This is a genomic window from Chromatiaceae bacterium, from assembly GCA_016714645.1.
In the GTDB taxonomy this organism is placed as follows: Bacteria; Pseudomonadota; Gammaproteobacteria; order Chromatiales; family Chromatiaceae; genus M0108.
Map to the genome: position 1 here is coordinate 515204 of JADKCI010000002.1, position 57671 is coordinate 572874.

Below are 57671 nucleotides of genomic sequence, written 5' to 3' on the forward strand. Positions count from 1 at the left end.
GCGGCAATCAAGGAAACGGTTTTGGGATAGGCCCACGCATCAATGGTGTATAATGCTCCGGTGGTATCAGCCAGCCAATCCTTGGCAGATACGAAAGGTGCCATGAATTCGAGTTCCGACCAAACCCGGGCCCGGGCTGCCCAGGTCGTCCAGGCGTCCCAAGGGAACAGGGGTTGCCACCAAACCTCCAGGGCCAGGTTAACGAATCGGATCAGAAGCCAGGCTAGGACCAGGCCGAAGGCCACCCAGCGCCAGAAAGTCATGGACCAGGTTGCCTCGGAATGCGCCACTGTGCTGGGCGGGGCGCCTGGTTCGGCGCCAGACCTAGTCCGTGCTGGTCGCCAAAGGAAGGCTGCCAGTAACAATGTGGTAAAAACCGACAGGGTAATATAAGGAGTCAGGGTCCAATCAGCCGCTCCTTGCAGGCGCAGTATCAAGGCAACGCCCATGAACCCGAGGATATAGCCATAACCCCAGGCCAGTGGCCAACGCCCCGGGCAGGGGTCCAGCCACCACCGGTACAACCAATAAGCCATGGCTAGCCAAGGCAGGATGAGGGCGGAACTAGCCATCAACACATTCATTCTCGCCCGATTTCCTTGACGCGAAACAGAGCGCCAAATCCTCGTATGCTGGCCACGGGCTCCACGCTCAGTTCACTCCTGGGTGTCTTGAGTAATTGCCGCTCGGCATCAAATTGAACATTTGATATACCGTCCAGCACCAGGACGTAGTTACCAACGCGGATCTGATTCCTGCCTGGCAGGCGCGCGAGCCCGTATACTTGGTGTGGGAGCAAATGGTAACGGATGCGACCATTGAGATAGTCGTTGCTCTCTTTGCCTAGAATGAAAATCCGACTGGGGGTATCTGGGAGCTTCTGGCGAAGTCCAGTCATGGCGGCGATGAGTGGACCATCGTTACTGGCCCGTGTCCGTTCAGATGAGGCAGGGGACCCGAATCGGTGGTAAGTGTCCACTAGCCGTGACGCTAGTTGTAGTTGCCAGCGCAGGTCGAGCACCAGCCAGCCGGCTAGCAACAACAGGGCTAATCCGCCTGCCCGGTGTTGAGCAGGCAAGGAACGGCTGAGTAGGATGAACACGGCAGCACTGACTAACAACCACAAAGCAACCGTAGCGACGGGGGTCAGTAGCCGACCACGCGTAGCTCCTGCATGGAAATTGATAGAACGTCCGGACCAGGGTTCCAGCGCCGACCAGTCCATCGCCAGTGTCGAGATGATAGGTAAGGGGTCTGAAAGGCCGCTTGCGCGCCTATCCGCTGCTCCGTGGATGAAACTGGATACTAACCAGAGCCCCAGCCAGATTAAAAGTAATCCGGACGAACCGGCAACGACCAGTCTAAGAAAAAGTGATTTCAGAACAAAATGCCCTCGGCGGGAAGGTCGGGGAAGGCCCAGCATGGGCGCGCGTTCAGGGGTCAATACCTCAAGCTCGTCCGTGGAAATGCTAACCATTTATAACATGATACCCCACATGGCCCTCCCTAACCAGGGCAGACAACCCACGATCATGGCTGCCCTTTGGGTACAATCGATAAAGTTGACGCTTGCTGGCCTAGTCATTTGGAAAAAAATGCGGAAGGTAAAGGCGCCCAGTCCTTGTCCCTTGTCTGTGCCTCCCGACTTGCCTAAGCTATATGCCAGCAAGGATACCTAACTGAGCTATGCCTTGTCCTTATCACTTCTGCTATCTAACTGAGGAATGAAACTGATGTCTGCAACCCTTGTTCGCCTGGCCCTTTTCGCCGCCCTGGTGATTTCCGCCTCTTCTGCCTTGTCGGTGACCCCAGCCGCTCCGGCTCCTGCCGCTCCAGTGGCCGCTCCTTCCCAACCGGTTAGCCCCCCTGCCCAGGCCGCTAAGTCAACCGCCGCCCAAGGATGCAAGGGCTTAACTCAAAATGACTGTGCCTCCAACCAGAGTTGTACCTGGGCGCCCGCTAGTACCAACAAGGCCGGCAAGCAAGTACCGGCCCGCTGCAAGAATATGGGGTGCAATGGCCTGGATCAGTCTGCCTGCACTGCCAAAGCCGCCTGCTCTTGGACAGAGGCCAGGACTCGCAGGGATGGCAAAGAAATTGCCGCCGCTTGCCGTACTAAGAAGTCCAAGGAGCAGCCCGCCGAGGACAAGGCTGCTAAAGTCCCTGCGCCTGCCTCTGCCATGGCTCCAACTCCGTCTCAAACCCCGATCCCGGGGGCTCAACAATCCCAATCTCAAGGTGTCGTCAAGCCATAACCCGCACTTGATGGTGGCAGCCCTCGGGCTGTCAGCATCATTTCTAACTCTGCAAAGCCGTAACCAAATATGCTTTGATCACCCGTGGACATCCTAGGGCCTGAGAACGCGTGATCCAGCGAAGAACGCCTCCAAATCACCACAGCAATCAGAGATCAGCGGCAATTTGTGGTGCTGCGACTAGGTCGTGATCACCGGGCCGACACCCGGAGTTTTGCCATGTCATGCCTGTAGCGAAGACGGATTTTATAAACGACCACCTGCTCCTGCTCCTGCTCCTGCTCCTGCTCCTGCTCCTGCTCCTGCTCCAACACTATCCTCGCTGGGCAGGAACGCTTGGCAAGGGGATCGGCCTGTAACCAGAGCGACAGGCGGTCGGGTCCAGGATAGGGCTTGAGTGTGTTCACTGCGGTTAGGCCATGCTATGGGGCTGAATTATGTCCAAGGCTAGATTGTCGTTATACTACCTTGGTCAACGAAGCTTGTTGGGCCTTGGCCTGGAAAATTGTCCGGTTAATGCCTACGCCGGGCATTGTATCTCTCCCCTCCTTGGCAACGCGTTGGTAAATGGGCATTCTACTCATGTTCCTTGGCGTATCGAGGCGTCAGGGCCGGATATCAGGGGGCTCCTGTTGGATATTAAAATTTTAATCCACCGATGGGCAACGTAGAAATGGCTATGCATTTCGAATCGGTTTACCATATCACGACCCATAAATGTGGCAGTCAATGGGTCCGTGATATCCTGACTTCACCTGAAATACATTCTGTGACGGGTTTGATCCATGCCTCGACGACACCGCGCCTTGATCAAGGATTGATGCCTGACCAGGAGAATGGATACCTCTACTCTCCCGTTTATGATCTAAATGCACTAGAGTGGCGTGGCATAGGAAAAAACGTGGGTAAGGGAATCGTTGTTCTTCGTGATCCGCGAGACGTTATTGTTTCCTTACTCTACTCCCATCTTTATAGCCATGCCTCTAGTCCGCGTGTTGATTTTAACAGAAGGCAACTCTTTGATCTGCCTAATCTGGCGTCCAGACTAAAGCTGCTTTTCCGGGATAATTTTTATAAAATACGCTTTTTTTTATCTTGGTCTAATTATGCGTCAAATGATGTATATGTCGTGCGCTACGAGGACCTCATTCAAAACCAACAGGAAGTATTTAGCAATATTTTTGAATGGCTAGGTTGGGGTCTACCTCTGGAGACGGTAGTAGCGGTTGTTGAGCGACATAGTTTTAAGCGTAGAAGTGGTCGCTCTCCGGGCGAGACGGACCTTGTTAGCCATTTTCGGCGGGGGCTTGCTGGGGATTGGAAAAATCATTTCACTCGGGATTTGGGGGAATTATGGGAAGGGCTGTACCCAGGCTTTTTGGTAAAGGTGGGCTACGAAACACGAAGTGATTGGTGGTGTCATTTACCCGAGGAGATTGGCTCTACCCCCGAAAATTGTCCTAGCCGCGAACAGGAGGAACTCGAGGCACAACGACGCCGAATCCACATTCTTGAGGCACAGACTAATGAAAAAGAGGCAGTCATTCAAGAATTAGCCCATATCTGCGCGGAACGTCTTGCCTTGATCGAGCAACTGGATATTGCCCTGAAGGAACGTAAGGATGTTCAATAAGAGATTAGATACGAATCACAATACTTCCATACCTTGGGGAAGTGAAACAATATGGGTGCTGTAAGTTTTTCAATTGATGTTAATTTGGTTAAGGCATTGGCATCTGTCCTACCTCTTGATATTTTCGTTGAAACAGGTACCTACGAGGGTGATACGGTAGATTTGGTTCGGGGTCTATTTCGAGAAGTATTTTCAGTTGAACTCTCGGAAAAATATGTCGAAAGTGCGCGTCACAGATTCAAGATTTTTCCCAATATTAATATCTTACAAGGCAATTCGCCATCCGTGCTGCACGAGCTGATTCCTAAGCTAAGGCAGCAGTCAGTACTCTTTTTCTTGGATGCGCATTGGTGCGTGGCCGAACATACGGCAGGCCAGACATCCCAATGCCCTCTGATAGAGGAGCTTAACGAAATTGGGTATCTTAATCAGGATAGTGTGATTATCATCGATGACGCGCGATTATTTCAATGTACCCCGCCTTTCCCACATGATGTAACACAATGGCCAGTATTTGCGGATGTATTGGGTGCGTTAAGGTCATTGTCCCAAACTCACACGCTGACCATAGTTAATGATTACTTCGTATATTTCCCAGTTGCCATCAGCCCGGTTGTTGAGGGATACGCAAGGGAATTTGGTATTGATTGGCTGCATGTCATCCAAGAAAGAGAACGACTGGCTAGTGAACGTGAAGAAGTGAGCCAGATTCGGCAGGACTTCGGCAGAGTATATAAGTTGATTGTTGGACCGGTTGAATATGCGAAGGGATATGATGATCGTTCTTGGACAGCCATTATCCAAGAAATTGAAAAAGCTTTATTGGTTAAAGAGCAAGAATTGATACAAAATCGCTTTCGGGCGGCTCATATCCAAGAAATTGAAAAAACTGTATTGGCTAAAGAGCAGGAATTGATACAAAAGGATAAAGTAATTCAAGAGTTGAGTTTCGCGGTGAGTGCTTATCGGATATGCCATCCATATTTAAAGCCTTTTTCATACACCTTCAGGTTTGCTCACGGTCTGACACAGTTATTCATCCCGCGGATCGGCAGGCTCGCCCACCACCCCCCCATTCCGCTTTGCCCGCCTGCCCCGTATGTCAGTAAGTATCCCCTTGAGACTTTACCGCGCATCTCGTTGGTAACACCATCATTTATGCAGGGGCAATTTATCGAGAGGACTATTAAGAGCGTATTGAGTCAAGACTATCCCAACCTCGAATATTTCGTGGAGGATGGAGGCTCTGATGATGGGTCAAGTGAAATTATTATCCGCTATGCTGATCGATTGGCAGGATATAGGTGTGGCGCCGATAAAGGACAAGCGAATGCCATTAATATGGGCTTCGCGAAATCGAAAGGCGAGATCATGTGCTGGTTGAATTCTGATGATATGCTTCTACCTGGTGCACTGGCATATGTGGGGGAATATTTTGTCCAACACCCTGAAGTGGACGTTGTCTATGGTAATCGGATTTTGATTGATGTGGATGATCGTGAGATTGGCCGTTGGGTGTTACCACCCCATAATAATCAAGTCCTGAGCTATGCCGATTTCGTTCCTCAGGAGACGCTTTTTTGGCGTCGCTCGGTATGGAATAAAGTAGGGGCATGCCTCGATGAATCTTTCCGATTCGCGCTGGATTGGGATCTTTTGCTGCGCTTCAGGGAATCGGGATCTCGCATGGTACGTCTCAGGCGATTTTTAGGTGCTTTTAGAATCCATGACTCCCAAAAAACATCTGCAGAGATAGAAGAAACCGGCTTTCAGGAAATGCAAATCTTGCGATGTCGTGCGCTTGGGATTGATGAGATTGGCCAAGGGGTAGTACATCGAGCAGTAGCCCCTTATCTACTAAGACATGTATTTCATGACCTCGCGTTTCGTGTCGAGCACCGGCTTGGATTGCTACGGACTAATGGATTACGTTAAAATAGACAGGAGGAATTGTGCAAACCTGTGGTTATGCAACTGTCCTAACCAACGCGGACATATACTTCCGCTGAGATTCCATCAGGGCGGTTGTTTCTCAATCGTTGTTCAATTTGTGGTATTCCGCGAGAGAATTCATGATTATTCATTCGTTAATTTTGATTGGTGATTTTTAAATGGCTAATTTGCTTATTCATATCGGTTACCCTAAAACTGGCACCTCTTGGTTGCAACATTTTCTCACGCAAAATGAAGATGAACTGCGTCCTGTAGGGATTGATTACCTGAAAACCGGCCGAGCAAGTGGTATCATAAATCATGTGCGTCTTGTCCGAGCGCTACAGGATGAATCAAAGGATATTGCCATCAAGACCTGGCATGCTGTTGCGGCAGAGGTGGCATTAAGTTCCGCTCCTTACTGCGTCATATCCGCTGAAGCCTTCGCAGAAGGCCTTAGTGAAGAGCATATAGGAATTATGTATGATTTAATTAAGGATATCGATGTCAAAATATTGGTTTATGTGCGGCCCCAGGCGCAAGCCATACAGTCCCGTTACCTACAGGCCATAAAAACAGGCTTTCGGCTTCCAGATTTCCCGACCTATGTGAACAGGCAAATTAGAAAAGGAATTTGGAACTATCAGGAGCGACTTGGGTTGTGGAGCAGTTTTGGAAAGGATAATTTGATCGTTCGTCCCTATATCCGTTCACTGTTACCGAAAGCAGATATTCTCGAGGATTTCAGAATCACGCTTGGTATACCAGATTACATATGGTCCACCATGTCCCTTCCTGAGGGCGCAAGTCAAAATCTTAGTATAGGACCGCGCAGTTTTGCGGCCCTTAAAAGGATTGTTTACGCATCGGACGGGATCTATCGTCCTTCGAAAATGGAAGTGGAAAAAGGGGATGAGAAAAATATTACTGAATTATTGGAGGATAGCAGGGTATTAAATAGAGATTTAGGAGGGGTTTTCCATGACCTGGGCTGGTATGACGAAAAATTGAGCCTATTGACTCCTGAAATTGAAAAGCATTGCATCGATGCGTTCGCCGATAGTAACGCTTTCGTGGCTCGAAACTATCTTGGATTAGATAATGGTGTTCTTTTTCCTATAAATAGTAAATTATCTTCGCCGACATTGATACCCGATTTGACTACCGATGATTGGGCGCAGGTAGCTATTGGTTTATTGCGCAGAATTAAATTGCATCATGAAAGACACAAGACCTACAAAATATCCAGGAGACGGGCCGAAGGAGAAAGCGATCCACAGGCCACCTGTATCACCGATCAAATCCAGCTAGCATCAATTGAAAATGAACCCTTAGCTTCGAAAAATGACTTACCGGGTAGTGAGGGAAGCAAAAAAATTAAAGTAAGGATTGGCGAACCCACACAGGGGAATCACGTTATGGGCGTCTCTTCACGGCCAAGCGTACAGCCGAACCCCACTATATTCCATATTACCCATTATAAGGCAGGTAGCCAATGGGTATATGCTGTCATGGCAGCGGTGGCGCCTAAGCGTATCGTTCAGCCTCTGCCGGGCGTTAAGCACATTTTTGCCCAGCCCATTGAGCAGGGTAGAATTTATCCTACCGTATATCTTAAGCGGGACGTTTTTGATACCTTACAAATTCCTGGTACTTGTCGGCGTTTTATCATCATTCGTGACCTCCGAGATACCTTGATTTCACTTTACTTTAGTCACCGTTATAGTCATGGTAAAACGTCCGACGCCATTACCTCCAGCCGCGAAATGTTGAATGCCTTGACTGTGCGGGATGGTCTTATGTGGCTTATGGACAATCGGCTCAAGGTCTCGGCTGATATTTTAGAATCCTGGCTCGGAACGAATGACCTGCTTATTAAGTACGAGCAGTTATTGGAGGATGAGTATGGTATGTTTGAACGGATTATTAATTATTGCGGCATAGACATATCAAAAGACAGACTGGTTCAGGCGGTAAAATCGGCGTCATTTGAAAATATTACCCATCGTGACAAGGGCGAGGAAAATATTCATGCCCATCAAAGAAAAGCCATAGCCGGGGACTGGCGAAATCACTTTGATAAGGAGCTGAAGATTAAATTTAAGCAAAGTTATGGCGATCTTTTAATCGCGGCTGAATATGAGAAGGATTATAACTGGTAAGGCAATAAATTATTTACATCTGGTAAATAGGTAGCAGCAGTGGCCGGTCCCTTAGTCACTATTGCTGTACCTTCGCTAAATCATGCTCCTTACCTTAAGGAAGCCCTTGAGTCGATTTTTTCGCAAAACATACCAATCGAGGTTTTTGTTGCCGATGGGGGCTCGTCAGACGGCAGCCTTAAAATTATTGCCGATTGGGAAAATAAATTAGCGGGATGGCGAAGTTATCCAGACCAAGGGCAATCCGCAGCGATCAATGAATGTATTTCGAAGGGAACTGCCCCATATGTATGCTGGTTAAATAGTGATGATCGGTTGATCCCAGGGGGATTGACACATTTACTACGGACGCTGATCAATCATCCCGAGGCATCAGCCGCATATGGACGCGTGTGGAACGAGCGTGCCGGAAGGCGGCTTCGTCCGATTTTAACGGCACCATTTAGCCCCGTCTTGTTGGCCCAATTCTGTATCATTTCTCAGCCTGGGTCATTGATTAGAAGAGCCGCATGGGAAACAGTTGGGGGTCTAGACGCAAATTTGCACATGGCGATGGATTATGATTTATGGTGGAGGCTTTATAAAATTGCGGGGCCATTAATTTATTATAAAGGATTTGTTGCTATAAACCGTGATCATTCCATTACAAAAACAAATCTTCATAGGCGGTTGCATTATCAGGAGGCCATGCAAGTGGTACATAAATACTATGGCCGGGTTCCTATTAAGTGGTGGTTAGCTCAACCTTACGCTATTTGGTGGAGAAGTGTAATAAATTCCCTTACAAGAAACGCGCGCTAGATAAATGCTAAATGTAAAACTATTTTATCGTTTGCTATATATTTTATGTCCTCCTTAAAAATATATGCTTCTGGTTAAAATCCTTCTTCTAGATCCATGCCAATGTTATTAAATCGACAATTTTGTGGATCTCTGTTTCTCATAATCTCATCATAGCAGCATATGTCTGGATGAAAGTGTCCTGTACTAATGATGAGCCCTGATAACTTTTGCGATAAACCAATAACTACGCGTAGTATAAGTATATAGACAACTACGTATCCTGAATGCTGACGCCAATTTTCTGTTGCTAATGTCATTAGCATGAGCATGATAAGGGCCATTGGAAATAGCGCCTCGACAATCATGGGTCCCTTTTGTATTTCGAGACGTATACCTATTCGGCTGCCGAGCGTTGACCCATGAGCACCGTTACGGTAGATGTGATCCACCTGTTCTCTTAGCATTTCATTATCCGCCTTGTCTGAATTAAGGATACTTGCGATCGCTTCAGTTTCTTGGCGTAGATGATTATTATTGTCCCGGTGAATTGCGGCCGCGTTAGTGATATTGACAATTGAACGAGTATAAATAACCAATATGATTATTGCTGGGGTAATAAGGCTTAGCGTCAACACGGGACTTATCCATATCAATACAACGGTGAATATCAACAATTGTAGTAAGTCGGCCAGCCCAATAGAGAATTGGCGCATTACAAAACCACAGGAAAACGCTACCCTTCCGCTAATCGTGGCAACAACGCGACGAGTAATTCTGCCCATGCTGAGTGATGAAATTTTAATTAGGGCGCGAATCGTCGCTTCTTCAGCGGTTTTTTTCATTACACTTAGTGATGAGCTTTGTATTAAATAGCGTAGATATAAGCCCATCGCGACAAAAAATAGGGCAAAAATCATAAGAGTAGTAAGGACCTCCGGACTAGTCGATATCTTTATGCCAAAAATATCAAGGCTCCAGATTTCAGTTGCTATCCCCCTAAGTACCGGTATCAAGATAAGAAATCCCGCTGTATTAAACAAAGCGGCCGCTATGCCAAGTACCCCAACACGGATAACAGCATTTTTTGAAAATGGCAGGAATGAACCCACCACAAATTTTAGAGGCTTTGCGAATTGAATAAGTTGCTTTGTCGTTTCAATCATTAGTTAATTCTTGTCTTGGTTGTCATGAATGGTTTTCGCTCACCCTTTCATATGGTTCAAGTCGGCTTGGGCTTGCGTGGGCATTTAGCATATCGGTTTGATGGATGCTCTGTTCAGAACAAGCGTGAACGGAACCCATGATATCATTTTTAAACTTAGTCTGGTAATTCAGCGAGTCAGAGCGTGAGCCTTATCAAGGTGGTTGATTATGTATACCAAGATTGCCATGCCGGTCATTCTTCACCATGGGGCTCTGGATGGCGTGACGGGCTCCTGTCATGAGGTGCGGCTGGCCGATGGACGCGCGGTGCTGATCGACTGTGGTCTGTTTCAGGGTGCCGAGGCGGGGGCCGATGGGGCGGGCGCGACGCGGCTCAAGATCGGCTTCCCGGTGGCGCCCATTCAGGCGCTCATCCTGACCCATGTCCACATCGATCATGTTGGGCGTCTGCCCTACCTGATCGCGGCCGGTTATCGCGGTCCTATCATCTGCAGCGAGGCCTCGGCGGCCTTGCTGCCCCTGGTGCTGGAGGATGCTCTCAAGGTCGGCGTGACCCGGGATGCCAAGTTGATCGATAGCGTCCTGAGCCTGGTGCGTAAGCGCCTGGTGGCCCTGCCTTATGGCCAGTGGCATCCGGTGGTGGGTGATGATCCCGGCCTGCGCATCCGTCTCCAGCAGGCGGGTCATATCCTGGGCTCCGCCTATGTGGAGTGCGAACTGCTTCAGGGCGGGGGTCGGACCCGCGTGCTCTTCTCCGGAGACCTGGGGCCGCCCCATACTCCCTTGTTGCCGGATCCTACCCCGCCAGAGTCCGCACATATCCTGGTGTTGGAAAGCACCTATGGCGATCGGCTCCACGAAGACCGCCGCTCGCGCCATGAGCGTCTGGGCGCCCTGATTGAGCATGCCTTCGCCGATGGCGGCACCCTCCTCATCCCCGCCTTCAGTATCGGCCGCACTCAAGAACTTCTCTATGAACTGGAGACTCTGGTCCATGACCAGGGCGATGGGGTTGCGGGATCCGGGCGGCGGTGGGACTGGGATGATTTGGCGGTGGTGCTCGACTCGCCCTTGGCGGCGAATTTCACCAAGGGGTACAGCCGCCTGCGTGCTCATTGGGATCGCGAGGCCAAGGCCAGGCTCGCCGCTGGCCGTCATCCCCTGGATTTCGAACAGGTGCTCACCGTCGACGACCAGGATGCACACCGGCGCATGGTGGACTATCTGAGTAAGAACCACCGCCCGGCTATCGTCATCGCCGCCGGCGGCATGTGTTCCGGGGGGCACATCATCGATTACCTCAAGGCCATGCTGGGCGATCCACGCCATGATGTGCTGTTTGTCGGCCACCAGGCCGCGGGCACCCCGGGCCGTGCTATCCAGCAATACGGGCCGCGCGGTGGGTATGTGGAACTGGATGGGGATCGCTACGACATCCGCGCCCGGATCCACACCCTGGGCGGCTATTCCGCCCATGCCGACCAGCAAAATCTGCTCGACTTTATTGGCGCCATGAGCCCGTTACCCCAGGAGGTGATCCTGGTCCATGGCGAGGCCGGCGCCAAGCGGGCCCTGCAAGCCGCGATTGCGGCGCGCTTTGCCGGAGTGGAGGTCAGGATTCCCTAATCACCGATACGATCGAAGCCGGAGTCAACAGGGTAGGTCAACTCATCTCCGCGATTGTCGCTTCGCGCGCGATGCGCACCCTAGTAAAAAAGGCCAAATTACGAAACGAAGCCATTTATAGGAGCGCTGTTAAGTCGCCCTTGGTACGTCGTCCGGGTAAGATCATCGTATCCAGATGGGGGAGACGACACATGCGCACCGCCGTCAATCTCAATGCAGCACTGCCCAGTCAGGTCCAGCGGTCATATGACCCACTCCAACCTCCCGAACTCTACTGACCTGGACACTTGCCTCCTGGCCGACCGCCCCGGCCTGCGCCGGCGTTTGCGGGGCTTGCGACAGCGCCAGGATCGGGGCCAGCCCAGCGATGAAGGGCTGGCCCAGCTGTGGCGGGAGATCGAGGCCTCCCAGGCGGTCCTGGAGCGGCGGCGGGCGCTGGTGCCAGAAATCCAGTTTCCCCCCGAATTGCCGGTCAGCGAGCGCCGGGAGGAGGTGGCGGCGCTCATTGCCCGCCACCAGGTGGTAATTCTGTGCGGCGAGACGGGCTCGGGTAAGTCCACCCAGTTGCCGAAGATCTGCCTGGAGCTGGGGCGGGGCCTGGCCGGGCGGATCGGCCACACCCAGCCGCGGCGCATCGCGGCGCGCACCCTGGCGAGCCGCGTGGCCCAGGAACTGGGTGGCGAGACCGGCGGGCTGGTGGGCTACAAGGTGCGCTTTCATGATCGGGTACGGCCCGAGACCTGCATCAAACTGATGACGGATGGCATTCTACTGGCTGAGTTGCAGCAGGATCGCCTTTTGCTTGAATACGATACCCTCATCATTGACGAGGCCCACGAGCGGGGCCTGAATATCGATTTTCTGCTCGGCTATCTGCGCGGTCTGTTGCCCCGGCGACCGGACCTCAAGGTCATCGTCACCTCCGCCACCATTGACCCTCAGCGTTTTGCCACCCATTTTGCGGACGCTGGGGGCCGGCCGGCGCCCATCCTGGAGATCAGCGGGCGCACCTTTCCGGTGGAGGTGCGCTACCGCCCCCCGGAGGAGGAGAACGCGGGTGAGCGCGACGACGAGATGCAGCTCGCCATCTCCCAGGCGGTGGACGAGTTGGACCGGGAGGGGCGGGGCGATGTCCTGATCTTTCTCTCCGGCGAGCGGGAGATCCGCGAGACCGCCGAGACACTGCGTAAGCATCACCCGCCCTCGACCGAGATCCTGCCTCTCTATGCCCGCCAAAGCCCGGCGGAGCAGGCGCGCATCTTCCAGCCCCATGGTACCCGGCGGGTGGTGCTGGCGACCAATGTCGCCGAGACCTCCCTGACGGTGCCGGGCATCCATTACGTTATCGACCCGGGCTTTGCCCGGATCAGCCGTTACAGTCATCGCGGCAAGGTCCAGCGCCTGCCGGTGGAGCGGGTCTCCCAGGCCTCCGCCAACCAGCGTCAGGGGCGCTGCGGGCGGGTGGCCGTCGGTATTTGTATCCGGCTCTATTCCCAGGATAATTTTGATTCGCGGACGGCGTTTACCGAGCCCGAGATCCATCGCGCCAATCTGGCCGCCGTCATCCTGCGGATGAAGCTGCTGGGCTTTGGCGAGATCGAGGCCTTCCCCTTCGTGGACCCGCCGGATGGCCGGCTGGTGGCCGATGGCTATCGCAGCCTGGAGGAGTTGGCGGCCCTGGATGGCCAGGGCCAGCTAACGCCCCTGGGCCAGCATCTGGCCCGCCTGCCGCTGGACCCGCGCATCGGCCGCATGCTGCTGGCCTCGGCGGAGTTGGGCTGCCTGACGGAGATGCTGGTGATCGTGGCGGCCCTGAGCGTCCAGGACCCGCGGGAACGGCCCCTGGAGCAGCGCCAGGCCGCCGATGAAATTCACGCCACCTTTAATCATGAGGATTCGGACTTTCTCGCCTTCCTCAACCTCTGGCGCTTCCTGGAGGCTGAGCGCCCGCACCTGACCCGTAACAAGTTCCGCAAGCTGTGCCAGCGCCATTTCCTGTCCTGGAACCGGGTCCTGGAGTGGCGCGACGTGCAGATCCAGTTGCATGCCCAGATGGCGGAGTTGGGCTTTAAGGTCAATGAGCAGCCGGCGGGCTACGATGCCATCCATCAGGCCCTGCTGCCGGGCATCTTGGGTCACATCGGCTTTAAGGACGAGGGGCGGGAGTACCAGGGAGCCCGCAATAGCCGCTTCATGATTCACCCCGGTTCCGGCCTCTACGCCAAGATGCCCAAATGGGTCGTGGCGGCGGAGCGGGTCGAGACGACTCGTCAGTACGGACGCATCGTCGCCCGGGTCCAGCCGGCCTGGATCGAGGAGGCCGGCCGCCACCTAATCCAGCGTAGCTACTCTGAGCCCCACTGGCAGGCTAACTCGGGCCAGGTGGCGGCCTATGAGAAGCTGACCCTCTTCGGCATCACTATCGTCCCCAAGCGGCGGGTCAACTATGGCCCCATCAATCCGGCGGAGGCGCGTGCCATTTTTATCCGCTTCGCCCTCACCGAGGGCGACTTCGACACTCGTGCCCCCTTCTGGCGCCATAATCGGGAGCTCATCGCCACTATCCAGCACCTGGAGGCCAAGTCGCGGCGGCGCGACATCCTGGTGGACGAGGAGGCCATCCAGGCCTTCTACGAACAGCGGGTGCCCGCCGGTATCTATTCGGCACCCCTGTTCGAGCGCTGGCTGCGCCAGGCGAGCCGCAAGGACCCCAAGCTCCTCTATCTGCGCCTAGAGGATGCCATGCGCCATGAGGCCGCGACGGTCACGGTCCAGGCCTTTCCCGACCACTTCCAGGTGGGGGCGACGGCCTTGCCGCTGGAATACCGATTCGACCCCGGCCAGAATGACGACGGCATCACCCTGGTAGTGCCGGCACCCCTGATCAACCAGGTCCCTCCGGACCGTTGCGAGTGGCTGGTCCCTGGCCTGCTCGCGGAACGGATCAGCGCCCTGCTGCGGGGCCTGCCCAAGTCCTGGCGCAAGCTCCTGGTGCCGATTCCCGACACGGCGGAGCGCCTGGCCGCCCGGCTTAAGCCCTCGGACCGGCCTCTGATCCAGGCCCTGGGCGAGGAAATCAAGGCCATGAGTGGTATCCAGGTGCCGGAGGATGCCTGGGACCCGGCGGTGATACCGGCGCACTTGCGGATGAAGTTTCGCCTGCTGGATCAGGAGGGGCATAGCCTGGCGGTGGGGGATGACTACCCGCGACTCCAGCGCCAGTTCGGCGGTAGCGGCCGTCAGGCCTTTGCCCAGATCCCCTCCCAGGGCCTGGAGCGGGAGGGCATCAGCCGCTGGGACTTCGGGGATGTGCCTGAAAGCCTGGATCTCGACCGGAGTGGCATCCGGCTGCGTGGCTACCCGGCCCTGCTTGATCAAGGGGACAGTGTCGCCCTGCGGGTGCTCGACTCGCGGGAGGGGGCGGAGCTGGCACAGCGGGCCGGCCTGCGGCGTTTGCTCATGCTCAATCTGGGTACCGAGGTGCGGCAGTTGCGCAGGAATTTGCCCGGGCTGGACCGGATGCGTTTGCAGTATGCCCAGGTGCCGGACGCGGGGCTTGGTCCCGCGGTTACTGGCACGGGGGGACCGGGGGCCGCGGACGGAACTGGCTTCGGGACGGCGAGGTTGGGGCGGCAAGGCCGGCCGGGTGAGGCGGTCACGGCCGGTGCTGTCGGGGCAAGGCGCGGCAAGGCCAGCCAGCAGCCCAAGCCCATGGACCTGGCTGACGAGGTCCTCGCCCTCATTTTCGACCTGACCTTCCTTGAGGAGGCCCCCACCATCCGGGACCGGGCTAGCTTCGAGGCCCGCCTGACTAGCCGCAAGTCCCAACTGACACGGTTCAGCACGGAGGTCATGGCCCTCGTCGGCCGTATCCTCGACGACTACCAGGCCCTCCGCCAGAGCCTGGCCGCCATCACCCAGAGCAACTGGATGCCCTCGGTCCTCGACCTCAAGGCCCAACTCGATGGCTTGATCTGTCGCGGCTTCCTCTTGGCGGTGCCTTATGCCCACCTCAAGGACTACCCGCGCTATCTGAAGGCCGCCCGGGAACGCCTGGACAAGCTGTTCCATGCCGCCGGTAAGGACCAGGCGAATCTCCGGGAACTGACACCCCTGCTCGAAAAGTGGGGTGAGCGTGCCGCCACCGTGGGGGCCGCCGGCCGCCATGACCCCCGCCTGGAGGAGATTCGCTGGATGATCGAGGAGTTACGCATCTCCCTCTTCGCCCAGCGCCTTGGCACCGCCTATCCCATCTCCCTCAAGCGCATCGAGGCGCGGTGGCGGGAGTTGGGACTTTAGCGTAGCGGACCCGGGCTTGGCGGCGGGGAATGACCGGAACCCCGGTCTTGCCGGGGTTCCGAAAATAGCTACGAATGGTAATTTTGGCCCCGGAGGTGGCGGGGGCTTAGAGGTTCTTAGGGGCAAAACTGAAGCCGAACAGGTGTCTGATCTTTCTCGCTTTTGTTACCGTGTCCGGGTTGTCGAGTGACGGTTTTGACGGGAGTTTCCAGGTTCTTATCTTTACAGGGATCCGATCTTTATCTCCTGCTCCCGCATTTGGGCAAGGGCGGCCTCCTGCTCGGCGATCTTGTCACGTTCCTTCTGAACCACGGCGGGGGGGGCCTTGTCCACGAAACTGGGATTGGTGAGCTTGGTCCGGGCCCGTTCCACATCGCTCTGCATGCGGGCGATCTCCTTGGCGAGGCGCTGGAGTTCGGCCTCCTTGTCGATCAGGCCGGCCATGGGGATGAGGACCTTCATCTCTCCGACCAGGGAGATGGCGGACTCGGGGGCGGCCTCCCCGGAATCCAGGATCCGGATCGAGGCGGTGCGGGCGAGGAAGTCCAAGTAGGGGCGGCTGGCCCCCAGCCAGGCGAGGTCCTGGGCGCTGGCATTTTCGATCAGGATCGGCAGGGGCTTGCCGGGGGGGATATTCATCTCGCCCTTGATGCGGCGCACGCCGAGGATGAACTGCATGACCCAGTTCATTTCCGCTACGGCGGCGGGGTCCGCCAGGCTGGGATCGACGACGGGGTAGGAGGCTTCCATTAGGGTATCCCCCTCGATAGCCGCGAGGGGTTTGACCTTCTGCCAGATCTCCTCGGTGATGAAGGGCATGATGGGGTGAGCCAGGCGCAGCAGGGTCTCCAGGGTCTGGACCAGGGTGTGGCGGGTGCCACGCTTGGCGGCCGCCGAACTGGCTTCGTGGGTGAGGATGGGTTTGGACAGCTCCAGGTACCAGTCGCAGAAGTGATTCCAGGTGAATTCGTGCAGGGCCTGGGCAGCCTGGTCGAAACGGTAGGTACGGATGGCCTCGTCAACGTTGGCGATGGTGGTCTGGAGGCGGTCGCGGATCCAACGGTCGGCGGCGGAGAACTCGATGGGGCCGGCGATTCCGCAGTCCTGGTCCTCGGTATTCATGAGGACGTAGCGCGAGGCATTCCACAACTTGTTGCAGAAGTTGCGGTAGCCCTCGGTGCGGCTCAGGTCGAACTTGATGTCGCGGCCGGTGCTGGCCAGGGCAGCGAAGGTGAAGCGCAGAGCGTCGGTGCCGAAGCTGGGGATGCCATTGGGGAAATCGGCGCGGGTGGCCTTGGTGATCTTGTCCGCCAGGTGGGGCTGCATCATGCCGCCGGTGCGCTTGGCGACCAGGGGTTCCAGCTCGATGCCGTCGATGAGGTCGATGGGATCGAGGACATTGCCCTTGGACTTGGACATCTTGTCGCCATGGGCGTCGCGCACCAGGCCGTGGATGTAGACCTCGCGGAAGGGCACGTCGCCCATGAACTTGAGGCCCATCATGATCATGCGGGCGACCCAGAAGAAGATGATGTCAAAGCCCGTGACCAGCACCGAGGTGGGGTAGAAGGCCTTCAGGCGCTCGGTGTCCTCAGGCCATCCCAGGGTGGAGAAGGGCCAGAGGGCGGAGCTGAACCAGGTGTCCAGCACGTCCGGGTCCTGCGCCAGGGGGAAGTCGGCGGCCAGGCAGTGGCGCGCGCGGACCTCGGCCTCGGAGCGACCCACATAGATGTTGCCCTCCTCGTCGTACCAGGCGGGGATGCGGTGGCCCCACCAGATCTGGCGGCTGATGCACCAGTCCTGGATGTTGCGCATCCACTCGAAATAGGTGTTCTTCCAGTTGGCGGGGACGAAGCGGATGCGGCCATCCTCGACGGCGGCGATGGCCGGCTCCGCCAGGGGCTGGATGCGCACATACCACTGGTCGGTGAGATAGGGCTCGATGACGGCGCTAGAGCGGTCGCCACGGGGCACCATCAGCCTGTGGTCGCGGAGACCTTGCAGCAACCCCATGCCCTCCAGGTCGGCGACGATGTGCCGGCGGGCCTCGTAGCGGTCCATACCGATATAGGCCGCCGGGATGAGTTCGCCCTCCTCGGGGGCGTTGGCGCGGATGGCGGCGTCCGGGGTCAGGATGTTGATGAGGCCGCCGTGGGGCTGGCCGGCGATGGCGTTCTCGTCGCGATGGCGCAGCCAGACGGCGTGGTCGTTGAAGTCGTGGGCCGGGGTGATTTTGACGCAGCCGGTGCCGAACTCGGGGTCGGCGTGTTCGTCGGCAATGATGGGGATGCGCCGGCCGGTCAAGGGCAGTTCGACCAGCTCACCGATGAGGTGCTGGTAGCGCGGGTCCTCCGGGTTCACCGCCACGGCGCAGTCCCCCAGCATAGTCTCCGGGCGGGTGGTGGAGACCACCATATAGCCGGTGCCGTTGGTCAGGGGGTAGCGCATGTCCCACATGTGCCCGGCCTCTTCCTCGGACAGTACCTCCAGGTCCGAGACGGCGGTATGCAGCACCGGGTCCCAGTTGACCAGGCGCTTGCCGCGATAGATAAGGCCCTCCTCGAAGAGACGCACGAAGACCTCGCGTACCGCCGCCGACAGGCCCTCGTCCATGGTGAAGCGCTCGTGCTCCCAGTCGAGGGAGGCGCCCATGCGCCGCAGTTGGCGGGTGATGGTGCCGCCGGATTGTTCCTTCCAGGCCCAGACGCGCTGGATAAAGGCGTCACGGCCCAGGGTGTGGCGGGTCTTGCCCTCATGTTCCAGGAGGCGCTCGACGACCATCTGGGTGGCGATGCCAGCATGATCCGTGCCCGCCTGCCAGAGGGTGGGATCGCCGCGCATGCGGTGATAGCGGATCAGGGCATCCATGATGGTGTCCTGAAAGGCGTGGCCCATGTGCAGGCTGCCGGTGACGTTTGGCGGCGGGATCATGATGCAGTAAGGGTTTTGACCCGCGGGGGTTGGGGCAAAGTAACCCCGTTCCTCCCAAATCCGATACCAACCTTGTTCCAGGGCTTGAGGGTCGTAGTTCTTGTCGAGCATGATTGAAGGGGAGCGAGGTTGGCCGGCGGAATGATGGCAAAAGTATAACCGATCGGCTGGTGGCATTGGGGGGGCGGCATTGTCACCTATCCGTAGCTTTCAGCTGCAATACTGGCTTTATTTTCCGCCGCGACCCGCCGGGTGAACCGGTTTGGATGTACCATGCCCGGCACCCGGGCGGAGGCTGGTAGGGCAGTCCCCGGACTCCCTGGCCGCTTCAAGTCGGTTTAGGGCCATCGCCGGATTGCCCACGCGGACACCCCTCCCTTTAGCCTCTGCTCATTTCTTATTTTCAACCCATTAGAGGTAAATGACGCGATGGTCACCCAGGTCAAGAAACAGGTTTTTGGTTTCGAGGAAGGCAATGGCAAGGACAAAAAGCTCTTGGGCGGCAAGGGCGCCAATCTGTGCGAAATGACCCAACTGGGGCTGAATGTCCCGCCCGGCTTCGTCATTACCACCGATGCCTGCCTCGAATACCTGGCCTCGCCGTCCCGTACCCTGCCGGCTGGCGTCATGGACGAGGTTCATGCCCAAATGAAGGCCATGGAGGCTAAGACGGGCAAGGGTTTCGGCAATCCGGATAATCCCCTCCTGGTGTCGGTGCGCTCAGGTTCGGCCATGTCCATGCCGGGCATGATGGACACCATCCTCAATCTCGGTCTCAACGCCGAAACCTTGCGGGGTCAGATCCAGCAGACGGGTGACGAGCGCTTCGGCTATGACGCCTACCGTCGCTTCATCCAGCTTTTCGGCAAGGTGGCCCTAGGGGTCCCAGACGAGTTGTTCGACAAGGAATTCGAGATCGTCAAGCATCGGGCCAAGGTCAAGGAGGACCTCGAACTTTCCGCCAGCGATCTCCAGGAGATTAGCGAGCGCTTCGTCAAGGCGGTGGAGGCCTATACCGGCAAGCCTTTCCCGGCGGACCCCTTCGATCAACTCGAGATCGCCATCAAGGCCGTTTTCAATAGCTGGATGGGCCGCCGCGCCGTCGATTATCGCCGCCAGTTCAACATCACCCCTGACCTGGCCAATGGTACCGCCGTCAACATCGTGGCCATGGTCTTTGGCAACCGGGGCGAAGATTCCGCCACCGGCGTGGCCTTCACCCGCAACCCCGGTACCGGCGAGAACAAGCTCTATGGCGAGTATCTGGTCAATGCCCAGGGCGAGGACGTGGTGGCCGGTATCCGCACCCCCAAGCCCATCGACCACATGGCCGCCGAGATGCCCCGCATCGCCAAGGAACTGGAAGAGCTGCGCGCCAAGCTGGAGACCCATTACAAGGAAGTCCAGGACTTCGAGTTCACTATCGAGCGCGGTCAGTTGTTCTGCCTCCAGACCCGCAACGGCAAGATGAACGCCCAGGGCATGGTACGCTCCTCGGTAGAGATGGTCGGCGAAGGGCTCATCACCCAGGAACAAGCCCTGCTGCGTATCCAGCCCGATCTGCTGGAACAGATGCTCTTCCCCCGTCTAGACCCCGCCCATCATGCCGTGGCGGTAGCCCAGGGCCTGCCGGCCTCGCCGGGTGCCGCTTGTGGCATCGCCATTTTCGACGCCGACCGCGCCGAGCAGATGGGACGCGACCTGGGGCAGAAGGTGATCCTGATCCGCGAGGAGACCAAGCCCGAGGACATCCATGGCTTCTTTGCCTCCCAGGGCATTCTGACCTCCCGCGGCGGCAAGACCTCCCATGCCGCCGTGGTGGCGCGCGGCATGGGCAAGCCCTGCGTCGCCGGTGCCGAGGGCATCAGCGTCGATGTCGCCCGCCGCGAGGCCTATGTGGGCGATACAAGCTTTCGCGAGGGTGACCTCATCACCATCGACGGCACTACCGGCAAGGTCTATCTGGGCGAGATCCCCACAGTGGAGCCGGACTTCACCAACGAGCTTAACGTCCTCCTCGACTGGGCGGATAAGGTGGCCCGGCTCAAGGTCATGGCCAACGCGGATACCCCGGACGATGCCCGTCGCTCCCTCAAGTACGGTGCCGTCGGCATTGGCCTGGCCCGCACCGAGCGCATGTTCAACGACGTGGAACGCCTGCCCATCGTCATCGAAATGATCGTGTCCGAGACCCCGGAACAGCGTCAGGCCGCCCTGGACAAGCTGCTGCCGCTGCAGCGCAAGGACTTCCGCGAGTTGTTCGAGGTGATGTCCCCCTATCCGGTGACCATCCGTCTGCTGGACCCGCCCATTCACGAGTTCCTGCCCAACGAGAACCAACTAGAGCGTGACCTGTCCGAGCTGCGCCAACTGGCCGCCACCACCCGGGGCCTGGCGGTGCTGGCCGGGACCATGGGGCTGCTGCATGCCAGCGACCATGCACGCCAGGAGGTCAACGCCATGCGCCAGATGGTCGATCCGACGATGGTGGAGGACGCTATTGCCAAGAAGGAGACCATGCTGCGCAAGGTGCGCGCCCTCTACGAGACCAACCCCATGCTGGGGCATCGTGGCGTCCGCCTGGGCATCACCTTCCCCGAGATCTATCAGATGCAGATCCGCGCCATCCTGGAGGCGGCGGCGGAGTGCTCGCGCATGGGCATCGAGGTCCATCCCCAGATCAAGGTGCCCCAGGTCTGCACGGCCCAGGAACTGCGCAAGGTCAAGTCCTGGGTGGATGGCATCCACCTCGAGGTGGCGAAGCAGTATGGCCACCCCGTCGGCTTCAAGTTCGGCACCATGATCGAGGTGGTGCGGGCCTGCATGCGCGCCGAGTCCCTGGCCGAGGAGGCCGAGTTCTTCTCCTTTGGTACCAATGACCTGACCCAGGCGACCTTCTCCTTCTCCCGGGAGGACGCGGAGAACAAGTTCCTGCCCCTTTACAACAACTCCGGTATCCTGCAGGACAACCCCTTCGAGGTGCTGGACGTGAAGGGCGTGGGCAAGTTGATGAAGCTGGCGGTGGATTGGGGCCGCGGGGTCCGGCCGGGGATGCACGTGGGTATCTGCGGCGAACATGGCGGCCATCCCGCCTCTATCGCCTTCTGCCAGGAGGCGGGCCTCGACTATGTGAGCTGCTCGGGCCCTCGGGTCCCGGTCGCGCGCCTGGCCGCCGCTCACGCGGCCTTGAACTTGAAGGCCTGATCGGGCTTACAGCCGCCGGCCAGATCCTGCTGGCCGGACATTCCGCCCAAAAAAACACGGGCCGAAGTCAGCTTCGGCCCGTGTGTCGTTAGCAGGGACCTGGTCTGCTTACGCCGATGCCCGAGGTCAGCGCCTCCCTTCCAGCACCGCGATTCTCTCCTCCAGGGGCGGGTGGCTCATGAAGAGTCGCTTGATGCCATCGCCATTACCCCCGCTGATGCCGAATGCCGCGAACTCGCCCGCGGGCAAATCACGTGGCTCGTGGACGCGTTGCAGGGCGCGCAGGGCCGACGCCATCTTATTGCGGCTGGTCAGGTCCGCCCCGCCCTTATCGGCTCGAAACTCGCGCTGGCGCGAGAACCACATCACGATCATGGTCGCCAGGATCGACAGCAACACCTGGGAGACCATGGAGACGATGAAGTAGGCAGGTCCATGTCCCTGCTCCGTCTTGAAAATGACCCGGTCCACGAAGTGGCCGATGATGGTGGACAGGAAGACCACGAAGGTATTGACCACCCCCTGCACCAGGGTCAAGGTCACCATGTCGCCATTGGCCACATGGCTGATTTCGTGGCCCACCACCGCCTCCACTTCGTCACGGTTCATCTGTTGCAGCAGGCCCGTGCTCACCGCCACCAGGGCGTCGTTACGGTTCCAGCCGGTGGCAAAAGCGTTGGGGTCCGGGGAGTCGAAGATGCCTACCTCCGGCATCTTGATACCGGCAGCCTGGGATTGGCGCTCCACGGTGGTCATCAGCCATTGCTCGAAGGGTGTGGAGGGGCTGTCGATGATCTGGACGCCCATGGAGCGCTTGGCCATGCCCTTGGACATGAGGAGGGAGATGATCGATCCGGAGAAGCCGATCAGCGCCGCCCAGACCAGCACCGCTGACAGATTCAGATCGACGCCGTTAGCCTGCAACAGACCCTCGAAACCCAGCAGCTTGAAGACCAGGCTGATAACCAGGAGTACGGCGATGTTAGTCGCGAGGAATAGAAGGATGCGTTTCATGTTGTTGTTCACTCTTGTGGCAAAGGGGCGGGCGGTTGCCGGGCCCGGTTCCGATGGGCGGCGCGCCGCCCTTGCTGGCAATTCTGCCGGAAGACCCGGGTTCCGCGCCATCTTGTCGGACCACGAATTAGGGTTCAGGTTCGGGGAAAAAAAGGCTGGACAGGTCCAGGGGGGCTCTATAAAATTGCCGCTCTCGATTGATTCGGGGCCATAGCTCAGCTGGGAGAGCGCAACACTGGCAGTGTTGAGGTCGGCGGTTCGATCCCGCCTGGCTCCACCAAATACTGGATTATTAGCCGAAAGCTAGCCCACGCAGCACTCGACTGGTCATCCAACTCTTCTAAAGTCCCCATCGTCTAGAGGCCTAGGACACCGCCCTTTCACGGCGACAACCGGGGTTCGAATCCCCGTGGGGACGCCAATTAAAATAACGATTTACGGGCCGCAAGGCCCTTTTTTTGTCCGACGTTTTAGTCCCGCCGAGCCCCCGATTGGTCCCGGGAAATAAAAAGGCCCGAGGAGGTGCCCCATGGCAGGCTCATGGGGTCTCGGGCCTTTGGGCGGGAGACCCGGCAGAGGAGCCTGGATCTTCGCCTCAATATAAATATAGCCCAGCACGGCGGCTTTGCTCCAGAACCAGTAGCCTGCGGGTTATTGCTGCCCAATACCCGGACAAAGCTCACCTAGGGAGCAGGGCTATCTGACGGAATAAACAGCATGCCCTCGGCTCGACATACAGTTCGCCCACACCCGGGTAGCATCCTCTGGCTGGTCAACCGCTGAGCGGATGGCCTGGGTGCCCACACCCACTAAGGCCCCAATCCCCGCGCCGCTGCCAGCCTGGCCGGAAAAGCTGCCGATGGCCGCGCCGGTAATGCCGCCAATCACTCCCGCCGTGACCCCATCCTGGATGGCTTTGTTAGTGGCTGTCTCGGAGTAGTCGTAGCTCTCAGCAATCCAACGGCAGTCCTGGGAATCATCTGGGTAGTTCACGCCGGATCTATCCATGATCACCCTGCCCGGCTGAACTTGGTTCATGGTGCTGGCGCACCCAAGGAGGGCAAGAGTTAAAACCGAAAAGGGGACAACCGAGACGGATCCTATGCTGCGATTCATGATGGCATACCTCGGAGGAAGACAAATTGCCTACTAGCCTACTAAACTATAAGCAGCTGCCGGTCGGGGCTATGCAAGGAGGATATCCATACATTGTGTATAGCCTTTTGGCAGGGATTGCAAGCGATGCGAACCTCTTCGGGGCAAGGACCATGGGCAGCCGGCCCCATGAAGCAAGGTATAAAGGCATGGCTTGATGAGTAGGTCCCTTATGTTAGCTGCCTTGGAGAAAACCGATGAAGCATTTTTCAATCCTTTTGACCCTGATGTTGTTACTGCCCTTAATGGGTTGCAGGGAACCCGGTACGGGCACGGCGGTAGGCACCGTCGGCGGAGCCGCGGCAGGTGCCGCCATTGGTTCCACCACCGGCAATGCGGGCAAGGGCGCCCTGATTGGCGCGGGTGTCGGGGCGCTGGGGGGCTATATGTATGACTCCTCCCAAGACAAGAATAGGGGCTATTACGATAACAGATGCCGCAAGGGCTTCTACCTCGACAACCGGGGCTATTGCCAGCCGTACCGATAACGGGCATGGCCTAGCGTCAGCTCTTCCGCCTCCGTAACCGGGAGTCGTGGCCAACAGGGTGGCCAGCCCAACCGATCCCCACAGCCTGTTCGAATATCCACCTAATCTGGCAGTTTGGCCGCGCATCAGCCACACTTCATTCAGATGTAGTCCCCACCCTGGAGGCCAGACCCATGTCCGCGATCCTTTGGCAAGAGAGTTGGACCCTTGGCATCGACCTGATTGATGTTGAACACCAGAGTCTGGTGGATGGCGTCAACCAACTTGCCGCCCGCTTCACTTTGGGCCCTGCCCAAGCCGCGGAGTCGGTGGGGATGGGGGGCGGGGACAACCCCCATGACACCTCGGCCAACCACGCGGCTCTCATCAAGGCACTCGAAGCCCTTGCCGAACAGGCTCGCGAGCATTTCAAGCACGAAGAAAACCTGATGCGCGCCATCGATTACCCGGAACTGGCCTCCCACCGCAGCGAACACGCCCTCTTGCTGGCGGAGTACATCGAAATGGTTCGCGATCTGGAGCGGCAGAACCTTATCCATCTCGACAGTGAAACGGTGCAATCCCTGCACCACTGGCTGGTGAGCCACATGGTTGGCGCGGACAAGGATTACGCCGACTATTATTTCTCAATCCTGGGACAGAAGCAGACGTCATCCGGGGGCCGTCGGTCACCCACTTTGAGGGCTGATCTTTCCGACGGCTCCTGATCATTTGCGCCGGGGGCCCCAGCCCACCCCATCGACCTGATCCATTGCGCAATGGTTTTGCTAAAGAGGCAACGGCTCGATGGAATCCCATTGCTTGTCCTTGACCATGACGAAGCGGCAACGCCCCTCGGCAAGCTCGGCCCAGAGATGGGCGATCTGGCGGTCATCCTCGGCCGATTTCCAGCGATCCGCGCCCTTGTATTCAACAGCCAGGATGGGGCCGGGTTTGCCGTGGGTACCGGGCAATTAACAGAGGAAGTCGGGGTAAGATCGCTCATCGGTCTTCTGGAGGAAGAAGCTGCAGCCCTCGCGCCGGACCAGGTTGCGGACCCAGAACTGGATGCGACCCTTTTGGGCCTGGGTGTCCAGCCAGCAGGCGCAGGCGAACTTCTCCTTGCTGTCGAAATCGCCGATGCGGCCGTAAAAGTGCTTGCGGAAATCGAAGTGGCCGAAGTGCCCATCGTAATCACGGCTGGGGGCATAAGCCTGATGGTGAAACTCGAAGACCAGGCCGGGATTATCCAGGTTACCGACGGCCACGCGGGATGATGCGGGGTCCTCGCCAAACAGAGTCTGCTGGTAGGCTTGGCCTATCGCTTGCTCGCGATATTCCCGGATACGTGCCTCAATCAGGTTACGAATCTGGAATTTCTGCAAGTTGACGCGCGCCAGGGTCAGGCCAGGTTCCCCGAGCAAATAGGACAGCCAGGCCGATACGAAGCCCATCTTGTTGGCATGGTTGAGGGACTCCTCCGGCAGGTTACGACATAGCCAGGTCGCCAGGCGCACCAGGTCCCAATGCTCAGGCTGGTAGGACAGGCCTAGATCGCGCTGCAATTCCGGCAAGAAGCGGGATACCACGTGGCCCGAATCATTTTCGATGTCGATTTCACCGAGTTCCGCGATCTTAAAGCCTTCATTCAAGGCGGAGAGGTCCCGGGCGCTTGGCTTGGCATCGTAAGGGGACAAGTCCCAGGGGTACTCCAGGATTTCGGGGTCATCGAATAGGCGCAACTGAACGGATCCATCCGCATCCCGTATCCGCAACGCCAGGCCCGGCACCCGCAGGCGCTCACCGAGTTCCGCGGGTGTCTGGAAGAACTCGATGGCGGTGGTACGGCTGATTTCCCCTGCCTCGGCGATGGCGGTCGCGGCGATTTCGGTCGTCACCGAGGTTTTCAGGGCTGCTGTCTCTTCCTCGGTCAGGGGCTTGTCGATGGTCAGGGTGTGATACCTGCCGTCCCAGTTCACCTTGTCCCGCAGGGTCTTGGGCAGGTGCTTGAGATCCGGCCTTTCCATCAAACCGATCGTCACCGGCCGCATGAAGATGCGTCCCTGATGGCCATCCAGGTCCAAGCGACCTTGGGCGGGGTGGGCGGCGGCCACGAATTCGCCCACCTCCCGCCGCTCGAAGCCAGCCCCGGCCACCAGTCGGTCACGCAGGGTGTTGGCGGTCTCGGCAAAGTTGCGGGAGACAACGAAGGCGTAAGACTGATTCAGGGCTCTGGTCTGCCGATGGCTCGCCCCCGGCTGGCGTAGGATCCGGCCGAGCAATTGCTCCACCCCCGTGGCTGAGGAGAGGGAGGCCATGCTCACCAGGATGTAGGCAAAGGGGCAGTCCCAACCCTCGGCCAGGGCCTTTTGGGTGATAACAAACTTCACCGGACAGGCCGGATCGGCAAGGCCCAGCTGGTAGGTTGCCTCGACCTGCTCCAAGCCCTTTTCCTCGCCTGTGGCGACCACGATTTCCCCGGCGGGAATGCGGTGGTTGGCGATCAGCTCCTGGCGTACATGCTCGCAGTCCAGGGTTTCCGCACCCGACCGGCGCGGCTCGGACTGGATGAGGACGATGGGCCGGAGGTAATTGGCGCCCGCCCTATGCTCCTCCTCGGCCAGCTTGTGCAAGGCTTCCCGGCGGCCGATGGCATCCGCCAGGCACTGCCGCCAATTGGGCTCGGCCTCCAGCACCACCGGTAGCTTGATCATTTCCGGCTCTCTTACGTTTGGTATGGGCAAGGGGTCTGACGCCTTTGATTCATGCTGCGACCGTGGCACACGCGTTGAGTTTGAAGGGGGATGCCGGTAGGTGACGGAGCTTGCCGACCAGGAGGTAGGCGATGGTGATCAGGTGCTGGGTGGTGCCATAGCCACGGGCCTTGGCCTTAGCGGCCTGGATGAGCGCATTGGCCCCTTCGACCCGGCCGTTAGTGAGTTTGGAATCGAAGGCGTTGAGGATGCCGTCCCAGTGGTTCTTGAGGGTCGTGGCGACCTGCTTCATGGGTTCGAGGAGGCAGCGGCGTGCCCAGCGGTACCCCTGCTCCAGCAGCGGTTCGGCCTCCGCGCGGTTGGCGGCCCGGTGGAACCTCTCGCGCAGGGCTTCTTTGATGCGAAACGCCCGGTGGGTCTTGAGGTTCAGGCGCTTGAGATCGGTGTAGTGGCTGATCTGGCGGATGCTCCCGTCCTGCTTGTCCTTGAGCCACCGGTAGCGGCGACGTTTGAGGCTAGGGGTGGATTTCGCCTCTTGGCGGCGGACCTCGTCGACCGCCTGGTTGACCCGTTGGACGACGTGCAACTCATCGCAGGTGACGTCGGCCCAGGGCAGGACCTCGGCGATCCCCGCACGGGAGCGGGCGGACAGGTCGATGCAGACGTGGCGCACCTTCTCCGCGCAGCCGCCGTGGGCCGCCAGATCCTCGGCAAACTCGGCCACCACCGAGGCCTTGCGCCCCTCGCAGGCGAACAACAGGCGCGCGGCTTCCAGGTCGTGGAACAGGCTGATGTCGTGGTGGCCGCGGCGCGCGGCGGTCTCGTCCAGGCCCACCGCGGCGACGGCGGAGCAGTCCTCCTGCGCCCGGGCGGTGTCGACGTAGTGGTCGAGGGTGCGCCATCCGCGACCGTCGCTCACCCCCAGGAGCGGGGCGACCTGACGCACCGTCATGGCCCCCGCCAGGGTCACGATCAGGGCTTCCATCAACGGGGTGAACCCGCTGCCCTCCCGCGCCCAGGGCACCGGCACCTGGGTGGTCTTGCCGCACGCCTCGCAGCGCACCCGCGGGACCTTGGCGCGGAGGTACGCCGGGTACGGGAAGACGTTCAGATGCCGCCACTGCCGCTCCTGGGTGTCGTGCACCGGCTGGTGCTCGGCCCCGCAGTGCGGGCAGACGAAGCGGCTCCCCGCGGCGAAGCCGACCCCAAAGTCGATGCGCCCGGCCTGGGGATCGAAGGCCACCTCGGCCACCTTCCACGGCGCTTGCAGGCCGAGGGCCACAGTGAACAGCGCGGTCGAAGTCAAGGGGTACCTCCGGCGCGACGGCCGACGAAAATGGGCAGTAGGAAAAGGCATCTCCGCCGGACCGTTGCCCCCCTGTCGCCGCTCTTGCTCGCCGGACCGTCTGGTGCGCCCGAGCGGGGCGCCGGGGAGCGGCTCGCGGATGCCGCCTGGTTACCAACAAGGCGTGTCCTCACCTGGGGTTCCGGGGGGCGGGTCCCAACCCCCCCTACCCACACTAAACGGAACAGACCCGGTAACTATCCTTGTAGGCAAAGCCGTCTCCGCCCGTGTTGGAGGGTGGGTCGATATAGATACACTTCATCCTTTCCCGGTATTTTTCCCGCAGAATCTCCAGTGCCTGCCAGTTATCCGACTGGATCGCCACGCCATCCAGCGCCCCCTCTAGCGGCACGCTGGCCGTGATGGCGGCCAATAGCGACCACTTGAAATTCTCATCAAAGTTGCCCGTGTCGATCGGCAGGGGTAAGTAGGTGCCGGGTACGGAATCCGGGGCCGGGTTGTCGCCCAAGGCGATCCGGATTTGGGTGGGGGCGGTGGCACGCAGGCAATCGCCGACCGTCGCGCGGTCCCCTAACCCCAGTGCCCTCCACTCCTCGCGCTGCCGGGTGACGATGGCCTCGAGGTGCCCGGCCAACCACTCAGGCGCCAGCCGTTCCAGGCGGTCCAGGGTGATGACGTAACGGGTCTCAAGGACCAGCTTCTTTTTTTCCACAGGGACTTTTGAAAATCCTCTAGGGTGGCCAGGAAGTCGATGATCGGTATCCCGATCTCCCGCACTAGCCTGGCCAGGCGCAGGGCGCGCCGCGAGAGGTCGGTCTCGGTGGTGGCGCCAGCCAGCACCTGATCCAGGTTGAGTACTTCGGTCTTGATGAAGATGTCGAGGTCGGCGCTCAGGGCCTCCCGGAGCCGTTTGTGGATGAAGAAGTCGCTCTGGTTGCGGGCTATGAAGCGGTGGAGCCAGCGCCGGATTTCCAGGCTGAGGGCCGTTGGGGCGCCAGCCTTCTGGGCGGCATTGACGATCTCATCCTTGTGCCGGTCACTCTGGGCACCCTTGAGATAGCTCAACACCACCTTGACGACATCCCCCTCCCGCCGGCCGGCCCTGATTTCGTAGTGGGCCTTGTCATTGGTTTTGAGGGCGGCGCGGGTGGCTTGCAGGCCCTCCGGCTCGACCGTGAAGAGCAGGCGCTGACCATTGCTTAGGCGCACGGGGAAGTCGGTGAAGATGTCGCCGGATTTGATGTAGTACATGTCCTCCGTGGCCCAGTGGAATTCAGTGTCCTCGCCGGTGGAGCGGATGTAACGGGCGCCACCCCGGCCATAGCGCCGGGCGACGATGAAGTCGCCGTCCTGATAATGGCGGGAGAAGAACCGATAGAGGCGGTTGAGGACCTCGGCCCGGTCCTGGCTGGCCGTCCGGCGGCTAGTCAGGGTGGCGAGGCGGCCGCGATATTCGGCCACCAGGTGCTGGGAAATGGGGATGGCTTCCGCCTGGATTAGGATGGCCTCCCGTTGCTGGGCGGTCATGCCTGGCTTGAGAACCAGTTGGGACTCGATTTCCCGCAGGTGGAAGTTGTCTCCCGCCGCGCCTTCCAGATCCGAAACCTGAAAGGCGCTGTCGAGGAGTTCAATCAGTCGCCCTCCCACCAGCCGGGCGTCTTCCTTGTCGGAGACGACCTCCCCCAGAAAGGCCCGCACCTCGCGGTTGTGGTGGCGGATGATGCGGGTAGAAGCCGAAATCCAGGGCTTGGGCCTCATCCATCTGGATAGAGTTCCGCCTTTAGGGCGACGAAACGGGTTTCGGCCTGGCACTGGGCGGTGGTGGTCATGAGTGGGCCTTCGTTAGCGGGCCTTGGCGATTAAAGATTGAATCATTGATATACAAGGTTTTTTATCACCGAAGGCCCAGCGGGTGTTAGAATGAGGCCCTATAGTAAGGCTTCCGAACCGGATGCCGAACCCCTGATGCGACAATCGTCCGCCCGCGCTGGATCGAGGGTACTGCCGACCGGCGGTACTTTCGCTCGGGGCAAAGGTGACCTGACGGAGCTTTGAGATGAGCGACACCCTGGCCAGCCCCGCCTTTACCCCCGAAGGCATCGAGCGCCGCCCCCTGCACGTTTTCAGCGAGAAGGCGTATCTCGATTATTCGATGTACGTCATCCTCGACCGCGCCCTGCCGCACCTGGGGGACGGCCTTAAGCCGGTGCAGCGGCGCATCCTCTATGCCATGTCCGAGCTCGGCCTCTCCGCCGCCTCCAAGCACAAGAAGTCCGCCCGCACCGTCGGCGATGTCCTGGGCAAGTTCCACCCCCATGGCGACACGGCCTGCTACGAGGCCATGGTGCTCATGGCCCAGTCCTTCTCCTATCGCTACCCCCTCATCGACGGCCAGGGTAACTGGGGCTCCCCGGACGAGCCCAAGTCCTTCGCCGCCATGCGCTACACCGAGGCGCGCCTCACCCCCTACGCCGAGGTCCTGCTCGGCGAGCTGGCCCAGGGCACCGTGGACTGGCAGCCCAATTTCGATGGCACCCTGGAGGAACCCCGGCTCCTGCCGGCGCGCCTGCCCAACATTCTCCTCAACGGCGCCACCGGCATCGCCGTGGGCATGGCCACCGACATCCCGCCGCACAACCTTCGCGAGGTCGCCCGCGCCTGCATTCACCTCCTGGATCACCCTGAGGCGACCATCCCGGAGCTGATGGCCTTCATCCCCGGCCCCGACTATCCCACCGCCGCGACCATCATCACGCCCACCGCCGAGATCCGCCGCCTCTACGAGACCGGCAACGGCAGTGTCCGCCAGCGCGCCCGCTATGAACTGGAGCAGGGCGACATCGTCATCACCGCCTTGCCCTACCAGGTCTCCGGCAATCGCATTCTGGAGCAGATCGCCGCCCAGATGCGCGACAAAAAGTTGCCCTGGCTGGAAGACTTGCGCGACGAATCCGACCACGAGGCGCCGACGCGGCTGGTACTGATCCCCCGCGACCGCCGCGTCCCCGTCGAGCGGCTCATGTCCCACCTCTACGCCACCACCGACCTGGAGCGCTCCTACCGCGTCAACCTCAACCTCATCGGCCTCGATGGCCGGCCGCGCGTCTATGACCTCAAGGGTGTACTCCAGGCCTGGCTGACCTTCCGCCACCAGACGGTACGCCGCCGCCTCCAGCACCGCCTCGACCAGGTCCTCAACCGTCTGCATCTGCTGGAAGGCCTGCTGATCGCCTTCCTCAACCTGGATGAAGTGATCCGCATCATCCGCGCCGAGGACGAGCCCAAGCCGGTGCTCATGGCCGCCTTTGGCCTGGACGAGGCCCAGGCCGACTATGTCCTCAACACCCGGCTGCGCCAACTCGCCCGGCTGGAGGAGATGCGCATCCGCGCCGAGCAGGCCGAGTTGGCGGCGGAACGCGATGGCCTGGCGCGACTCCTGGGCGATGAGACCGCGCTGCGCGGCCTGATTCAGGACGAGATCCGCCGGGATGCCGACAAGTACGGCGACGACCGGCGCTCGCCACTCCAGGAGGCCCGCCTCGCCATCGCCCTTGACGACAGCGAGCTTAGCCCCAGCGAGCCGGTCACTGTGGTCCTGTCCGAGAAGGGCTGGGTGCGGGCCGCCAAGGGCCACGACATCGACCCTGGCAGCCTGGCCTACAAGGCCGGGGACGGCTACCTCGCCGCCGCCCGGCTGAAATCCAACCAGGCCGTCATCTTTCTCGACAGCACCGGGCGGAGCTACTCCTTACCCGCCATGAGCCTACCTTCCGCGCGCGGTCAGGGCGAACCTCTCACCGGCAAGCTGACCCCGCCCCCGGGCGCCCGCTTCGTCGCCGTCCTGGGTGGGGAGGGTGGCCAGCGGGTCATCCTGGCCAGTGACGCCGGCTATGGCTTCGTCACCACCCTCGACGACCTCCAGGCCAAGCCGAAGGGCGGCAAGGCGGTCCTGAGCCTGCCGGCGGGGGCTCGGGTTATGCCACCCCCGCTGGTGTTCAACAGTGGTTCCGATCGCCTGGCGGTGATCGGCTCCGGCGGGCATCTGCTGGTATTCCCCGTCGCCGAGCTGCCGGAGATGCCCCGGGGCAAGGGCAACAAGCTCATCGCCATCCCCAAGGCCAAGCCCGGGGAGGAGCAGGAGCGGGTCAGCCACCTGGCGGTGATTCATCAGGGCGGTGGCCTGGTCATCATCGCGGGCAAGCGGCGCTATAGCCTCAAGCCCGCCGATCTGGATGCCTTCCAGGGGGAGCGGGGGAGAAGAGGGCGGCTGTTGCCGCGGGGGTTTCAGCGGGTGGAGGGGGTGGAGGTGGCTTGACCGCGGGCAGACCGGAGGGGCATGCCTGTGCTCCCTATTCGTTGTCGGCCAATTCCGGGTCCCAACCCTTCCGCCGCGCGGACTGGATGACCCGGTCATAGAGTTCGGCGTGGCGTTGTTGCAGTTCCGGGGGCAGGCGGCTGGGCAGGTTGCCGACCTTGTCCCATTCATCTTGCACCCGTTCCATCAGGCCCTGCATGCGACCGATATCCCAGCCCCGACAATCTTCCGTTTCCGGGATAAAACCGAACAGCCAACCATCCAGCACAATCCGGCCCAACTGGGTTATGCCGTGATGGTCGTTGTCGAGGCCTGCATAGAGGTTTTGCATCATCTGTTCCTATCGGGTGAGGCCGGCATAGAGCAGCGGCAGCTTTTCGGGTAGCCGTTGCACATGATCCACGACCATGTAGTTGTTCTGCCCAAAAATCCGTGAGACGTAATTATCCGCGCGCGGGTCCAGGCTCATGCAGTAAGTGACGACACCCAGCTTGGTGACTTCTTCCACCGCCTTCTTGGTGTCATGGCGCAGGTACTGCGGATCGCGCACGTCCACGTCCGCCGGCTCGCCGTCGGTGATGACGATGAGCAACTTCTTGGCCGAGCGCTGAAGCTGCAGGTGGTGGCCGGCATGGCGGATAGCCGCGCCCATGCGGGTGGAGAGTTGCCCGGTCATGCCCGCCAACCGGGCCTTGGGTGTCTCGTCCCAGTGCTGGTCGAAGTCCTTGAAACGGTAGTACTCGACGTCGTGGCGTCCATCCGAGCAAAAGCCATGAATCGCGAAGGGGTCGCCGACCTTGTTGATGGCGTCGGCCAATAGCACGCAGGCTTGCTGGGTCAGTTCGCGTACCGAATATTCCTGGTCTTGGACCTTTTCATTGGTCGATTCGGATAAATCCAGCAGCACCAGGATCGAGAAGTCGCGGGTCTTGCGCACGCTGCGCATCATGATGCGCGGATCTGGCTGATTGCCCAGGCGGATGTCGATTAAGCTGCCAATGGCCGCGTTGATGTCGATCTCGTCACCGTCTTCCAGCCTGCGGATACGCTGCACGCCCTGGGGCTGCATGGCATCAAGCAGGAACTTCATGCGGTGAATCTCGCGCTTGTATTGGGTGGTAATGGCGTCGATGACCTGCAAATCGCCGGCCTTGGCGCGTTTTTCCAGCACGGTGGCCCAGGCCGGACGCTCCAACTGAATCTGATAATCCCACTCGGAATAGTGGTAGGGGTCGGACACCGGCTCCTTGCCTTCCAGTTCGTTGAAGCTCTTGCCCATGTCCTCGTAGGGAAACAGCTCCGTGCTCAGCACCCAGATTTCCTCGGCATCGTCGCCGGCGGTTTCGACATCGATCTCGTTAGCCATCTCGATCGCGCTGACGTATTTGCGCACCTGCTTGATGGACTCGTAGCCGGCGTTGGCGGCCTTGTGAAAATCAAATTCCTCGAATTCCCAGAAATAGCGATTGTCGTCGCGATAGGGAGCGGTGAGCAGATCGGTGCGCGGATTGAAGGGGATGTGCTTGCCCGCGAGGCTGTGCGCCAGCGTAACGCCGATGTCCCAACTGGTGTGGTTGTCCTCCAGCCGGTCCTGGGCCAAGGCGAACAGGGCACGGCCTTCGAGTATCCAGGGATCGCTATCCTGATAACCGTCGTCGAGCAGGGCGCGCGCCAGGCGGTTGAGGTAATCGCCGACGCTCTTGTTCATCTCCGGCGTGGCCCTGTGCAGCTTGCTCCAAAGTTGCTTGAGACCCGGGAAGCGGCGGATCGACAGGGTTTCGACGCGGGCGTCTTCGATGACCGCAATCACCGCCATCTGCATGGGGTTCAAGGCCTCGGCGGAGATGGGCCGCCGGGTTTCGACGACATGGGCGGCGCAATGGGCGGCGGTGGCGCGGTACAGTTCCAGACCAGAAACCGGCGCCTGGCCCTCCGGTGCGAAATCGTCGAGGGCATCCGGCAGATGCAGCAAGTAGGCCTCGATGTAGGGCCGATAACCTTCGCGGGTCTCGAAGTCGCCCGCCGTGGGGCGCATGAAGAAATCGCGTGCCCACAGGGCGCGCAGATACATGTTGATACGCCGCTGTACGTCAACCAGCAGGGTGCCCTTGCGCTCCTTTTGCAGCATCGCCAGGGACTCTTTGGAGTCGAGGCTGAAATACTTGATCTGCTCTTCGTAGTGGGTACGGTGGGCGTGCGCGCCCCAGAGTGCCCAGCGCCGCAGACCACCCAGGGTCAGTTGCTGGAACAGCACTTCCAGCTTGTCAAGCATGGGACGCACCCCGCGCGGCGCCTGCGCAATCAGGGTATTGATGAATTGCAGATAGTTGAGGAAAAGCTGCGCGTCGCCCAGCCGGTTGGCGGCGGTGGGCGAAGTGGCGAGTAGCAGTTCGATCACGGCGCCGGAGGTTCTAGAGGCGAGCGCAAGGGAAGCCGTGGCGAGATCGCCGATCACGTCCTCGCCGACCTCCTTGGCCACCCGGGGGGCTTCCATAATCCAGGTCTCGACCAGCGAGTCGGCCTTGCCGAGTCCGCGGATGGCGGACGCGCCCTTCAGATAATTGTCCAGCCCGCGCGGTGAGAACACCTTGGTGGCCTCGTGCCAGTTGGCGTGCAACACCTCCTGGCTGTGCGGCGACAGATCCTCCAGTAGCTCGGCGTAATCGGCAAGATTGATCGACATGGTTCACCTCGGTTGGCGGCATCTAACCCGGATGTGGCGCGGCGGAATCCAGGAGGTGTCTCCGCATTCCCGGATTTCGCTAAGGCTGCATCCGGGCTACGGGGTGCATCCTCAGAAGAAGGTGGTGACCGCCGCATCCAGGGCGTCCCGCATATCCGGATCGTCGGTGATCGGGCGCACCAGCGCGACGCGGCAGGCGGCCTCGGGTTTCACCCCCTTGGCGATCAGGCTGCCGGCGTAGATCAGCATGCGGGTGGAGAGGCCTTCGTCCAGGCCGTGGCCCTTGAGGTTGCGCGACCGCTCGGCGATCGACACCAGCTTGCCGGCCACCTCGCCGGAAGCACCGGATTCGTGCATGACGATTTCCGTTTCGATGGCGTGCTCGGGATAGGTAAAGTCCAGCCCCCCAAAACGCTGCTTGGTGGACTGTTTCAGATCCTTCATCAGGCTCTGATAGCCGGGATTGTAGGAAATGACCAGCTGAAAATCGGGGTGGGCATGGACCAGTTCGCCCTTCTTCTCCAGCGGCAGTACCCGGCGGTTGTCGGTCAAGGGGTGGATCACCACGGTGGTGTCCTGGCGCGCCTCGACCACTTCATCGAGATATACGATGGCCCCAAAGCGCGCGCCGATGGCCAACGGGCCATCCTGCCATTCGGTACCCTGGGCGGAAAGCAGGAAGCGACCGACCAGGTCGCTGGCGGTCATGTCTTCGTTACAGGCCACGGTAATCAGCGGCTTGCCGAGCCTGTAGGCCATGTATTCGACGAAGCGGGTCTTGCCGCAGCCGGTCGGGCCTTTCAGCATCATCGGCATGCGGACGGAATAGGCGGCCTCAAACAGTTCCACTTCGTCGGCGACGGCACGGTAGTAGGGTTCCTGGGCGATGCGGTATTGATCGACGATGTTGCTCATTGCGTCCTCCGTAGGGTGCGCCGTGCGCACCGTCTTGAATGGGTGCGCAGGGCGCACCCTACCCGGCCCCCGTCAAGGGGGCCGGTACTGCGGTTGATGCGCGAATCAGACCGTCTTGCCGCGGAAGATGACCATGGCCGCGCCTTGCGACTGCTTAAAGTTGTCGTAGCCGACCAGACGCACATGGTTGTTGGGGTTGGCCTTGTGGCAGGCCTCGGCCTCGGCGAGCACGACATCGACGTCGGTTTCGCCGAACATCGGTAGCTTCCACATATACCAGTAGGAGTCCATCAGGTATTCGGGTTCGATGTGCTCGATGGACGGGTTCCAGCCCTTCTTTACCAGATACTCGACCTGTTTCTTGATGCCGGCCGCGTCCATGGCCGGCAGGTAAGAGAAGGTCTCGAATTTGCGGCTGGCGGGATCGCTCAAGCGGCTTTGGTAATCCAAAACTTCAGACATGATATTTCCTCTTCAATTGCGTATCTGTGACCCGGATGGCGCGCGCCGCGCGCCTGAAATGTCCTAGCGTCAAACCCTCGGGTTTACTTGTGGGCCACGTCCAGCTTGTCCACGGTGTCAAACTCGAACTTGATCTCTTTCCAGGTTTCCATGGCGATCTTCAGTTCCGGGCTGTGCGCGGCGGCGGCGGTCAGGATTTCCTTGCCTTCTTTTTCGAGGGCGCGGCCCTGGTTGCGCGCTTCCACGCAGGCTTCCAGCGCGACGCGGTTGGCGGCGGCGCCCGCGGCGTTGCCCCAGGGGTGGCCGAGCGTGCCGCCACCGAACTGCAGCACGGAGTCATCGCCGAAGATGCTGACCAGCGCGGGCATGTGCCACACGTGGATGCCGCCGGACGCCACCGGGATCACGCCGGGCATGGAACCCCAGTCCTGATCGAAGAAGAGGCCGCGGCTACGATCTTCCTTGATGAATTCGTCACGCATGGTGTCGATCCAGCCCAGGGTCGCTTCGCGGTCGCCTTCCAGCTTGCCGACGACGGTACCGGAGTGTAGATGGTCACCACCCGACAGACGCAACACCTTGGTCAGCACGCGGAAGTGGATACCGTGGTGCGGGTTGCGGTCGAGCACGGCGTGCATGGCGCGGTGGATGTGCAGCAGCATGCCGTTGTCGCGACACCAGTTGGCTAGGCCCGTGTTGGCCGTCAGACCGCCGGTGAGGAAGTCGTGCATGATGATGGGGGCGCCGATTTCCTTGGCGAACTCGGCCCGCTTGTACATCTCTTCCGGGGTCGGCGCGGTGACGTTCAGGTAGTGGCCCTTGCGCTCGCCGGTCTCGCGCTGCGCCTTCAGGGTCGCTTCGTGCACGAAGGAGAAACGGTCACGCCAACGCATGAAGGGCTGGCTATTGACGTTCTCGTCGTCCTTGGTGAAGTCCAGACCGCCGCGCAGGCATTCGTACACGGCACGGCCGTAGTTCTTGGCGGACAGCCCCAGCTTCGGCTTGATGGTGCAGCCCAGCAGCGGACGGCCGTACTTGTTCATGCGGTCGCGCTCGACCTGGATGCCGGCCGGCGGGCCGCCACAGGTTTTCACGTAGGCGATCGGGAAGCGGATGTCTTCCAGACGCAGGGCGCGCAGCGCCTTGAAGCCGAATACGTTGCCGACCAGCGAGGTCAGCACGTTGACCACGGAGCCTTCTTCGAACAGGTCGATCGGGTAGGCCACGAAGGCGTAAAAGCAGGTATCGTCGCCGGGCACGTCTTCGATACGATAGGCGCGGCCCTTGTAGTAATCCAGGTCGGTCAGCAGATCGGTCCATACCGTGGTCCAGGTGCCCGTGGAGGACTCGGCGGCCACGGCGGCTGCGACTTCCTCCCGCGGCACACCCGGTTGCGGGGTGACCTTAAAGCAGGCAAGGATGTCGGTATCCAGCGGGGTGTAGTCTGGGGTCCAGTAAGTCTGGCGATATTCCTTTACACCAGCGTTGTAGGTCTTTACGGCCATGGTTCGGTTCGCTCCAAAGAGTCAGTGGATCGGTAGGTCGCGCGCGCCGGTCCTCGCCCTTGGGCAAAAAACAGGCATCGGTGAGCGACCTGGTAGACTTTAGGGCAAATAATCTATAAATAACAATAGTATTTATATATTAGAACCATTTACTCTTGTATATGATCCATCACTGGACCCTGCAACAGATGCGCCTGTTCGAGGCCGTCGCGCGGCACCGCAGCTTCACGCGCGCGGCGGAAGAACTGCATCTGACCCAGCCGGCGGTCTCCATCCAGATCAAGCGCCTGGGGGATAGCATCGGCATGCCGCTGATAGAGCAGGTCGGCAAGAAACTCTTTCTTACCCACGCTGGCGAGGAGGTCTACGCGACGTCCCGCGAGGTGGCAGGCCGGCTCAAGCAGCTCGCTGGCACCCTAGCCGACATGAAGGGCAGGGTGGTCGGTCCCTTGCGCGTCGGCGCCGTGAGTTCGGCGAAGTTCTTCCTGCCGCATTTTCTGGGCCGATTTCTCCGCGAGCACCCAGAGGTCAAGCCCCTCCTCAAGGTGACCAACCGGGAACGGGTGATCGAGCGCCTCATCGCCAACGAAGACGATTTCGTGGTCATGGGCCAGGTGCCGGGAGACCTGTCCCTGAGTGTCCATCCCTTTCTGGAAAATGTCCTGGTGCCCATTGCCCACCCTGACCACCCCCTGGCACGCCAAGGCGGGATTCCGCTGGAGCAATTCGCCGCGGAACGTTTCCTGATGCGCGAGCCGGGTTCCGGCACGCGCTTGACGACCGAGCGCCTGCTTACCGAGCAGGGCATCAAGGCCAACACTTACATGGAATTGGGGTCCAGCGAGGCGATCAAGCAGGCCGTCATGGCGGGGCTGGGCGTGTCGGTGCAGTCCATGAGCAGCATGTCCCTGGAGGTGGAAATTGGTCGTATCGCGGTGCTGGACGTGGCGGGATTCCCCCTCCGCGGGATGTGGCATGCCGTGCATCTGCAAGGCAAGCACTTGAGCCTGACCGCCACGACCTTCTTGGAATTTCTGGTGACGGAACGACATGACGGATAAGGTGGGCTGAAATCAGTCTGGGCGCGGGGATATGTTCAATACTCGGCCTGGTATTTGCAGCCGTCGGCGTGAATCCAGCAGGCTCAGCGCGGCATGGAAGTCGCGCTGCAAGCGCCGGTGCGTATCCCGTGCCTCTGGCGTATAGAAGACCGCCTGGTAAGCCACCGCCTCATCCAGTGACGTGCGCGCCTGGGGTTTGAAACCCCGCCAGGCAATTTCCACCCAGCGTTTGTACTGGCTATCCACAAAAATGATCTCCTCGGCATCTACCACCGCCAGGTATTGCATGCTGCGAATGGGTACGAACACGCAACGGGTTGCGCTGGCAGTCAGCAGGATGCGGGATAGGTTGTAGCTGGCGGCGGGGAGCCTTGACTCCTCTTGCGCCAGCGCTGGCCCGCGTTCGAAGGATTCCAGTGTGTAGGCCATGTCGATTCTGCTCGGTGAGGGATGGGGATTTCAACCGCCAGCGGAGGGGGAGGGTCGGGATTCGTGCAAGACAGCATCGAGGCTGACCTCTGGCACGACCAGAATAAGCAGGATGTTGCTTTCACCTTCCAGTACGCCGGGTTGCAAACCGGCGCTGCCTGCCCCGCGTGCTTCGAGGAAGGTGTATCCGGACGCATTGTGTTGTTCATCAATAGCAGTCAATTTGCTGGGCCATGCGGTACATGCCAACCGCCAGGGTCACCGTCACCACCGCCGGCAGGTCCTCGGAAATCTCGATGCTCTGCCTTTAGGAATCGGGCGGGCGCGGCGCCGGCGTCTGCGCCAGCCCCCCCTGCGACAACAGCGCCTTTAGTTCCCGGATGTCTTCGCGCAACGCCTGCACCTCGCCATGCAGATCCGCTTCGAGCTGTTCGCTGACCTGCGCCACCGCCGCGACCGTCGCCTGATGTTCCGTCTCGCTATAGCTCTGCATGGCGTTGACGATGATGGCGATGAACAAGTTGAGCATGGTGAAGGTGGCCACCAGGATGAAAGGCACGAAAAATGCCCAGGCATAGGGGAAGCTTTCCATCACCGGCCGGGCTATGCCCATCGACCAGCTTTCCAAGGTCATGATCTGGAACAGGGTATAGAGCGAGCGCCCCAGGTGGCCGAACCATTCCGGGTAGGCGGCGGCGAACAGATTGGTGGCGATCACCGCGAACACGTAATAGATAATCGCCAGCAGCAACGCGATGGAAAAGAGCCCCGGGATGGCCCCAAGCAGGGCGCTCACCACACGCCGCATGGAGGGCACCAGGGTCAGTAGCCGCAGCACGCGCAAGACGCGCAAGGCGCGCAGCACGGCGAGCGGTCCGGCTGCCGGGACCAGGGCGATGGCGACGACGGCGAAATCGAACAGGCTCCAGGGGTCGCGCCAGAAGGCGCCCCGATGCACATAAAGCCGCAGAGCAATCTCCACCACGAACACGCTCAGGATCGCTTGATCCAGCGCCAGCATTAGCCCGCCCGCTGCTGCCATGGCGGCGGGCCAAGTCTCCAGCCCGAGCAAGACGGCGTTGATTATGATTAGGGCGATGATGGTGCCCTGCACGCGGGCGTTGGCAATGAAGGCGCCCAGCTTTGTGCGCAGGCTTGCTGGGCCAGGCGGTACGACGCGATTTGTCATTTGGGATACCTCACCAGGGGGGCGGGTGGCCAGCCATGTCCGCCCCCTGTAGCGGTCGGCTGTTGCCAACTCATCGCCAAACAATCAGTGGGATGGCTGGTTGCGGGTGGCGATCAGGTTGGCGATGACGCTCGCCCCATCAGCACCGCGACGATAGCCAGCTAGGCCTGCACCGGCACATGATACCAAGGCGCGATCGGCATCTTGGTGCCGATGAAGGTCAGCACCATGGCCAGACCCTGCTTCAGCAGGTGGCAGCGATCCGCCATGTCGGCGAGCAGGCAATATCAGGCTCGCAGTCCCATGATGGTAAAGGTGTTGGAGGTGAAGACGATGAGGGGTCCGTGGTGATGGCGAAGATGGCCGGGATGGAGTCCACCGCGAATGAATTATGGCGCAAGAGTCGGGGGGCTCCGCCCGCCGGCGGCGCGCACCAAGCGGTCGTTGACCGCCCACCAGGCCTCCAAGGCCGGCGGTGCATCTACCCAGCAGCAGGTCGAAGCCGGTAAGGTCAATGTCGCGCAGTGCGGCGAGCGGCAGCGCGCCGGGGCGCAATACGCGCGCCTGCGCATTGAGCAGCGAGACGATGGTGGACTCCAGGCCCCAGCGACAGGGACCGCCGTCCAGCATCCGGTCCACCTGTCCGCCCAGTGCCGTGCGCACCATGAGGCGACGCGCCATCTCTGGTATCCCGGCGGCCCAGTCGAGGGCCTGGTCGGCGGAGGCTAGATGCACGATCAGCGGGTGGTCGGCCGGGCGCCCCTTGATGGCGAATACGCGCCGCACTGCCGCCGCATTGCGGGTATCGGCTCCCAGGCCATAGACGGTCTCGGTGGGAAAGGCCACCACACCGCCCGCGCCCAAGCAGGCCACTGCATCTTCGATCTCATTCAACGCGGATACCCAGGGCCGCACGGGCCACCATGGCGGTCTCGCGCAAGGTGGCCAGATCCGTGCCGAGCAGGGTGAAATGGCCCATCTTGCGGCCCGGCCGCGCCTGTAGCTTGCCATAGAGATGCAGTTTGAGGTTGGGGAGCGCAAGCAGCTTGGCCCAGTCTGGCTCTTTTACCGGGCCAGCGGCGCCGTCGGGATACCAGAGGTCGCCCAGAAGATTGACCATCAAGGCGGTGCAATGGGCGCGGGTATCGCCCGGCGTTAGGCCGCAGAGGGCTCGCACCTGCTGCTCGAATTGATTGGTGACGCAGGTATCCAGGCTGTAGTGGCCGGAATTGTGGGCCCGGGGCGCGATTTCATTCACATAGAGCCGGCCCGCGACGACGAAGAACTCGACGCACAGGGTGCCGACATAACCCATCCGCTCGGCAATCCCTTCGGCAATCTCCCTGGCCTCCGCGCCCAGATCGCCGGGGGCCGGGGCGATGGAGATTTCCAGAATGCCCCGGCGATGATGGTTCTCGCTGGCGGGGAAGCACCCGATCCGGCCAGTCTCGTCGCGGGCCAGCACCACCGAGACCTCGCCGTCGAGGGCCATCCGATGGTCCAACACGCAGGGCTCGTCCCCGAGCTGGCGATAGGCCGCCAGCACCTCTGACCTCCCCCTCACCCCTATCTGCCCCTTGCCGTCGTAGCCACCGCGGGCGACCTTGAGAATGCCAGGAAAGAGACCGTCTTGAACCTTCTCAATGTCGTCCGCGCCGCGGATATCGGCATAGGGCGCATGCGGAAAGCCATGCGCCTTGAGAAAACCCTTCTCCGCGCTGCGATTCTGGCAGATGCGCACGGCCTCGGCGCCGGGTCGCACGGGCAGGAATCTGGCCAGATAGGCCAGGGAGTCCGCCGGTACCTTCTCAAACTCGGTGGTGACGGCGGAGCAGGCCGCCGCCATCCGCTCGATGGCATGGCGGTCGTCGTAATCGGCCAGCAGATGCGCGTCGGCAATGCGTCCGGCGGGGCTGTCGCGGTCTGGATCGAGGACCATGACCCGGTAGCCCAGCTCGTTGGCCGCCATGACGAAGTAGCGGCCTAACTGACCACCGCCGAGCACGCCCAGCATGGCGGGGGGCGAGATCACAGCGGCCTGGCCAGCTGCATGGCCAGCGCCTTGTCGGTCTGGCGTTGGCGGAAATCGTCGAGTCTGGCGGCCAGTGTACAGCCAAACTCGTCGCTGCGGGTCGCCAGCATGGCAACGGCGAACAGGGCCGCATTGGCGGCCCCGGCCTCGCCGACGGCGAAGGTCGCCACCGGGATCCCCCTCGGCATCTGGACGATGGAGAGGAGCGAATCCAGTCCCGACAAGTGCTTGGAGGGCACCGGTACCCCCAGTACGGGTATGGGGGTCTTGGCGGCCAGCATGCCCGGCAGGTGTGCCGCGCCGCCCGCACCGGCGATGATGGCGGCAAGACCTCGCTCGCGCGCCCTCTCGGCGTAGTCGAACAACAGATCCGGCGTGCGGTGGGCCGAGACGACTCGGGCCTCGTAGGGAACCCCAAGTTCGTCGAAGATCCTGGCAGCGGCCTGCATCACCGGCCAGTCCGAATCCGAGCCCATGAGGATGGCGACCTGGGGGCTGTTCTCGCTCGCAACCTTCATGGGTGCTCCGGTGTAAGACTGTCCGCTTCAGGGACGCTTTTCCCGCCACGGGCGGGGGGTGCGAATTCGCGGCGCCGCTCCAGACGGCGCACGAGCGAACGTCCGGCGCGCTCGGTGGCACGGTCGATGGCCATATGGAGTTCGATCTCGGTGTCCCCGATCACCACATCTGGCATACCCCGCAACCGCACTTCTATGTGACAGCGCTTGTCCTCGCCACCGCGGGGACCGTTGATGTCGGAAAGCCGCACGATAACCCGCCCGATGGTGGCGTCACAGCTAGTCAGGCCGTAGGCCAGGCGCTTGGTCAGGTAGTCGCGCTGGGCGTTCGTGAGCGTAAACCCCCGACTATGGATGTCGATTTTCATGAGCGTTTGCTTCTGCGTGGCTGAACAGGGCTCTATCCTACGGCGGGTTCTCTAGAAGAGAAAGTCGATTTATTATGGTGCTATGTTCGTATAATTCGATTCATTACGAGGCAGCCATGCTCAATTTCAAGCACCTGCATTACTTCTTCACCGTTGCTAAGGCCGGGGCGGTCAACCGTGCGGCGGAGAGGCTACACCTCGCACCGCAGACTCTTTCGGGCCAGTTGACGCAGTTCGAGGCGCGGCTCGGCGTCACGCTGTTCCGGCGTACCGGGCGCCGTTTGGAGCTGACCGAGACCGGACGAGTGGCCTTGTCCTATGCGGAGGAACTCTTCCAGGTCAGCGCGGAGCTGGAGGAAATCCTGCGCGGGGGCCAGGGGGACAGGGCGTTTCCATTCCGGGTAGGCATTGCCGACGTGGTGCCCAAGTCCATCGCCCACCGTCTGCTGGCGCCAGCGCTCGCGCTGCCGGAACCCACGCGCCTGGTGTGCCGGGAAGACCACCTCGACCGCCTGCTGGCCGAACTGGCCATCCACCGCCTGGACATGGTGCTGGCCGACCGGCCGATGCCGCCCGGCATGGACGTGAAAGGCTACAGCCACCCCCTGGGCGAATGCGGCGTGGCCTTCTTCGCCACGGAGGATGTGGCCATAGGCCTGACGGGTGGCTTCCCGGACAACCTGAACGGCGCGCCCCTGCTCATCCCTGGCGAGGACAGCGCCCTGCGTGCACCGCTTACGCGCTGGCTGGAGCGTCAAGGCTTGCGGCCACGCATCGTGGGCGAGTTCGACGACAGTGCGCTGATGAAGGCCTTCGGCAAGGCGGGCGCCGGAATCTTTCCCGCACCCGTCGTCACCGGCCGGGAGACGGAAAGCCAGTACGGCGTGATCCGGCTGGGTGAAACGGGTGAACTGCGGGAGCGATTCTTCGCCATCTCGGTGGAACGTCGGCTGACCCACCCTGCGGTGCGGGCGGTGAGCGAGGGCGCACGGGCGGGGTTGTTCGCCGGGGATGGGGCGTGACTGCCGGATGAATAGGGCTTCAAAGGGCCCGAGTCACCGCCATAGGGGTTCAGGCGCCAAGATCCCGGCCGGCAAGTGGCTGCGCGTCGAGGTCGGCGACTCGCCGCTCTGACACCATTGGTTCCCCTCGCTGCCCAAAATCCGCCGTGGTTTGGGGGCTGTTCCGGGAGGTCATCCCGCCAGCGGAGTCGAGCAGAAGCTTGAGAGATATAGCCAGGGAGGCGGTGACGAGGACGGGGCGGATGAGACGGGTGCCGTGGCGAATGACGAGGTGGGAGCCGAGCCAGGCGCCGAGGAATTGGCCGGCGGCCATGAGGAGGCCGTAGCGCCACAGGACATGGCCACTCGGTAGGAAGAAGAGTAGGGCGGCGAGGTTGCTGGCGAAATTGAGGAGCTTGGCGTGGGCGGTGGCGCGGCTGAGGTTGTAGCCCAGCAGGGCGACATAGCCCATGGCGAGGAAGCTGCCGGTGCCGGGTCCGAAAAAGCCGTCGTAAAAGCCGATGGGCAGGGCGACCAGGAAGGCGAAGGCAGTCTGGCTCAGGCGTTGGCGGGCGTCGAGGTCGGAGACCCGGGGGGAGAAGAGAAAATACAAGCTGAAGGCGATGAGGAGGGCGGGGATCAGCCAGGGAGGCAGGTCGCCGCCGATGTGGCGGATGAAGAGGACGCCACTGGCGGCACCCACGAAGGCACAGCTAAAGGCCAGGGCCGCCGGGCGCGGGTCGATGAGGCCCTGACGCAGGAAATTGGCGCTGGCGGCGGCGGTGCCAAAGACGCCTTGGGCCTTGTTGGTGGCCAGGGCCTCGAGGGGCCCCAGGCCCGCCCAGAGCAGGGCTGGCAGGGTAATGAGCCCGCCGCCGCCCGCGATGGCGTCCACCAGACCCGCGGCCAGGGCCAGGATGAAGAGGAGTATTTCGGTTTCCACGGGCTGGGAATGCGGAATTTGGATTGAAAAAACGGGGTCGGGGCTTTAGTTTAGGCCCTTTCCAGCCGTGACCCCCTCCTTGCTTCATGCCCGCCCTCGTCGTCCGCCAGCTCCGCAAGACTTATCGCAATGGCTTCGAGGCCCTCAAGGGCGTGGATCTGACGGTCGATGCCGGCGATTTCTTCGCCCTGCTGGGCCCCAATGGGGCGGGCAAATCGACCCTGATCGGTATTCTCGCCTCCCTGGTGAACAAAACCGAGGGCGAGGTCACCGTCTTTGGACACGACCTGGACCGGGAGCCGGAGGCGGTAAAGGCCTGTCTGGGTCTGGTGCCCCAGGAGTTCAATTTCAATATCTTTCTGCCCGTTGTCGAGGTTCTCCTCAATCAGGCGGGCTATTACGGCATCTCGCGCCCCGAGGCGCTGTACCGGGCGGAATTTTATCTGCGCAAGCTGGAACTATGGGACCGGCGCAATACCGAGATGCGCCAGCTCTCGGGCGGGCTCAAGCGCCGCCTCATGATCGCGCGCGGCCTTATCCATCGGCCGCGCCTGCTGATCCTGGACGAGCCGACCGCTGGGGTAGACATTGAGATTCGCCGCAGCATGTGGGAGTTTCTGCGTGAACTCAACGCCCAGGGCACGACCATCATCCTGACCACCCATTATCTGGAGGAGGCGGAGAGCCTCTGCCGCCATATCGCCATTATCAACCGGGGGCGGGTCGCCGAGCGCGAGGGCATGACCCGGCTCCTGGGGCGGCTGGAGGCCGAGACCCTGGTTCTTAATCTGAAGCAGCCACTGACCGAGGCGCCCCACTTGCCCGATTTCCCGGCCGTGCTGCTGGATGATATGAGCCTGGAGGTGGAACTGGTGCGCGGCCAGACCGTCAATAACCTCTTTAGCGTCCTGTCCCGCCGGGGCATCGAGGTGGCTAGCCTGCGCAACAAGCAGAACCGGCTGGAGCGGCTGTTCTTGGATGCCCTGGATAAGGGCGGCGGGGAGACGTCATGAGTCAAGGCACGAGCCGCGTCGTAACCCCGGGTATGGGCCGCTGGGGCCGCTACTGGGTCGCCTTCAGTACCATTCTGCGCAAGGAGATCCTGCGGTTCTCCCGCATCTGGGTGCAGACCCTGCTGCCCTCCGTCATCACCACGGCCCTCTATTTTGTGATTTTTGGCCGCCTGATCGGCGAGCGCATCGGCCCCATGGAGGGCTTCGCCTATCTGGACTTCATTGTCCCCGGGCTGGTGCTGATGTCGGTCATCACCAACGCCTATGCCAACGTCGTCTCCTCTTTCTACTCCAGCAAGTTTTCCCGCTATGTGGAGGAGTTGCTGGTGGCGCCGGTGCCCAACTGGGTGATACTGGCGGGCTATGTCGGCGGGGGGGTGGCGCGGGGCTTGACCGTGGGCGTGGCGGTGACCCTGGTCGCGCTCGTCTTCACCGACCTGCAGATCCACAGTTATCTGGCGAGCCTGGCGGTTTTTACGCTGACGGCCATTCTCTTTGCCCTCGGCGGCTTCATCAACGCCGTTTATGCCAACAGCTTCGACGACATCTCTATCATCCCGACCTTTGTCCTCACCCCCCTGACCTACCTCGGTGGGGTTTTCTACTCAATTGATCTGCTCCCGGACTTTTGGCGCTTCCTGTCGCAGGGCAATCCGGTGCTTTACATGGTGAATGCCTTTCGCTATGGCTTTTTGGGGGTGAGCGACATCAACCTAGGGGTGGCCTTCAGCCTAATCCTGGGCTTTATCGTCGCCTTGACCTTCTTCTGCCTGCGCCTGCTCGACCGGGGGGTGGGGGTCAAATCGTGACGGAGGTTGCCGCGGCAAGCCACCCATGGGACCATGGGCCGCATTTTTTCCCCAGGCTGCCCCCACGCGGCCTGCTTTTGCCCTTGACCCGATCCCGGCGCCCGCTCGCCGCGAGGATTTAGCCCAGTGACCCGGCGCTATCGCGACGAAAACGACCAGGACTACGACGATGATGAAGAAGGGTCCCAGCCCCCCCGGCGCCGGAGCCTGCTGGTCCGGGTGCTGCGCCTCCTGGCCGGATCCCTCTTGGTCGCGGGTCTGGCAACTACGCTGGCCGTCGTTATCTATGCCATTCCCCTCGATGCCACGGTGCGGGAGAAGTTCGAGGGCAAGCGCTGGGCCCTGCCGGCCCGGGTATACGCGCGCCCGCTGGAGCTCTATGCCGGCGCGCCCTTATCGCCCGAGGAGTTGCTGGCCGAACTGAAGCGACTGGATTACCGGGAGCTGGCCGAGCCGCCGCGCCCTGGCACCTACCAAGGGGCCGATGGCTACTTCCTGATCCGCACCCGGGGCTTCCAGTTCTGGGACGGGGCCGAGCCGGAGCGCTTCATCGCCATTCAGATCGACGACGACCATATCAGCAGCATCACCAACGCCGGCGACGATGGCGAGGAGCCCGCCCTGGTGCGGCTCGATCCGGTCATGATCGACAGCATCTACCCGATTCATAACGAGGACCGGGTCCTGGTCCAGGCCTCGGACCTGCCGCCCCTTCTGATCGATACCCTCAAGGCCGTGGAGGACCGGACCTTCGGCACCCATGTTGGCGTCGATCCCCTGGCTATCCTCCGCGCCTCCATCAAGAACTTTCAGGCCGGGGCCGTGGTCGAGGGCGGTAGCACCCTCACCCAGCAACTGGTCAAGAATTTCTATCTGACGGATGAACGCAGCCTGGAGCGGAAGATCAACGAGGCCCTCATGGCCATCCTCCTGGAACTGCGCTATCCCAAGGAAGACATCCTGGAGGCCTACGCCAACGAGATCTACCTGGGCCAGGACGGCAGCCGCGCCATCCACGGCTTTGGGCTCGCCAGCCGTTTCTACTACAACCGCGAATTGGGTGAATTGGGCGTTCCCGAGACGGCCCTCCTCATTGCGCTCATCAAAGGCCCTTCCTTTTACGATCCCCGCCGTCATCCCGAGCGGGCCACGGAGCGGCGCAATCTGGTGATCGACGTGATGGCCGACCAGGGCATTATCGACCTTGCCCAGGCCGAGACCACCAAGGCCGCGCCCCTTGGGGTCGGCGCGAAGGGCGGCCGGCCGGCGGGCGTCTATCCCGCCTTCACCGACCTAGTTCGCCGGCAACTGAAACGGGACTATCGGGAAGAAGATTTGCGTTCCGAGGGCCTGATCATCTTCACCACCCTTTCGCCGACGATTCAGGGCCAGGCCGAAAGGGCCGTCCGCGAGGGCTTGCCGGTTCTGGAGAAGCTCCGCAAATTCAAGCCTGGCACCCTGGAGGGCGCCGCCGTGGTTGCCTCCGCGGCCCAGGGCGAGGTACTGGCCCTGGTGGGCGGGCGCGAGGCGGATTATGCCGGCTTCAACCGGGCCCTGGAGGCGGTGCGGCCCATTGGTTCCCTAGTTAAGCCCATGATTTACCTGGAGGCCTTGAACGATCCCAAGAAGTACAATATTGCCTCGCCTCTGAACGATAATGGGGTCAACCTGGCCATTGGCGATGGTAAGTACTGGGCGCCGAGAAATTATGACGGCAAGACCCATGGCCAGGTCCCCCTCTATCTGGCCTTGGCCAAGTCCTATAATCTGGCGACGGTGAATCTGGGCCTGGAATTGGGCCTGGATCGAGTCATCAAGCGGTTCCAGGACCTGGGCGTGCAGCGCAAGATCGAGAAGGTCCCGGCCATGCTGCTGGGTTCCATCTCTCTCTCCCCAGTGGAGGTCGCGCAGGTTTATCAATCCATCGCGGCCAGTGGCTTCCGTGCCCCCCTGCGGGCCATCCGGGATGTCCTAAATACCCAGGGGGAGCCCCTGAATCGGTATCCCCTGGCGGTGGAATCGGCATCCAGCCCCCAGGCCGCCTATTTGCTGACCTGGGCCATGCGCCAGGTGGTCCAGCAAGGGACGGCGACCTGGCTCAAGACGCGCTTGCCCAAGGACCTGGAGGTCGCCGGCAAGACCGGAACCACCAATGAATTGCGGGATAGCTGGTTTGCCGGCTTCAGCGGCGACAAGGTGATCGTGGCCTGGGTCGGGCGCGATGACAACCAGCCCACGGGTCTCACCGGTGGTACTGGGGCCCTGCGCATCTGGGGTGATATTATGGCCAATATCGACAGCCAGCCTCTCCCGGACTTTCCGCCCGATGGCATCGAGATGGTCAACGTCGATCGTTATAACGGCCGGCGCGCTCCCAGGGGTTGCGGACGGGCTATGTCGCTCCCTTTCGATGCGAACGCCTTGCCCACCAAGACCTCGGATTGCGGCGCCGCGCCTCCACCTGATACGAAGGCCGATGAAGCCCCCGCCGCTGCTCCACCTCGGCCGAAGGAGGAGAAGAAAGACAGCGGGGGCGGGATCGGCGGCTTCCTGCGTGACTTCTTAGGTAACTGATGAATAAAATACTGATCTTGCTACTGGCCGCCGCCCTCCTGGCCGGCTGCGCGGGTAAACCCCGGGCCGGAGGGCCTGCGCCCGTCGAAAGTGTCCGTGCCCGGAGTGCTCCCAATGCCGTGGCCACGGCTCCCGTCGCGCCGGCGGTGGATGTTTATGCCTATCGCGGGCCCAACAAGGCACCGGCCGCTGCCCCGCCTTCCGCCAATCCGCCCGAGGAGTCGGGAGGCTCCTCCGGAACCATGCTGGCGCTGCGTTCCGAGACCCCCGATCCGGGCCGTGCTCCGAGGGCGAATGTCACGCCTAAACCCAAGGAAGTAGATCGGGGCCTGGCACCGGCCATTGCCTGGACGCCACCCCCCGCCGCCGCGGTGGCCCCCAAGCCACCGCCCGCGCAAGTTTTGCCTCCAACTTCGGCCCAGGCTCAGGCGCCGGCTACCGCCGTCCCATCCAAGACGGGCCTGGCGGCTAATTCAGCCTCCGCGGGCGGCACGCCCCCCAAGGCTCCCGCGCCGGTCCCCGCCCCCGTGCCCGTTAAGCCCGCTCCCCGCCACCTCCGCCGCCTCCCGTCGCCCGGTACACGGCGCCGCCACCGGCCGCGCCAGAGTTGCCCGCGGCGGCGTCTTCGCTGGCGGCGCAGGCCGAAAAACAGCGCGAGCGTGGCGATTATGTCGCCGCCGCCGCGACCCTGGAGCGTGCCATCCGTATCCAGCCCCGGGAGGCTTACCTCTGGAACCGGCTGGCGCGGGTGCGGCTTGATCAGAACAACTACGATCAGGCCGGGTCCCTGGCCCAGAAATCCAATACCCTGTCCAAGGACCAGGACCAGATTAAGCAGGACAATTGGGGCATGATCGCCACGACGCGCCGCGCCGCCGGCGACCAGAGCGGCGCCCAGGAGGCGGAAGCTAAGGCCGGCACCCCCTGATGACCAGGGTCCAGCCGTCGGCATCCCTGGCCTTGACGCGGGATCCGCGCCGCCCGCCCAGGGACAAGGGCGCTACCCCCCCTGGCCCGTGAGCGTGCCCTATATACCTGGCGCTGGTTATTCGTCGGCCTGTCGCGGGAGGGCCGGGTGGGGTCTGGCGGGGGTGTCGACGCGGTGCTGTCGTCGCCCGGGAGGCTTCGGCGTCCTCCGCAGACCCCACCCGGCCCGGAAAACCGCAAACCCGGGTGTGCTGGGTATAACTCCGCGCGATTTGGCTGAATAGTGAGCAAGGTTGCCGACATCCTGGGTCCCGACGGTCTCCTCGCCCGGCGTCTGGCTGGCTACAACCATCGCCCCCAGCAGGAGGCCATGGCGGAGCAGGTGGCCCAGGTCCTGGCGGAAGGCGGCACCCTGATCTGCGAGGCCGGCACGGGAACTGGCAAAACCTACGCCTATCTGACCCCGGCCCTGCTCTCCGGGCGCAAGGTCCTCATCTCCACCGGTACCCGCAACCTTCAGGATCAGCTTTTCCATCGCGACCTCCCCCTGGTCCGCGATGCCCTGGATATCCCGGTGCGCATCGCTCTGCTCAAAGGGCGGGCCAATTATCTCTGCCCCTACCGCCTGGCCCTGGCCCTCCAGGATCATCATGGCGGGACCACCGAATTCCGCCGCCAGTTGCTGGCGGTGCGCGACTGGGCCAGCGCGACCCGGGTTGGCGATATCGCGGAACTGGCCTTGCCGGATGACGCCCCGGTCTGGCCGGCGGTGACCTCCACCAGCGACAATTGCCTGCGCCAGGATTGCCCGGACTGGGATCAATGCCCCCTGCTCGAGGCCCGCCGTCGCGCCCAGGAGGCGGACCTGGTGGTCGTCAATCACCACCTGCTGTGCGCCGACATCGCCCTGCGCGACGAGGGTTTTGGTGAGATCCTGCCGGGAGCGGATGCTTTCATCGTCGATGAGGCTCATCAGCTGCCGGAGGTGGCGGGCAACTTCTTCGGCACCGCCGTCAGCGGCCGCCAGTTCCTGGAACTGGTCCGCGACACTGAGGCTGAATATGGGCGCGAGGCAGGGGACCTGCCGGAATTTCTCGACATCCTGGCTAACCTGCGTCATGCCGCCCTGGAAATGCGCCTTAGCCTGGGCGAGGAGGCCCGCCGCTCCCCCTGGCGGGATATCGCCGAGGACCCTGCCGTCTCCGCCCGACTGGGGGCGTTGCGCCAAGGTCTGGAGGATGTCCAGGCCGCGCTGGAGGCCCTCAAGGGGCGTGGCAAGGGCCTGGACTCCTGCCTGGCCCGTGCCGCCGATCTGGCCACCGGGCTGGCGCGCATCATGGAACCCGCCGCGGATTCGGCCGATATCCGCTGGTTCGAGACCCAGGGCAAGGGCTTTCGCCTGCATCAGACGCCGCTGTCCGTGGCCGGCATCTTTCAGGCCCAGATGGAGCGCTATCCCGCCGCCTGGATCTTTACCTCCGCCACCCTGGCGGTGGCCGAGCGCTTCGACCATTTTGCCAGCCAATTGGGCATCGGCAACGCCCACACGGCCTGTTGGGACAGCCCCTTCGACTACCCCAACCAGGCCCTCTGGTTCGTCCCGCGTGGCCTGCCCGACCCGGCTCTACCCGCCTACGGCGACGCGGTCACCGACCTGGCGGCCCGGATCCTCGCCTTCAGCCGGGGCCGGGCCTTTCTGCTCTTCACCAGCCACCGCGCCCTGCGCCGCGCGGCGGAGCAACTGGAGACCCGGCTGGATTATCCCCTGCTGGTCCAGGGCTCGGCCCCCCGTGGGGAACTGCTTAAACGCTTCCGGGAGCTTGGCAACGCGGTGCTGCTGGGCACCGCCAGCTTCTGGGAGGGGGTGGACGTGCGCGGCGAGGCTCTGTCCTGCGTCATCATCGACAAGCTCCCCTTTGCCTCGCCCGGGGATCCGGTACTGGCGGCCCGCATCGACGCCCTGCGTCAGCAGGGCGGCAACCCCTTTCGGGATTTCCAGTTACCTCAAGCCGTCATCAGCCTCAAGCAGGGCGCGGGTCGCCTCATCCGTGACGCTACCGATCGGGGGGTGTTGGTGGTCTGCGATCCGCGGCTGCTGTCCAAGCCCTACGGCCATGCCTTCCTCAAGAGTCTGCCACCCATGGCACGCACCCGTGATCTGGCCCTGGTGGAGCGTTTTTTTGCCGAGGATTCCTTGCGGCCCGCCGCCGGACTCTAAACACCATGCGCATCCTGGCCATTGATACCTCCGGCGAGGCCTGTTCCGCCGCCCTCTTGACCGAGAAGGGTCTCCAACAGCGCCTGGCCCTGGAGCCACGCCGCCATGCCGATCTCATCCTGGGCATGGTGGCGGCGCTGATGGAGGAGGCGGATCTGCGGCTCCGGGATCTGGACGCCCTGGCCTTTGGCCGGGGCCCCGGCTCCTTCACCGGCGTGCGCATTGCCACCGCCGTGGTTCAGGGCCTCGCCTTCGGTGCCGATCTGCCGGTCGTCCCGGTCTCTACGCTGGCCGGTCTGGCCCAGGGTCAGCACCGTCGCCAGGGCGCTCGCCAGTGCCTGGCGGCCCTCGATGCCCGCATGGGGGAGCTTTACTGGGGGCGCTATGTCCTGGATGGTCAGGGCCTGATGCGCCTGGTGGGCGAGGAGGCCGTGACAACCCCGGCATTCGCCGAGTTGCCGGAGGGGGCCGGCTGGCAAGGGGCCGGTAGCGGCTGGGAGACTTATGGCGACCTGCTGCGCCAGCGCTTGGGCCCGCGCATCGGGCTAACCGACCCGGCTGCCATCTGCGAATCCCAGGACTTGGTCGGGTTGGCCGCCGCCGATGTTGCCGCCGGCTTGGCCCTGCCCCCGGAGCAGGCCCTGCCGGTTTATCTGCGGGATAAGGTCACGCAGGATGCCCCGGGGGTGGCGGGTCGCGACCCGCATCGGGCCCCGAGCCGGTCATCGGGCCTATCTTCCCCTTAACGGCCGGTGGGCTGGGCCATACCCTGAGTCTCGGGCGGTCCTAGCCATCCGGTGAGGTACCCGGATACTCACGACTTGATCCACGTCAAAGTGGTGGCCAGCCATTCGCGCCATCGTCCCCGACAGCCCTCAGAATAATAATGAAGCGGGGCGGAACCGGGCGCCCGGGGAGGCGTCCCGGTATCAAGTGTCCAACACCGGAGGAATTCGCCATGATCACTGTCAGCCTGCGGATGAAGATCGATCAGACGCCGCTCAAGCGCGTCCCCGTTACCATCTGCCTGGACGCGGACGGCTACTGTACCCAGCCCGTGCCCACCGACCGGGAGGGCAGCGCCCGGTTCGACCTCCCCGAATCCAGCGGTAAGGTCCTGGTGGACGGGGTGGAACGTTACCAGGGGCGGCTGAAGGGGCAGGTCCAGGTGGAACTCTGGTCCCTCACCGAGGCCCCCAACGACTCCCTGGACCTGGACGGCCACATGCCCCTGGGCAGCAACGCCTATCCCAGCATGGAGACCCGGACCCTGGAGGTAGAGGGTCGCCCGGTCCTTACCGATGGCGAGGGCTATCTGGTCAATCCCGCGGACTGGTCCGAAGCCTTCGTCCGCGCCCTGGCGGCGGCGGAGGGACTGACCCTCACCGACGCCCATTGGGAATTGATCCGCTACTTACGGGAGCACTTCGCCCGGACGGGTATCCAGTCCACGGTGCGCGATATGGTCCGGCACTTCAGCAAGGTCTGGGGCCGGGAGGCCGGCGGCAGCGCTAGCCTGCACCGGCTCTTTCCCCGAGGCGGTCCCCAGAAGCAGGGCAACCGGCTCGCCGGACTGCTCCGTACCAAGGGGGAGCATTAGCCATGGCCCACCATCCTTCAGTTTCTCCCGAAGGGATCGACGACCCTCTATCGGAGCTGCTGCCGGACCTCGCCGAACTCGACGTGATGGAGGCCATGCGTGACATCCAGGGGTACCTGGACATCAGCCCCGGGGATTTCCAGGAACTCTATCGCGCCTCCGTCAGCCACGCCCTTACCCGCCTGGCGGGCAACCCCATGGCCCGGGCCCTGATGCACGCCGAGGGCCCAGCCTTGGTGCCCGAGCAACCCCTGAGCGTGGCGGTGGACCAACTGGCCGCAGCCGGCGTCAAGTCCGCCGCCGTGGTGGACGCCCAGGACCGGGTCATCGGCCTCCTGTCCGAGACCGACGTCCTGCGCCACCTGGGCGTGGATGCGATTCTGGCCCTGTTGGCGCACCTGGGGCGGGAGCCCGAGGCCCTGAAACGCTGCTGCAGCGGGGTCCGGGTGTCGGACGTCATGACCAGCCCGGCCCTGACCCTGCCGGACGACGCCACCCTGCCGGTCATGGCCCGTGCTTTTGCACGCCATGGCGGGCGGGGCATGCCGGTGGTCGACGGCATGGGTCGGCTGCTCGGGATGCTGGCCCGCAAGGACCTGATCCACGCCTTCGGGGCCGCCGTACCACACCCCCAGGCAGACTGAATTCGCCTCCGCACCGAGGCTGGGTGTGAAGAGTGTCAAAGTGGTAGGATATACGGCATGTCAACCTTGCCTGACAGTCACACCATTCGCCGGGAGCCCGATCGATGCGTATCCTCTTCATTCATCCCAATTATCACTCTGGCGGCGCGGAGATCGCCGGTAACTGGCCACCGGCCTGGGTCGCCTATCTGAGCGGCGCCCTCAAGTCCTCGGGCTATGATGACATCCGCTTCGTGGATGCCATGACCAATGATCTGTCCGAGGATCAGGTACGGGATATTTTGCGCGAGGCCCAGCCTGACCTGGTGGGCTGCACCGCCATCACCCCCTCCATCTACAAGGCCCAACGCGTGCTGGAGATCACGCGGGAAGTCTGCCCCCAGGCAGTGACCGTGCTGGGCGGTATCCACGCCACCTTCATGTATCAGCAGGTGTTGGGCGAGGCCCCCTGGATCGATGCCATCGTCCGGGGCGAGGGGGAGGAGATCATCGTCAACCTGGTGCGCGCGGTGGACGAGGGACGCTGGCCCGCCGGTCGCGACCAGGTTCAAGGCATCGCCTATCAGAAAGATGGCCAGATCATCGCCACCCCGGCGGCACCCACCATCAAGAATCTGGACGCAATTACCCCGGACTGGGGGGTGCTGGAGTGGGAAAAATACATCTACATCCCCCTCAACAAGCGGGTGGCCATCCCCAACATGGCCCGCGGTTGTCCCTACACCTGCTCCTTTTGCTCCCAGTGGAAGTTCTGGCGCGACTATCGCATCCGTGACCCCAATAAGGTCGTGGATGAGATCGAGACCCTGATCCGTGACCATAACGTCGGTTTCTTCATCCTGGCGGATGAGGAGCCTACCATCAATCGTAAGAAATTCATCGCTTTCTGCGAAGAGCTGATCGCTCGGGATCTCGGCATCCTCTGGGGCATCAATACCCGGGTGACCGATATCCTGCGCGACGAGGACGTGCTGCCGCTCTATCGCAAGGCCGGCCTCATCCATGTTTCCCTGGGCACCGAGGCGGCGGCCCAGTTGAAGCTGGATCGCTTCCACAAGGAGACCACCATCGCGGATAACAAGCGCGCCATTGGCCTGCTGCGCGATGCCGGCATCCTGACCGAGGCCCAGTTCATCGTTGGTCTTGAGAACGAGACCAGGGAGACCCTGGAGGAGACCTACCAGATGGCCCGGGACTGGAATCCGGACCTGGCTAACTGGGCCATGTACACGCCCTGGCCCTTCACCGACCTTTTCCGGGAACTGGGCGACAAGGTCGAGATCTTCGACTACGAGAAGTACAACTTCGTCACCCCCATCATCAAGCCCGAGGCCATGGAGCGCGGGGAACTCCTGGACCGGGTGATGCATAACTATCGCCGCTTCTACATGCACAAGGCCTTTTTTTCCTACCCTTGGGCCGGTACCGGGCAACGGCGGCGTTACCTGCTCGGCTGTCTCAAGGCCTTCCTCAAGGCCGGTTTCCAGCGTAAGTTCTATGATCTGGGCAAGGTCAATTACTGGGGTCCCCAGTCCAAGAAGAAGGTGGACTTCCACTTCGACACCAGCCGCACCCGGGTAGCCGAGGGCGGCACGGACTGGAAGGCCAAGCACAGTCGCAAGATCAAGGGTGACGTCCAGGCCGAGATCATGGCCTGCGGGGGTGGTAAGGAACAACTCGATGACGATGCCCTCGAGGCCTTGCTGGTCAAGCCGTCCACGGTCGGTGTCTCCATGCCGCCCCCGGGCGTGGCGGTTCAGTTCACGGCTCATGTATCCATCCACGGCCAGGACCGACCCTGACTCTTCCTCGCGATGTCC

The 57671-nt window shown here is 61.4% G+C and carries 41 protein-coding genes, 2 tRNA genes and 3 pseudogenes (1 of these 46 cut by a window edge); 23 read left to right on the plus strand and 23 right to left on the minus strand.

Annotated elements, in window-relative coordinates; genetic code table 11:
- Together IPN92_09310 and IPN92_09315 are read right to left on the minus strand one after the other, a co-directional pair.
- Positions 1-584, minus strand: the 5' portion of a protein-coding gene (locus tag IPN92_09310) for a hypothetical protein (protein ID MBK8638462.1). 889 nt of this gene lie to the left of the window's left edge; 584 of the gene's 1473 nt are visible here — the first part of the coding sequence; it begins with the start codon at positions 582-584; the stop codon falls past the left edge of the window.
- Positions 581-1423, minus strand: a complete 843-nt coding sequence (locus IPN92_09315; protein ID MBK8638463.1) for a hypothetical protein — start codon at positions 1421-1423, stop codon at positions 581-583. The genes IPN92_09310 and IPN92_09315 overlap by 4 nt, the downstream gene beginning before the upstream one ends.
- A gap of 1511 nt (positions 1424-2934) precedes the next feature.
- Between IPN92_09315 and IPN92_09320 the strand changes: the two genes are divergently transcribed.
- The 4 genes from IPN92_09320 to IPN92_09335 all read left to right on the plus strand — a co-directional run bounded on the left by IPN92_09320 (position 2935) and on the right by IPN92_09335 (position 8783).
- A complete protein-coding gene (locus IPN92_09320; GenBank protein MBK8638464.1) occupies positions 2935-3888 on the plus strand; it encodes a sulfotransferase domain-containing protein in 954 nt (317 codons plus the stop codon).
- A gap of 51 nt (positions 3889-3939) precedes the next feature.
- Entirely contained in the window at positions 3940-5823 is a 1884-nt protein-coding gene (locus tag IPN92_09325) for a glycosyltransferase (protein MBK8638465.1), read from the plus strand.
- Between the two features lie 176 nt (positions 5824-5999).
- The gene (locus tag IPN92_09330; protein MBK8638466.1) at positions 6000-7982 is read left to right on the plus strand and encodes a sulfotransferase domain-containing protein; all 1983 of its coding nucleotides are present in this window, start codon (positions 6000-6002) and stop codon (positions 7980-7982) included.
- 39 nt (positions 7983-8021) lie between these two features.
- On the plus strand, positions 8022-8783 hold the full coding sequence (locus IPN92_09335; GenBank protein MBK8638467.1) for a glycosyltransferase: 762 nt from the start codon (positions 8022-8024) through the stop codon (positions 8781-8783).
- Positions 8784-8857: 74 nt separating this feature from the next.
- Here IPN92_09335 and IPN92_09340 read toward each other — a convergent pair whose 3' ends face one another.
- Complete coding sequence (locus tag IPN92_09340; GenBank protein ID MBK8638468.1) at positions 8858-9928, minus strand: hypothetical protein; 1071 nt, start codon at positions 9926-9928, stop codon at positions 8858-8860.
- Positions 9929-10154: 226 nt separating this feature from the next.
- On the opposite strand from IPN92_09340, the gene IPN92_09345 reads away from it, so the two are divergent.
- Entirely contained in the window at positions 10155-11555 is a 1401-nt protein-coding gene (locus IPN92_09345) for an MBL fold metallo-hydrolase (GenBank protein MBK8638469.1), read from the plus strand.
- Between the two features lie 246 nt (positions 11556-11801).
- Entirely contained in the window at positions 11802-15854 is a 4053-nt protein-coding gene (gene hrpA, locus IPN92_09350; protein MBK8638470.1) for an ATP-dependent RNA helicase HrpA, read from the plus strand.
- Between the two features lie 222 nt (positions 15855-16076).
- Here hrpA and IPN92_09355 read toward each other — a convergent pair whose 3' ends face one another.
- Positions 16077-18896 (minus strand): valine--tRNA ligase, encoded by a 2820-nt coding sequence (locus tag IPN92_09355; GenBank protein ID MBK8638471.1) that lies wholly within the window; start codon positions 18894-18896, stop codon positions 16077-16079.
- Positions 18897-19214: 318 nt separating this feature from the next.
- On the opposite strand from IPN92_09355, the gene IPN92_09360 reads away from it, so the two are divergent.
- The gene (locus IPN92_09360; GenBank protein ID MBK8638472.1) at positions 19215-21989 is read left to right on the plus strand and encodes a pyruvate, phosphate dikinase; all 2775 of its coding nucleotides are present in this window, start codon (positions 19215-19217) and stop codon (positions 21987-21989) included.
- A gap of 126 nt (positions 21990-22115) precedes the next feature.
- Here IPN92_09360 and htpX read toward each other — a convergent pair whose 3' ends face one another.
- Positions 22116-23003: a protease HtpX gene (gene htpX, locus IPN92_09365; protein ID MBK8638473.1), complete on the minus strand. Its 888-nt coding sequence runs from the start codon at positions 23001-23003 to the stop codon at positions 22116-22118.
- Positions 23004-23207: 204 nt separating this feature from the next.
- Between htpX and IPN92_09370 the strand changes: the two genes are divergently transcribed.
- A tRNA-Ala gene (locus IPN92_09370) sits at positions 23208-23283 on the plus strand.
- 65 nt (positions 23284-23348) lie between these two features.
- A tRNA-Glu gene (locus IPN92_09375) sits at positions 23349-23424 on the plus strand.
- Between the two features lie 275 nt (positions 23425-23699).
- Here the strand turns inward: IPN92_09375 and IPN92_09380 are convergent.
- Entirely contained in the window at positions 23700-23996 is a 297-nt protein-coding gene (locus tag IPN92_09380) for a hypothetical protein (protein ID MBK8638474.1), read from the minus strand.
- Between the two features lie 359 nt (positions 23997-24355).
- Here IPN92_09380 and IPN92_09385 point away from each other — a divergent pair, with 359 nt between their 5' ends.
- Together IPN92_09385 and IPN92_09390 are read left to right on the plus strand one after the other, a co-directional pair.
- Positions 24356-24646, plus strand: coding sequence for a hypothetical protein (locus IPN92_09385; GenBank protein MBK8638475.1), 291 nt, complete (start codon positions 24356-24358; stop codon positions 24644-24646).
- Positions 24647-24819: 173 nt separating this feature from the next.
- On the plus strand, positions 24820-25353 hold the full coding sequence (locus IPN92_09390) for a hemerythrin family protein (protein MBK8638476.1): 534 nt from the start codon (positions 24820-24822) through the stop codon (positions 25351-25353).
- A gap of 60 nt (positions 25354-25413) precedes the next feature.
- Here IPN92_09390 and IPN92_09395 read toward each other — a convergent pair.
- From IPN92_09395 to IPN92_09410, 4 genes and pseudogenes are all read right to left on the minus strand, one after another.
- Positions 25414-25674 (minus strand): annotated as a pseudogene (locus IPN92_09395) (hypothetical protein).
- Positions 25675-27388: 1714 nt separating this feature from the next.
- The gene (locus tag IPN92_09400) at positions 27389-28696 is read right to left on the minus strand and encodes an ISL3 family transposase (GenBank protein ID MBK8638477.1); all 1308 of its coding nucleotides are present in this window, start codon (positions 28694-28696) and stop codon (positions 27389-27391) included.
- A gap of 163 nt (positions 28697-28859) precedes the next feature.
- Positions 28860-29279 (minus strand): hypothetical protein, encoded by a 420-nt coding sequence (locus IPN92_09405; protein ID MBK8638478.1) that lies wholly within the window; start codon positions 29277-29279, stop codon positions 28860-28862.
- On the minus strand, positions 29216-30403 hold the full coding sequence (locus IPN92_09410; GenBank protein ID MBK8638479.1) for a hypothetical protein: 1188 nt from the start codon (positions 30401-30403) through the stop codon (positions 29216-29218). The genes IPN92_09405 and IPN92_09410 overlap by 64 nt, the downstream gene beginning before the upstream one ends.
- Before the next feature lie 298 nt (positions 30404-30701).
- Here IPN92_09410 and parC point away from each other — a divergent pair, with 298 nt between their 5' ends.
- Positions 30702-32960, plus strand: a complete 2259-nt coding sequence (parC, locus tag IPN92_09415) for a DNA topoisomerase IV subunit A (GenBank protein ID MBK8638480.1) — start codon at positions 30702-30704, stop codon at positions 32958-32960.
- A 34-nt stretch (positions 32961-32994) separates the two neighbouring features.
- On the opposite strand, the gene IPN92_09420 is transcribed toward parC, so the two are convergent.
- From IPN92_09420 to IPN92_09440, 5 genes are all read right to left on the minus strand, one after another.
- A complete protein-coding gene (locus IPN92_09420; protein ID MBK8638481.1) occupies positions 32995-33291 on the minus strand; it encodes a hypothetical protein in 297 nt (98 codons plus the stop codon).
- Positions 33292-33300: 9 nt separating this feature from the next.
- Complete coding sequence (locus IPN92_09425) at positions 33301-35643, minus strand: VWA domain-containing protein (GenBank protein MBK8638482.1); 2343 nt, start codon at positions 35641-35643, stop codon at positions 33301-33303.
- Positions 35644-35754: 111 nt separating this feature from the next.
- Complete coding sequence (locus IPN92_09430; protein MBK8638483.1) at positions 35755-36558, minus strand: CbbQ/NirQ/NorQ/GpvN family protein; 804 nt, start codon at positions 36556-36558, stop codon at positions 35755-35757.
- Positions 36559-36663: 105 nt separating this feature from the next.
- Complete coding sequence (locus tag IPN92_09435) at positions 36664-37020, minus strand: ribulose bisphosphate carboxylase small subunit (protein MBK8638484.1); 357 nt, start codon at positions 37018-37020, stop codon at positions 36664-36666.
- Between the two features lie 83 nt (positions 37021-37103).
- Positions 37104-38525 carry a form I ribulose bisphosphate carboxylase large subunit gene (locus IPN92_09440; GenBank protein MBK8638485.1) on the minus strand — a complete coding sequence of 474 codons (1422 nt, stop codon included), beginning with the start codon at positions 38523-38525 and terminating at the stop codon, positions 37104-37106.
- Positions 38526-38686: 161 nt separating this feature from the next.
- Between IPN92_09440 and IPN92_09445 the strand changes: the two genes are divergently transcribed.
- The gene (locus IPN92_09445; protein MBK8638486.1) at positions 38687-39586 is read left to right on the plus strand and encodes a LysR family transcriptional regulator; all 900 of its coding nucleotides are present in this window, start codon (positions 38687-38689) and stop codon (positions 39584-39586) included.
- Positions 39587-39598: 12 nt separating this feature from the next.
- Here IPN92_09445 and IPN92_09450 read toward each other — a convergent pair whose 3' ends face one another.
- The 7 genes and pseudogenes from IPN92_09450 to IPN92_09480 all read right to left on the minus strand — a co-directional run bounded on the left by IPN92_09450 (position 39599) and on the right by IPN92_09480 (position 44122).
- Positions 39599-40015: a hypothetical protein gene (locus IPN92_09450; GenBank protein ID MBK8638487.1), complete on the minus strand. Its 417-nt coding sequence runs from the start codon at positions 40013-40015 to the stop codon at positions 39599-39601.
- Positions 40016-40322: 307 nt separating this feature from the next.
- Entirely contained in the window at positions 40323-41204 is an 882-nt protein-coding gene (locus IPN92_09455; GenBank protein ID MBK8638488.1) for an ion transporter, read from the minus strand.
- Between the two features lie 164 nt (positions 41205-41368).
- Positions 41369-41589: pseudogene (locus tag IPN92_09460) on the minus strand (hypothetical protein).
- A 152-nt stretch (positions 41590-41741) separates the two neighbouring features.
- Positions 41742-42119: pseudogene (locus IPN92_09465) on the minus strand (Sua5/YciO/YrdC/YwlC family protein).
- Positions 42091-43236 carry a 5-(carboxyamino)imidazole ribonucleotide synthase gene (locus tag IPN92_09470; protein MBK8638489.1) on the minus strand — a complete coding sequence of 382 codons (1146 nt, stop codon included), beginning with the start codon at positions 43234-43236 and terminating at the stop codon, positions 42091-42093. Before IPN92_09470 ends, IPN92_09465 begins: the two are co-directional and overlap by 29 nt.
- Entirely contained in the window at positions 43233-43754 is a 522-nt protein-coding gene (gene purE / locus IPN92_09475) for a 5-(carboxyamino)imidazole ribonucleotide mutase (GenBank protein ID MBK8638490.1), read from the minus strand. The genes IPN92_09470 and purE overlap by 4 nt, the downstream gene beginning before the upstream one ends.
- Entirely contained in the window at positions 43751-44122 is a 372-nt protein-coding gene (locus tag IPN92_09480) for an HPF/RaiA family ribosome-associated protein (GenBank protein MBK8638491.1), read from the minus strand. Before IPN92_09480 ends, purE begins: the two co-directional genes overlap by 4 nt.
- Positions 44123-44238: 116 nt before the next feature.
- Here IPN92_09480 and nhaR point away from each other — a divergent pair, with 116 nt between their 5' ends.
- The gene (gene nhaR / locus IPN92_09485) at positions 44239-45144 is read left to right on the plus strand and encodes a transcriptional activator NhaR (GenBank protein MBK8638492.1); all 906 of its coding nucleotides are present in this window, start codon (positions 44239-44241) and stop codon (positions 45142-45144) included.
- A gap of 49 nt (positions 45145-45193) precedes the next feature.
- On the opposite strand, the gene IPN92_09490 is transcribed toward nhaR, so the two are convergent.
- Positions 45194-46066, minus strand: a complete 873-nt coding sequence (locus IPN92_09490) for a TSUP family transporter (GenBank protein ID MBK8638493.1) — start codon at positions 46064-46066, stop codon at positions 45194-45196.
- An 86-nt stretch (positions 46067-46152) separates the two neighbouring features.
- Here IPN92_09490 and IPN92_09495 point away from each other — a divergent pair, with 86 nt between their 5' ends.
- From IPN92_09495 to bchE, 9 genes are all read left to right on the plus strand, one after another.
- Positions 46153-47079: an ABC transporter ATP-binding protein gene (locus IPN92_09495; protein MBK8638494.1), complete on the plus strand. Its 927-nt coding sequence runs from the start codon at positions 46153-46155 to the stop codon at positions 47077-47079.
- Positions 47080-47111: 32 nt separating this feature from the next.
- The gene (locus IPN92_09500) at positions 47112-47888 is read left to right on the plus strand and encodes an ABC transporter permease (GenBank protein ID MBK8638495.1); all 777 of its coding nucleotides are present in this window, start codon (positions 47112-47114) and stop codon (positions 47886-47888) included.
- A gap of 126 nt (positions 47889-48014) precedes the next feature.
- The gene (mrcB, locus tag IPN92_09505) at positions 48015-50462 is read left to right on the plus strand and encodes a penicillin-binding protein 1B (GenBank protein ID MBK8638496.1); all 2448 of its coding nucleotides are present in this window, start codon (positions 48015-48017) and stop codon (positions 50460-50462) included.
- A gap of 607 nt (positions 50463-51069) precedes the next feature.
- On the plus strand, positions 51070-51390 hold the full coding sequence (locus IPN92_09510; GenBank protein ID MBK8638497.1) for a tetratricopeptide repeat protein: 321 nt from the start codon (positions 51070-51072) through the stop codon (positions 51388-51390).
- 282 nt (positions 51391-51672) lie between these two features.
- Positions 51673-53607 (plus strand): ATP-dependent DNA helicase, encoded by a 1935-nt coding sequence (locus IPN92_09515; protein MBK8638498.1) that lies wholly within the window; start codon positions 51673-51675, stop codon positions 53605-53607.
- Positions 53608-53612: 5 nt separating this feature from the next.
- A complete protein-coding gene (gene tsaB, locus IPN92_09520) occupies positions 53613-54353 on the plus strand; it encodes a tRNA (adenosine(37)-N6)-threonylcarbamoyltransferase complex dimerization subunit type 1 TsaB (GenBank protein ID MBK8638499.1) in 741 nt (246 codons plus the stop codon).
- 212 nt (positions 54354-54565) lie between these two features.
- Positions 54566-55207: a TusE/DsrC/DsvC family sulfur relay protein gene (locus tag IPN92_09525; protein MBK8638500.1), complete on the plus strand. Its 642-nt coding sequence runs from the start codon at positions 54566-54568 to the stop codon at positions 55205-55207.
- Positions 55208-55209: 2 nt separating this feature from the next.
- Entirely contained in the window at positions 55210-55851 is a 642-nt protein-coding gene (locus IPN92_09530; protein MBK8638501.1) for a CBS domain-containing protein, read from the plus strand.
- Between the two features lie 104 nt (positions 55852-55955).
- Positions 55956-57653 carry a magnesium-protoporphyrin IX monomethyl ester anaerobic oxidative cyclase gene (gene bchE, locus IPN92_09535; protein MBK8638502.1) on the plus strand — a complete coding sequence of 566 codons (1698 nt, stop codon included), beginning with the start codon at positions 55956-55958 and terminating at the stop codon, positions 57651-57653.
- Positions 57654-57671: the final 18 nt, after the last annotated feature.

What these genes read in the sequence shown, in the direction of transcription:
- IPN92_09315 (MBK8638463.1), bottom strand. Translation starts at nt 1,423, where the DNA reads ATGCTGGGCCTTCCCCGACCTTCCCGCCGAGGGCATTTTGTTCTGAAA.
- IPN92_09320 (MBK8638464.1), top strand. Translation starts at nt 2,935, where the DNA reads ATGCATTTCGAATCGGTTTACCATATCACGACCCATAAATGTGGCAGT.
- IPN92_09325 (MBK8638465.1), top strand. Translation starts at nt 3,940, where the DNA reads ATGGGTGCTGTAAGTTTTTCAATTGATGTTAATTTGGTTAAGGCATTG.
- IPN92_09330 (MBK8638466.1), top strand. Translation starts at nt 6,000, where the DNA reads ATGGCTAATTTGCTTATTCATATCGGTTACCCTAAAACTGGCACCTCT.
- IPN92_09340 (MBK8638468.1), bottom strand. Translation starts at nt 9,928, where the DNA reads ATGATTGAAACGACAAAGCAACTTATTCAATTCGCAAAGCCTCTAAAA.
- IPN92_09345 (MBK8638469.1), top strand. Translation starts at nt 10,155, where the DNA reads ATGCCGGTCATTCTTCACCATGGGGCTCTGGATGGCGTGACGGGCTCC.
- hrpA (MBK8638470.1), top strand. Translation starts at nt 11,802, where the DNA reads ATGACCCACTCCAACCTCCCGAACTCTACTGACCTGGACACTTGCCTC.
- IPN92_09355 (MBK8638471.1), bottom strand. Translation starts at nt 18,896, where the DNA reads ATGCTCGACAAGAACTACGACCCTCAAGCCCTGGAACAAGGTTGGTAT.
- IPN92_09360 (MBK8638472.1), top strand. Translation starts at nt 19,215, where the DNA reads ATGGTCACCCAGGTCAAGAAACAGGTTTTTGGTTTCGAGGAAGGCAAT.
- htpX (MBK8638473.1), bottom strand. Translation starts at nt 23,003, where the DNA reads ATGAAACGCATCCTTCTATTCCTCGCGACTAACATCGCCGTACTCCTG.
- IPN92_09385 (MBK8638475.1), top strand. Translation starts at nt 24,356, where the DNA reads ATGAAGCATTTTTCAATCCTTTTGACCCTGATGTTGTTACTGCCCTTA.
- IPN92_09390 (MBK8638476.1), top strand. Translation starts at nt 24,820, where the DNA reads ATGTCCGCGATCCTTTGGCAAGAGAGTTGGACCCTTGGCATCGACCTG.
- IPN92_09400 (MBK8638477.1), bottom strand. Translation starts at nt 28,696, where the DNA reads ATGCCTTTTCCTACTGCCCATTTTCGTCGGCCGTCGCGCCGGAGGTAC.
- IPN92_09410 (MBK8638479.1), bottom strand. Translation starts at nt 30,403, where the DNA reads ATGAGGCCCAAGCCCTGGATTTCGGCTTCTACCCGCATCATCCGCCAC.
- parC (MBK8638480.1), top strand. Translation starts at nt 30,702, where the DNA reads ATGAGCGACACCCTGGCCAGCCCCGCCTTTACCCCCGAAGGCATCGAG.
- IPN92_09420 (MBK8638481.1), bottom strand. Translation starts at nt 33,291, where the DNA reads ATGCAAAACCTCTATGCAGGCCTCGACAACGACCATCACGGCATAACC.
- IPN92_09425 (MBK8638482.1), bottom strand. Translation starts at nt 35,643, where the DNA reads ATGTCGATCAATCTTGCCGATTACGCCGAGCTACTGGAGGATCTGTCG.
- IPN92_09430 (MBK8638483.1), bottom strand. Translation starts at nt 36,558, where the DNA reads ATGAGCAACATCGTCGATCAATACCGCATCGCCCAGGAACCCTACTAC.
- IPN92_09435 (MBK8638484.1), bottom strand. Translation starts at nt 37,020, where the DNA reads ATGTCTGAAGTTTTGGATTACCAAAGCCGCTTGAGCGATCCCGCCAGC.
- IPN92_09440 (MBK8638485.1), bottom strand. Translation starts at nt 38,525, where the DNA reads ATGGCCGTAAAGACCTACAACGCTGGTGTAAAGGAATATCGCCAGACT.
- IPN92_09445 (MBK8638486.1), top strand. Translation starts at nt 38,687, where the DNA reads ATGATCCATCACTGGACCCTGCAACAGATGCGCCTGTTCGAGGCCGTC.
- IPN92_09450 (MBK8638487.1), bottom strand. Translation starts at nt 40,015, where the DNA reads ATGGCCTACACACTGGAATCCTTCGAACGCGGGCCAGCGCTGGCGCAA.
- IPN92_09455 (MBK8638488.1), bottom strand. Translation starts at nt 41,204, where the DNA reads ATGACAAATCGCGTCGTACCGCCTGGCCCAGCAAGCCTGCGCACAAAG.
- purE (MBK8638490.1), bottom strand. Translation starts at nt 43,754, where the DNA reads ATGAAGGTTGCGAGCGAGAACAGCCCCCAGGTCGCCATCCTCATGGGC.
- IPN92_09480 (MBK8638491.1), bottom strand. Translation starts at nt 44,122, where the DNA reads ATGAAAATCGACATCCATAGTCGGGGGTTTACGCTCACGAACGCCCAG.
- nhaR (MBK8638492.1), top strand. Translation starts at nt 44,239, where the DNA reads ATGCTCAATTTCAAGCACCTGCATTACTTCTTCACCGTTGCTAAGGCC.
- IPN92_09495 (MBK8638494.1), top strand. Translation starts at nt 46,153, where the DNA reads ATGCCCGCCCTCGTCGTCCGCCAGCTCCGCAAGACTTATCGCAATGGC.
- IPN92_09500 (MBK8638495.1), top strand. Translation starts at nt 47,112, where the DNA reads ATGGGCCGCTGGGGCCGCTACTGGGTCGCCTTCAGTACCATTCTGCGC.
- tsaB (MBK8638499.1), top strand. Translation starts at nt 53,613, where the DNA reads ATGCGCATCCTGGCCATTGATACCTCCGGCGAGGCCTGTTCCGCCGCC.
- IPN92_09525 (MBK8638500.1), top strand. Translation starts at nt 54,566, where the DNA reads ATGATCACTGTCAGCCTGCGGATGAAGATCGATCAGACGCCGCTCAAG.
- IPN92_09530 (MBK8638501.1), top strand. Translation starts at nt 55,210, where the DNA reads ATGGCCCACCATCCTTCAGTTTCTCCCGAAGGGATCGACGACCCTCTA.
- bchE (MBK8638502.1), top strand. Translation starts at nt 55,956, where the DNA reads ATGCGTATCCTCTTCATTCATCCCAATTATCACTCTGGCGGCGCGGAG.